Source organism: Acidimicrobiales bacterium (assembly GCA_035547835.1).
In the GTDB taxonomy this organism is placed as follows: Bacteria; Actinomycetota; Acidimicrobiia; order Acidimicrobiales; family Iamiaceae; genus DASZTW01.
Window position 1 is genome coordinate 113,125 of record DASZTW010000017.1, and the last position, 57,671, is coordinate 170,795.

The following is a 57,671-nucleotide window of genomic DNA, read 5'->3' on the forward strand; positions in this document are numbered from 1 at the left end:
TGCGGCCGCCTCGAGTTCGTCGACGACGCCGTGTTGGAGTGGGTACCTCGCGAGCGTTTGCGCGACTTGTTGAGCCAGTTCCGCCGCTATGGCGCCAACCAGGCCCGCCTCGACCGCGAGTTCGCGCCGTTCGGGCGCGACGCGCCGGCGGCGCCGCACCCGGCGCGCGTCGCCATCCACGAGCTGCGCATGCTCGGCCGGACCCGGCCGCCCCAGGTCGACCCCGTGTCCCACGATGACGCCGCCCGCCCCGGCTGGGCCGAGCGAGCGGTGGCCGGCGCCGCGCGGGTGGCCATGGCAGCGGGCACCCATCGCGGCGCCACCGAGACCGCTGGACCGACGCCGCCATGACCCAGCCCAACTTGCGCGTCCTGCACGTCGGCGAGTTCTTGCAGGGCGGCATCGCGAGCTACCTGGACGAGCTGTTGCCCGCACAGGTCTGCGAGTTGGGGGCCGAACAGGTGGCGCTCGTGTGCCCCGGGGACCACGTCGCCTACTTGGAACGTCAGACTGGCTATCAGATCCGGCCCTACCGACGCGACGGTCGCGACCCGAGGTCGCTGGCGCGGCTCACCGTTGAGTTCCGACGTGCGCTACGCGAGTTCCGCCCAACCGTGGTGCACCTGCACAGCACGTTCGCCGGCGCGATCTGCCGCCCGATCCTCGCCGCCATCGCTCGCCGGCGGCGGCCCGCCGTCGTCTATTGCGCCCACGGGTGGGGCTTCCTCCGGGAAGTGAGCCCGGCCGCGCTGCGGGCCAACGAGTGGGTCGAACGCGCCCTCGCCCGCCCGACCGACGCGATCGTGTCGATCAGCGAGACCGAGCATCGGGCCGCGCTGGCCCACCATCTCCCTGCGACCCGCTGTCTGGCGATCCGCCACGGCATCAGCGACCCGACCGTCCCCGGAGCGGCGCCGACCGCTGCGCACGTGGACGCAGGCGCGCCCATCCGGTTGCTGTTCGTCGGTCGCCATGACCCCCAAAAGGGTCTCGATCTGCTCCTGGAGGCGATGGCGCTGCTCGAACCCGGGATCGCCGAGCTGACGGTGGCCGGCGAAGCCGCACTGCGGCCCGGCCGGTCGAGCGAGGTGGCCGCGCAGGGCGTGACGTGGTTGGGCTGGGTGCCGCACCACGAGCTCCACGTCCTGGTGCGCGCACACGACGCGCTCGTGGTGCCGTCACGTTGGGAGGGCTTCGGATTGGTGGCCCTGGAGGCGATGCGCGCCGGTCGGGCCGTGGTCGCCAGTGACCGGGGGAGCTTGCCCGAGATCGTCGATGACGGACGAACGGGCGTCCTGGTCAGGCCGCTCTCACCCGAGCGCCTCGCGGCCACGCTCGGCGCGTTGACGCGACCCCAGCTGGAGTCCATGGGCGCAGCCGGCCGGCGGCGCTACGAGGACGAGTTCACCGCCGAGCGGATGAACCGCCAGACGCTCGACCTCTATCGGTCGGTGAGCACCCGCCCGTAAGCCGCCAGCAGGCCCGACGCGAACGCAGACCACGGGTCGGTGGCGCGGAGCCGGGCCGTGGCCGCCTCCCCCAGACGTTCCGCGAGCCCCGGCTCCGACAACACCCGTATGAGCGCGCCGGCCAGCGCAGCGGCATCGTCGACGGGGACGAGCTCGCCGGTGACCCCCGGCTCGATCGCCGCCACCAGCCCCCCGGTGCGCGAAGCCACGACCGCGCGGCCCATGGCCATGGCTTCGAGCACCGACAGGCCTTGCGATTCGAGCCGCGACGGCTGGACGTAGACCCGCGCCGACCGCACGTACGGCAACACGTCGTCGACGTGGTCGACCAGCTCGACCGCATCGACCAGGCCGAGGTCGCCGATCAGGGCTCGCATCTCGTCGGCGTACTCCGACCAGCCAGCCTGCTCCCCGCCCACCAAGACGAGGTGCGCGTCAGCAACCGCTTCCCGGACGGCGGGCATGGCGCGCAACAGCACGTCGACCCCCTTGTCCGGGTGCAGACGCGCCACCGACACCACGCGGTGGTCGGAGGGAACGGGCACGGGCGGATCGTCGGGCTCGGGTGGCGGGCCGGCCACGACCACCACCCGTTCGGGGTGCCGCAGGCCCGCGTACTCGCCGACGAGCGCCGCGCTCGGTGCCATCACCAGGTCGGCGGCCCACTCGCCGATGGTCGTGAGCCGTGGATAGGGCTGGAGCGAGTGGAGCTGCCAGACCACCTTCGCTCGGGCGAGCTTGGCCGGCACCAGCGCGAGCAGCAGCCCACGGTGCTCGTTGACGTGCACCACGGCGGGCCGCAGCTTCCGGAGCGCCCGGGCGAGGCGCAGCCAGTACCAGGGCATGGCGAGGGCGCCGAACAGGGCGCCGAGTCCCGACGCCGACACCTTTCCGTAGCGGCCCAGCGAGCCAGGCGGTGTCACCACCTCGGTGGCCACCCCCGACGCGGTGAGCTTGTCGACCAGTGGACCTTCAGCCGTGGTCACCACCCGCACGTCGTGACCCGTGCGCTCCAACACGCCGGCCTGCAGCTGCATGGCACGGTGGCTGCCGGCATACAGATGCGGATACGCCTCGAAGAACACGACCCGCGCCGGGTCGCCGGCATCGTCGATCGGCGAGGCAGGAACCGCCGTCGGGTCAGACGACGTCAGGTCGGACGCGGTCGGATCAGACACGGCCGACCACGGTCCGGTACGCGTCGACGACCTGGTCGACGTGGCGGTCCCACGTGAACGTCGCCGCCCGCTCCCGACCTGCCTCCCGCAACTTCGTCATGGTCGGCACGTCGTCGATTCGGGCGAGCGCGGCGGCCCACGCGTCGGGGGTGGCGCTGTCGATGACCAGTGCCGCGTCGCCCACGGTCTCCGGAAGCGCCCCGGTCCCCGCGACCATCGCGGGGACTCCGGCGGCCATGGCTTCCAACGGTGTGAAACCGAAGCCCTCGTCAGACGAGGGGTGGACCAGGGCTTGTGCGCCCTGCAGCAACGCCACGAGCGGTCGGTCGTCGACATACCCGGCGAGGTGCACGCGGCCGGCGACACCGAGGCGCTCGGCGGCGCCTCGGACCTGCTCACACGCGCCGCCGTCGGGGCCGGCGAAGACCAGCTCGAGGTCCTCCGGGCAGCCAGGCTGGGCGAGCGCCTCGACCGAAAGGACGGGGTTCTTGCGCGCCGCGACCGCTCCGAGCTGCACCACGTACCGACCGCGAACGCCGACCCCTTCGCGGGCCGCCGCGACAGCCGAGGCGTCGGCTGGCTCGACGAACCGTCCGGCGATCCCCATGGGCACGGCGCGCACCCGGGCGGGATCGAAGCCAGCCCGTTCGCAGAGCTGGCCGCGGGTGTGCTCGGAGTTCGTCAGGGTGAGCGGCGAACGCGCCTTCGCCGCGGCCAAGCAGGCCGCGAAGCCTCGGCGCTCCAGCGAGCCGTACCACTCGGGGTTGGTGATCGGCAGCAGGTCGTGGAACGTGTACACGACCGGCGCGGCGGACCGGACCGGAAACGACGGGTACGTGGCATGCACGAGATCGGCAGGCCCCGACCCCCACTCGACCCGCGGCCACGGCGACAGCAGCCAGCCGGCGTGCACCGCCGCGCGGGGAACGGCCAGGCGGTGCAACGGCACATCGGCGGGGAGCCACGACGGCCGGTCCACCTCGTCACCGCGGCACGACCCGACGCGCACGTCGAGCTCGCCGCGGTGCGCCGACGCGAGACCCGCGATCAGCTCGCGCGCGTACCGCCCGACGCCGGTCTGCCCCGCGACCCCGCCGAGGCGATGGACCCAGATCAACACCCGGGCACGGGATCGCGTCACGTCGCCATCCTCTTCCCGGCTCGCAGGGCGCTTGGTAGTCACGTGAGTCGCAAGTCTGCTGGCACCTCGGCGGGTCGGCGCGCCGCTCGCTGCGTTGGTCTCCTCGCCAGGGGGCCTACCCTGCCTGCGTCACCCGTCGTGCGGGCGGCGCCGAGCCCTCGCCGAGGCTACCAACGAACCCACGACGCACGTCACCCGCACAGGGGCTCGACGGACCAGCCCCGAACACCCACCGGCGATGTCCGGAGGACCTTTGCCCGACCAGCAACCCGCCGCTGTCCACTGGGTCACCGAGGAACGACCCGCGGCCGCGGGCGGCGGTGGCGCGATCCGCCAGGCGGGTTTGTTGCGGGCGCTGCTCGCCGACCACGAAGTCCACTTGCTGACCACGGCCGGCCCACCGGACGCCGACTTGGCCGGCGCGCTCGCGAGCATCACCGAAGTGCCCGGCCGAACGACACCTTCAGCACTCGACAAGGCCCGGTGGGTGGCCCTCGGGCTCGCCGGGCGCGGTACCCCCGAGCTCGCCGCCGCCGCCGAGGTGCGCGACCGGTTGGCCGCCCACTTGCGAGAAGTGCCGGCCGGTTCGATCGTGGTGCTGAACCACCCCGCCCTCGCACCGCTCGTCGAGCTCCGCGCCGACGTGCGCTGGGTGCTCGAGCTCCAGTACGAGCCCGCCACCCAGCTCATCCAAGAAGCGCCGTGGTCGAACGGTGCACGCCGGCTGCGCCTCCAGCGCTACGCGGCCGCCACGCGACGGGCCGAAGTGCGGCTGTTCCCGCGGGCCCACCGGGTGGTGCTGCCGAGCGACGAGGACGCCGCGCCGGTACGCGCGGTGGTGCCCGACGCCCGTGTGCTGATCGTGCCGAACGCGCTGGACCCGGCCCGCTACACCCCCACACCGATCCCCGCCCGGCCGCTGGTCGTGCTCCCCGGAACGCTCGACTTCCCGCCCAACGTCGACGGCGCGCAATGGCTCGTGACCGACGTGTGGCCGCTCGTCCGCCAAGCGGTGCCCGGCGCCGAGCTCGCGCTCGTGGGACGGTCGCCCACCGCGGCCATCCGGGCGCTCGACGGCTCCGACGGCGTCGCGGTGCACGCCGACGTGCCCGACATGGGCGTCTGGTTCGGCCAGGCGCGCGTGATCGCGGTGCCGCTGCGGTTCGGTACCGGTACGCGGCTCAAGGCGCTCGAAGCGATGGCGCTGCGCCGGCCGTTGGTGGGCACACCGATCGGCCTGGCCGGCCTCGACCTCACCGACGGCGTGCAGGCGCTCGTCGCCGACGAGCCGGCCGCGTTCGCCGCTGCCTTGGCACGCACCCTTGTCGAGGACATGGGGGCGATGGTCCGAGCGGCCGCCGCGCTGCTGCACGAACGCTTCACCTGGGACCACGTCGGCCGGCGCTTCGTCGAGGGGATCACCGCGCCGTGAGCAGGGCACGCCGGTCGGGCCGCCAGGTGCTCCACCTCTTGCACACGTGGGGGGTGCCGTCGCACACGTTCATCCGCGAGGGCATCGCCGCGGTGCCCGGCTACCGGCCGGTCGTGGTCTGCGAGGAGGTCGAGGCGGCCCCGCCGACGGGCGGCCCGTCGCGACGCAGCACGCTGGCCTTGCCGGTGCGCTCGATCGGGTGGGCGCAGCGGCTCCCCTCGGGGATCGCCGGCAAGGCGCGCATCGCCGCCACGGCCATCGCGGCCCGGCGCAGCGCGCTGGTCCACGCCCACTTCGGTCACGAGCTGGTGCTGGCCGACCGGGTCGCCCGGCTGACGCGCCGCCCGTGGATCGCGTCGCTGCACGGCCACGACGCCCTGGTCGAGCTGCCCGCGCCCAGCGGCGCCCCCGGGCGTGAGGCGCTGCGGCGGGCCGATGCCATCACCGTGCCCTCGGAATTCCTCGCGGAGCACGTGCTGGCGCTGGGCGTTGCGCCAGACCGCGTCGTGGTGGCGCCGTCGGGCGTCGACGTGGCCGCGCTGCCGTTCCGTGCCCGCCATCGCGGACCCGACGAGCCCACCGAAGTGCTGTTCATCGGCCGCTTCGTCGACAAGAAGGGGGTGCTCGACGCGGCCGCCGCCGTCGTGGCCGCAGACCGACGGTCGCCGCTGCGGGCCAGGTTCGTCGGCGGCGGGCCGTTGGACCCCGAACTGCGAACCCTGCTCGGCCCCCTCGGCGATCGGGCGCAGGTGGTCGACGGCACCGACCGAGGTGTCGTGCTCGACGCGCTCACGCACGCCCACGTGGTGCTCAGCCCGAGCCGCACGGCCCCCGACGGCGACGCCGACACGCTGCTGATGGTGAACCTCGAGGCGCAAGCGTGCGGCATCCCGGTGGTGACCACCCGCCACGGTGGCATCCCATCGGCGGTCGATCCGGCCGCGGCCGTGCTGGTTCCCGAGGGCGACACGGCGGCGCTGGCCCGCGCGCTCGCCGAGGTGGCGGCCAACCCGTCGCGGTGGGAAGCCATGGGCGCGGCAGGCCGCCGGTTCGTCGAGACGGGCTTCACGGTCGAGGTCGCCGGCCACCGGACGGCCGCGCTCTACGACCGGATCAGCAGCGGTTCGTGATGTCGTCGTCGAAGCGCGGGTCCTGACCCGGCTCGAGCGACGCGTCGACACCCAGCTGCTTGAGCTGCCGGGCCGGGATGCCACCGACGAGGCTCCACGGCTCGACGTCCTTCGTCACGACGCTGTTGCCAGCCACGAACGACTGGTCGCCGACGGTCACACCACTGGCGATCACCGCTTTGGTGCCGACCCAGACGTTGCTCCCGATCGTGACCGGCGCCGAGCCCACTGCGTGGTGCACGGGGACGCCCACTGGCGTGCGCAAGTGCATGCTGTCGACGATCGACGAGTACTCGCCGATGATCGTGTCGGCGCCGATGGTGATCCGCTCCGCGCAGTGGACGTACAGGCCCACGCTGAGCACCACGCGGTCGCCCACCACCAAGTCGCCGTCGAGGTTCAAGATCACGCCTTGGCGCAAGTCGGCGTGCCGCCCGACGTGCAGCGACCCACCACGCAAGTTGAGGCGCGCTTGTCGCCCCACGCGGGTGCCTTCGCCGATCGACACGACGGTGGTGCTGCCAGGACGGAACCCGATGCTGGGCCAGCCCTCGAACACGACCGACGGATGGATGTCGAGATCCACTGCTGCATCGTCCACACCCGCCCGAAATCTGATCCACGATTCGACGGCGCGGCGAGACAAGCCGCGCGCCGGTCCGCGGATCCGGGAGGCTGCGGCCCCAGCCCGCTCCCAAATCGTCATCGAACCCCTCCGGTTTCCAGCGATGCTGCCACATCCGGAGGGTTGCGTCAGGACTCGATGAGCTCCTGGGCGGTGCTGCCCTGCCCGACTTCGTTCTCGTCGTCGGACACTTCGAGCTGCTTGAGCGGCCGCGCCGGCACTCCACCGACGAGCGTCCACGGGGCCACGTCGCGGGTCACGACACTGTTGCCGGCGACGAACGACTGGTCGCCGACGGTGATCCCGCTCGTCAGCGTGACCTTGGTGCCGACCCAGATGTTGCGACCCAGGATCAGCGGCGCCGACTTCACGGCGTGGCGCACCCCCTCGGTGGGTGGCGTGCGCAGGTGCATGCTGTCGACCAACGTCGAGTACTCGCCGATGATCGTGTCGTCACCGATCGTGATCTGCTCCGAGCAGTGCAAGTAGATCCCGGCGCTGATGAGGCACCGCGAGCCGATGTCGATGGCGCCGCCGACCGTGAAGATGCAGCCCTGGCGGACGTCGGTGAAGTCGGCGATGTGCAAGCTGCCGCCACGGAAGTTCAACCGGACGTTGCGCTCGAAGCGGGTCGAAGGGCCGATCACGAGCCGGCTGTGGGTCCCGGGCTCGACTGCCACGCTCGGCAGGGCCTCGAAGATGGCGGTGGGGTGGATGTCGACGTCGACGGTGGCCCCTTCGAGGCCGGCGCGGAACTGGATCCACGCCTGCGCGCTGCGCCGACTCAGCGAGCGCGCCGGGCCACGCATGCGCCGGGCCCGTTCCCCAAGTCGCTCCCAACTCGCCATCGCGTGAGTGGTTCGCCGCGACGGGCGCCGTTCCCTCGCGCGCCGGCCACCACTCACGTTGCGTGTTCTGTCGGGGTCGCCTCCGGGCCGGCCCACCAGAACGGGCGACGGCACTACCGCGCAGCGTGGTCGCCGCCGACCGCTGGCTGGTCGCGTTCGGTCCCCGCGTACAAGCCTTCGAGGATCGGTGCGATCGCCTGGTCCCAGTCGTACTCGAGCGCCACCGCACGGCAACGCGCCGCGGTCTCGGGGTCGGCCGCCAAGTCGAGCCCGGTGGCGAGCGCGGCGGCCAGGTCGTCGGCGGTCATCTCACGACACGCCGCCCCGATGCCGGGTTGCACCAGGGCCGGAGGCGCGCCGTCGTTCCCGACGACGATCGGGGTGCCGGCAGCGAGCGACTCGAGCAGCACGAGGCCGAACGAGTCGGTGGTGGTGGGCAGGCACGTCGACCATGCGGTGGCGTAACGGGCGGATTGGCCATCCGCGTCGCCGAGGCCCAGCACGTCGGTCCGCTCGCGGGCCGCTGCCGGCGCCGCCGCCAGCAGCGGGCTCGGATCGCCGGGACCGCTGAGCTGCAGGCGAACGTCGGGTCGCTCACCGGCGAGGAGCGCCACCGCGTCGAGCAGCAGCGGCACGTGCTTTTCGGGCCGGTCGATCGCGCCGGAGAACAAGATGGTCGGCGCGTCGGACCGGGGCAGCGGTTGGAACTCGCCGGTCGCAACCCCACCGGGGACGATGGCTCCCTCGCGGTGCCAGTCCCGTCGCAGCAAACCGCGCGAGAACTCCGACATGCAGGCGTAGACGTCGACGCCCGCGATGACCCGCTGCCGGGCGCGCCCGTCCTTGCGTTGGCGGACCTTGTCGCCGAACGGGTTGCCCATCTCGTCGTACAGCGTGCGGTGGTGGCGGACCCGGCTGGCCGCCATGGCCGCGCAGCAGTCGTGCGGCATCATCGAGTGGACGGCGTCGTAGCGGTGCAGCACCAGGTCGGGCAGCACCCGCCAGCCGAACCACCGTTCGTGGCGGAACGGGTCGTCGAACTGGCGCCGGTACGTGACCGTCAGCACCCCGCCTTCGGTGACCCGCCCGGCCGACGAGCCCGACGTGAAGACCGTGACGTCGTGGCCGCGGTCGGCCAGGGCGCGGGAGGTCTCGACGATGATGCGCTCGGCCCCCCTGCGCACTTCCGGCCACGAGTACGGGTGGGTGATGGCGATGCGCACCGGCGGCAATCTAGTGGTGTGCCTGGTAGGTGCCGAGGTGGTCATGGCGAGCCGTTCGGTGCCGCCGGCAAGGATCGCACGACGAAGGCGCAGCCGTAGCCGCGGTGAGGAGGAGGACGCCACCCGCGGTGCCGAGGGCCGCCGGGGCGAGTCTGCCAACTGCCAGAACGCACCACCAGGGCCTGGAGTCCCGAGGCCGTATCGGCAGCGCCGTAACCTACGGGCCTTCCATGCGCGTCCTGGCGATCACCAACTGGTATCCGCCGCACCACTTCGGCGGCTACGAGCTGTCGTGCTTCGACGTCATGGTGCGCTTCGTCGATCGGGGCCACGACGTACAGGTGCTGTGCAGCGACGAGCGGGTGCCCGGCGCCGCGACTCCCGGCCCGTTCGAGGCGCGGGTGCACCGTGACTTGCGCTTGTACCACCGTGACGGCGAGCTGTTCCGGCCGAGCCGTCGAGAACGGCTCGCGATCGAGCGCCACAACCAGGCCGCGCTGCGTGCCGTGCTCGACGAGTTCGAACCCGACGTGGTGTCGGCATGGCACTTCGGCGCGCTGTCGCTCGGGCTGCTCACCACGTTGGCCGAGCGCGCCATCCCCATCACGTACTGCGTGTGCGACGACTGGCTCGTGTACGGCACGAAGCTCGACGCGTGGGCCGACCTCTTCACCGGCTCGCCGTGGCGCCGTACCGCGGGCCGGGCTCTGCGACCGCTGCTCGGCGTTCCCACCGCCGTCCCTGACCTCGGTCCGACCGGTGTCGCGCTGTTCGTGAGCGACCAGGTCCGCTCCCGGGCGATCGGCGCCGCGCCGTGGCGCTTCGACCGCCAGACGATCGTGTACAGCGGCATCGAGGCCGGCGAGTTCGCTCCTGCCAGCGATATCGCGGACGCACCGCCAGGGCTCGCAGGTCCATGGCGAGGTCGGCTGATCTGCACGGGGCGCTTCGATCCCCGCAAAGGGCAGGCAACGCTGCTCGAAGCGCTCCCGCAGCTGCCCGGCACGACGGCCACGCTGCTCGGGCGCGGGGGCGACGAGGAGCGCGCCCGGCTCGAGCGTCTGGCCGCCGACTTGGGAGTGGCCGACCGCGCGGTGTTCGGCGCTGTCGACCGCGAGGAGCTGGCCGCGGCCTACCGCCAGGCCGACGCGATGGTGTTCCCGAGCACGTGGCCCGAACCGTTCGGCCTGACACCGCTCGAAGCCATGGCGTGTGGCATCCCGGTGCTGGCCACCGGCGTCGGCGGATCGGCCGAGTTCCTGGTCGACAGCGAGAACTGCCTGTGGTTCGAGCCCGGCGACCCGGCCGCGCTCGCCCGCGCCGTGCAGCGGCTGGCGAGCGACGAGGCGCTCCGCGCCCGGCTCATCGCGCAGGGCCTGCGGACCGCCGCCGACCTCACCACGGATCATCTCGCCGACGCGATGGAGCCTTGGCACACCTGGGCCGCCGGCCGCTTCGACGGGCCGGCACCCGCCGACCGTCGACTCGTCGTGCAGCCAGCTACCGGGCTCGTGCTGTCCGCAACGATCGACGGATCGACGCTCCACCTCGAGGGCGTCGAGCGGTCCCACCGGGGCGACGCACGCGCCGCGCGGGCCGGCCGGACCGATCCGGCGCAGGCCACCGACCAGCGGCCCCCTTCGAGCAGCACCCGGCTGCTGGCCGACCCGTCCCGGCTCCCGCTCCGCCTGGCGGGGCTGCGGCCAGTCACCCGCGTAGCGGTCGACGCACGCCACCTCGACCCCACCTCCCTCGACGCCTTGCTGACCGGGCTGGCCGCGGTCTGCGGCCCCGAAACCGACGTGCGCGTGCGCATCCCGTCGGCCACCAACATCCGCGCCAACCGGGTCCGGGCGCGGCGCTGGTGGCACGGCGACCACCGTCCCGTCGACTTGCCCGCCGGTACCCGATCACCCCAGGAGCTGGGTGCGTGGGAGCCCCCCGGCTGGGTGCGCGAGCACGTCGAGCACCTGCCGTTCGGGCCCACCAGGACCGGCCGAACCGCAACCGCGATCACCCGGCTGCTCGGCCGCGAACGGTGGTGGCCGGGCGTGGAGGTGCGGTTACGGCGTACCGTGCCAGGCGTCCCCGGGCAGGAGTCAGCATGCGAGACGGCCAACTAGGCCATGTGCCACTGAAAGCAGACATCGACGGGTCGCGCGCGGCTGCGCAGAAACGGCTCGACGACCACGGATTCTGGTACCACACCATCGACCTCGCGCCGGGCGTGACCACGCCGGGCTGGTTCGACTTGCGCCATGCGCTCGACGTGATGCCGTTCCCCGACGTCGCGGGCAAGCGTTGCCTCGACATCGGCACGTTCGACGGCTTCTACGCGTTCGAGATGGAGCGGCGTGGCGCAGCCGAGGTCGTGGCGATCGACGTCGAGGACCACGAGCTGTGGGACTGGCCCGCCGACGCCCGCGCCGGCGGCCCCGAAGCGGTCCGCGACCCGGGCATGTCAGGCCCGCCCAAAGGTGCCGGCTTCCGCCTGATCGCCGAGATGATCGACTCGAAGGTCGACTGGCGGGCCTGCAACATCTACGACGTCAACCCCGAGAGGCTCGGCGAGTTCGACGTCGTCATCCTCGGCACGCTGCTGTTGCACTTGCGGGACCCGGTGGGTGCGCTCGAAGCGGTCCGTTCGGTCTGCAAGGGCGAGCTGATGTCGTGTGAGCAGATCGAGTTCTGGACCACGGTCGTGGGTCGCGGCAAGCCGCTGTTCAAGCTGCGCGGCACCGGCCGCACCTGCCAGTGGTGGATCTACAACAGCGCCGGCCACGCGCAGATGCTGTACTCGGCCGGCTTCGAGGTCGTCGAGAAGTCGCCGTTCTTCCAGAACCGCTTCAACGTGCACCCGCACACCCCGCGCACACCCCGGAACCTGCCGGGCCTGATCGGCCGCCGGCTGATCACCAAAGACTCCCACGACGGCGTGTTCCACCGAGCGCTGCTGACCCGCCCGAGGCTGTGACTGCGGCGGTGAGGCGCATCGGGCGGCGCCACTCCGCACGAGCCCAGGTGGGGCTCGCGAGCATCGGTGTGATGGTCATGGCCGTCGTGTCGGCCACCGTCGCCACGGGGGCGAGCACCGCCGCCACCGCGACCGGCGCGACCCGCGCAGCATCTACGGCGGCTTCTGCGGCAACGGTCGCCCCCGACCCCGGCGGCGCCAACAGCGGCTTCACGGCGCCCACCAGCCTGGCGGGCAAGCGGTTCGGCTTCACCTCGCACCTCGCCGAGTGGACGAGCGGCTCCGGCGTGACCGCCGTGCAGGAGACGAACCTGATCGCCAACGCCGGCGGCACGGTGCAGCGCTACGCCTTCAGCTGGCGCTGGCTGCAACCCAAGGCCGGCGGCAAGGTGATCTTCCCGGCGTGGGCCGACCTGACGTACCGATCGATCACCTCGCGGGGGATGACCCCGATCATCACGTTCCTCGACGCCCCCACCTGGGCCACCCGGTTCGCGTCGTGCGGGTTGCTCGACCTGACCTGCATCCTCGCCCGTGCGATGCCCCAGAAGGCACCGGCGGGCTGGGCCGTGGGCGCGTTCGCCAAGGTCGTCGCAGCCGTCGCCGCCCGCTACCCGCTGGCCGTGATCGAGCCGTGGAACGAGCCCAACGAGAGCGCGTTCTGGCACGACGGCTGGCCCGGCGGCATCGCCACCTTGAACCCGGGCCGCATGGCGCAGATGCAGTGCGCGGTGTACGACCGCGTGAAGGCGCTGGCCGGCCCCGAACGCATCGTGCTGTCGCCCGGCGTCGGGGTCGGCTTGGCCAGCAACGCCAACACCATGGGTTACGCCGACTACATGTCGCAGATGTACAAAGCGATGGGACGGGTGTGCTGGGACCACCTCGACGTGCACATCTACAACAACGGCGACTACGCGGGACCCGGCACCATGCTCGCCGCGCAGATGCAGACCATCCGCCAGACGAGCGCGCTGTTCGGCGACCCGTCCAGCATCTGGGTGAGCGAGACGGGCATGAGCACCAGCGGGTGCGGTCGCCCCGGCGGATGCGCCACCGAGCAGCAGCAGACGCAGTGGCAGGTGGCCGGCGTCTACAAGCTCCTCACGATGCCCGACGTCGACGTGGTGCTGGTGCACAACCTGCGCGACGCGCCCAGCCCGGCCGAGCAGCTCATCACGAACATCAGCTACGGCTACGGCATGCTCCGCGCCGGTCGCGGCCCGACTCCCGCGCCCAAACCGGCCTACTGCTGGTACGTGCAGTTCGAGCACCACAAGTACCAGGGCTGCTGACCGGCCCCGGCCGAACCGTGTCTACAGCAGGAGGCGCCGGGCGCGGGCCGAACCGGTGACGAGCGCCGCGCCCTGCACCGTGTCGAGCAGGAGTTGCGCCGGCAGGCCAGTGAACCGTTCGGGGATCGGGATCGGCGCGTAGCGCATGGTGCGCCAGAAGCGATGCAGCACCCACCACCCGAATGCCAGGCCGATCAGGCCGCCCCGGCGGGTGGCCAGCGACGCCAGCGCCACGTACATCGGCACGCGGGATCGATGGCTGAACAGCACGCCGTGGCGGATCAGCCCAGATTCGGCCAGCTCAGGCACCTCACGCACCAGCGCGGGGAAGGCGGCCATCTGCCATGACCGCGACAGCCAGTCGTGGAGATCGGGCGGGAACACGTGGTGGCGCACCTCGGCCTCCGGCACGTAGCGAACCGTGCCGCGCCGAGCCACTTTCCAGCCGAGGAGAGTGTCCTCGCCGAAGCCGAGGCCTTTGGCACGGTCGCCGGCCCGGAACCGCCACCGGCTGACGGCTTGGTGGTCGAACCCGCCGACTGCGTCGAACACCTCGCGCCGCAGCACCAGGTTGGCGGTGGGGAACAAACCGCCGTCCTTCTCGCTGACGCTGCGCTCGAGCGGCGCCACCACGCGGGTCGGCACGGTGGGTCCGTGCGCCAACTCGGCGCCGTCGTCGATGGCGGCCACCGCAGCCGACAGCCACGTGGGCGACGGCTCGCAGTCGCTGTCGGTGAACGCCAGGATCGATCCCCCCGCTTCGCCCACGCCGCGCACGCGGGCGGCGACCGCGCCCGCCGGTTCCTGGCGGATCAGCCGCACCGGGCGCCCGCGGATCACCGTCGAGGCGGCCAGGTCGGGGCAGCCGTCCGTCGAACCGTCGTCGACCACGACCACCTCGAAGTCGTCGTAGACCTGCTGGTCGAGCGCGGCGAACAGCTTGGCGAGCAGGTCGACCCGGTTTCGCACCGGCACGATCACCGACACGCGCACCGGCCCCCGCGTCACCGTCCCACCCGGCGGCGGATCCGTCGCCTGCAGCGTGTCGCCCACGTCGCTCACCTCGCCCTCAGTCCTGCGTCGTCCCGGCCCCGAAGGCCGCCGGGAGCCGGCCGGCCCACGCATCCGTCACCTGCGCCAGGGATGCGTCGACGAGCGCGGTGCCGTCCGCCGCCGTGACGGACACCCGGTCGCCGCCCGTGGAACCGAGGAACGTGGCCGGCACGTCGAGGTCGAGGTGGCGCTGATGCACTTCCTTGATGGCCTCGGTCGTGAGGCACAGCACGACCCGTGACGGCCCTTCGTGCAGCAGGTGCGCGGCCGACGGCACGCCTTCGACCGTGAGGCCGACGCCCGACCGGGCGGCCATCTCGGCGAGCGCCAGACCCAGCCCGCCGCTCGACACGTCGTGCACGCCGCTGACCAAGCCGTCGGCCACCACGCCGCGCACCAAGTTGGCCAACCGGGTGTGTGCGGCGAGGTCGAGCGCCGCAAGAGTGCCGCCGCGCTGCCCGCCACGCCAAGCCCACTGCGAGCCGGCAAGCGAGGGCAGGTCGCCAGCGGTGTCCCGCCACGATTCGCCGAGCAGCACCAGCCGCTGCCCTTCGACCAAGCGCACGCCCGGCGGCCGGCGTTCGAGCTGGCCGACCATCCCGAGCATGCCGATGACCGGCGTGGGGTCGATGTCGGAGCCGTTCGACTCGTTGTACAGGCTGACGTTGCCGCCGATGACCGGCAGACCGAGGGCCCGGCACGCGTCGCCCATGCCGTCGACGGCCTCCGACAGCTGCCACATGACCTCGGGGTGCTCAGGGTTGCCGAAGTTGAGGCAGTTGACGACGGCCAGCGGTCGCGCGCCGACACACGCCAGGTTGAGCACCGACTCGGCCACCGCCATGGCCGTGCCTCGGCGGGGATCGAGGGCGCACCAGCGGTGGTTGCCGTCGGTCGTCATGGCGAGGCCACGGCCGGTGTCGGCGCCGGTGCGGGGGTCCTTGAGGCGCAGGACCACGGCGTCGCCGCCGGGGGCCTCGACCGTGTTGAGGAACAGCTGGTGGTCGTACTGGCGGAACACCCAGCTCGGGTCGACGAGCAGGTCGAGCAAGCCCGATGTGAGGTCGCCCGACGGCACCGCCGGCTCGTCGGCCAGGCGCGCCGCTCGGTCGGCCGGCTCCGCCCGGGGTCGGTCGTACTTGGGCGCCGCGTCGTGCAGCGAAGCGGCGGGCACGTCGGCCAGCACCGGCCCGTCGAAGCCCTCGACGATCCGCAGGGCGCCACCCTCGGTGACCCGGCCCACCACCGTCGCCCGCACTTCCCACTTGGCGCACAAGGCGAGCACCTGATCGAGATCGTCGGGCGACACGATGGCCAGCATCCGCTCCTGCGACTCACTGGTCATCACCTCGAACGGCTCCATGCCCGGTTCGCGGCGGGGCACGGCCGACACGTCGAAGTCCATCCCGACGCCGCCGCGACTCGCGGTCTCCGAGGCCGCACACGTGAGCCCGGCACCGCCGAGGTCCTGGATGCCGACCACGAGCTTGCTCTCGAGCAGCTCGAGGCACGCCTCGATCAGCCGCTTCTCCTCGAACGGGTCGCCCACTTGGACCGACGGCCGCTTGGCCTCGTCGCCTTCGCTGAAACCCGCCGACGCAAGCACCGACACGCCGCCGATGCCGTCGCGGCCGGTGGTCGAGCCGAGCAGGACCGCCAAGTTGCCGACACCGGACGCCTGCCCGAGCACCAGCCGATCGGCCGGGAGCGTGCCCAGGCACAGCACGTTGACGAGCGGGTTCCCGCGGTACGTCTCGTCGAACACGAGCTCGCCGCCGACGGTCGGGACGCCGACCGAGTTGCCGTAGCCGGAGATGCCCGACACGACCCCTTCGGCCACCCACCGGCTGCGAGCATCGTCGAGCGGCCCGAACCGCAGCGGGTCCATCAGCGCGATCGGCCGGGCGCCCATCGTGAAGATGTCGCGCAAGATGCCACCCGCGCCGGTGGCCGCGCCCTGGTACGGCTCGATGTACGAGGGGTGGTTGTGGCTCTCGATGCGGATGGCGGCCGCGATCCCGTCGCCCACATCCATCACCCCAGCGTTCTCGCCGGGCCCCACCAGTACGCCCTCACCTTCGGTGGGCAGCCGGGCGAGGTGCAGCCGCGACGACTTGTACGAGCAGTGCTCCGACCACATCACCGCGTACATCGCGAGCTCGAGGTGGTTGGGCTCTCGGCCGAGGATGCGGGCGATGTCGGCCGCCTCCTCGTCGGTCAGCCCGAGGGCGCGATGAACCGGCTCAGCAGGTGCGACAGCCACGTCCCCAAGCTACAGCGGCCCGGGAAGGTCGCCGTCGTGGTGCAGAGGTGGGCGGCGTCGCGCTCAAGGTGGCGCACCCACTGCCGATTGACGGGCGCAGGCCACGCCGCCCCGACACCGCTTGCACCCGCCCGACTACGGTCAGCGCCAGAGTTGAAGGGGAGGCGGGCCGCCACCACGTATCCGACCAGATGTCCACCACCCAAGGAGGCGGGCGGCCCGTGACTCACCTCCTCTCGAGCCACCAAGGCTCCGACCCGGCCGGCGACTCGACCACCGTTCGCCTCACCAAGCGGCTCGCCGGATGTCGCTCCCGTCGCCGGACCTCGCTGCTGGTAGCCGTGTTGCTCGCAGTGCTGCTGGCCGGTGTCGTGCCGGGCGGGACGCTCGCCAGGCTGCAGCCCGCCGCCGCCAGCTCCGCCCGCAACCCGGGCCCCAACTCCACCACCACGACCTCGACGCCGGGTGCCGCCACCAGCCTGTCCATCGCCGTCACGCCCGGCACCGACATCGCGCGGGCGACCTGGACCCGGCCGACCGGCGTGACCTCGACCACGGATGTCACCAGGCTCTACCTGGTCGACGTCACCGTGCCCAGCGCGTGGACCATCGCCCAGCAGGCCACGTGCTACGTGCGCGACGTGTGCGACCAGGCCGTCAACTTGCGGGGTCTCGTCAGCGGCCGCACCTACATGCTGGCGGTGCAAGGCGTGAACGGCGTCGGCGCCGGCCCGCTGGCGTGGAGCAACCCCTTCTCGACCTCTCCTTCGTGCCCGGTCGACGTCTGCGTCACGGTCGACGCCACCACCGCCGCGACCTCGGCCAGCAAGGCGCCGACCAACAAGGCCACCGGCATGCTCGGCAACTTCATGGTGCCGGCCGACGTCAGCCTGCTGGACGACCTCCACCCCACGTGGTGGCGGCTCACCACGTTCGGCTTGCCCGACAGCGCCCACCCGCCCGCGTACCAGGCGTTCGACAAGGCCCGCAACCGCGGCGCCACGATCATCGAGAATCTGTCGGCTGACTGGTGGCAGCAGGTCCGTGACGCCAACGGCGGCAAGATGCCCAAGCCTTCGGCCGACTGGGCCGCGTGGGACAGCTTCGTCACCGCCAAGGTGCGCCAGTCGATCGCCGACGGCCGCAACCCCGACTACTGGGATGTCTGGAACGAGCCCGAAGGTGGCACCAACGTCATCGGCGGCGGGTTCACCACCAGCGAACAGCTCGCCCTGTACGCGCGGACGTGGAAGGACATCCGGTCGGTCGACCCCCACGCCAAGGTCGCCTATGCCGCGTCGACCCAGTTCGCCGCCCGCTCCAACCCGACGACCAACGTGCTCGGTCTGCTCGATCTGATCGACTACGTGAAGGCCAAGCACCTCACGCTCGACGCCTACACGTACCACGACGGCACGCCGGTCCTGTACGACTCGATGAGCCCCTTCGCCGACGAGATCATCGACCGGGTGGGCGCCGCACGGAAGTGGCTCGACGCCGCCCACATGACCAGCACCAAGATCGTGATCGACGAGTTCATCCCGCCGGCCACGTACGGGATCCCGGCTGCCAACCTCGCGTACCTCTCGGCCATCGAGCGCTCGTCGGCCGACGGCGCGGCTCGCGCCTGCTGGGACCGGACCTGGCCGCTCAGCGCGGGCACGAGCACCACCGCGTCGGGCTGCCTGCTCGGCCAGCTCGACAACCTCACCGACCTCGACGGCAACTTCCCGCTGGCGGCGTGGTGGGTGCAAGAGGCGTACGCCGACCTGTCGGGTCAGCTCGCCCCCGCCACGTCCACCTCGTCGTGGGTGCAGTCCCTGGCCGCCGTCCGACCGGACGGCACGACCACGGTGCTGCTCGGCCGGTACGCCACCTGCACCGCCGACATCTGGAGCCTCGTCAACCCGGCCTGCCCGTCGACGAAGGTCTCCTGGCTACCCGCCACCGTGCAGGTGAAGGTGAAGGCGCCGTCGGCGGGACGCTGGACCGTGTCGGTGGACGGAATCCCGAACGTGATCAGCGCGGTGACCTCGCTGGTCCAGTCGCTGGCGCCGAACACGGCCACCACCGACTCGAACGGTGACCTGACCGTGACGGTCCCGATCGCCGACGGTGCCGTCCAGCAGATCACGCTGACCCCCGCCAGCTGACCGCCGGTCGTGGCGCCCCGCGGGGCGCCCGAAGGCCGGTCGTCAGGCGGCGGCCACCGCGGCCGACTCGACCAGGCCTTGCAGCAGCACGCGGCCGTCGCTCGAGCCGAGCAGGTCGGAGATCGCCCGTTCCGGGTGCGGCATGAGGCCCACGACGTTGCGGCCCTCGTTGCACACTCCGGCGATCGACTCGAGCGAGCCGTTGAGGTTCTCGACGTACGTGAGCACGACGCGGTCGTTCGCGCGCAGCTCAGCCAGCGTCTCGGGCGAGCAGGTGTAGTTGCCCTCGAAGTGGTTGATCGGCACCCGCAGCTCTTGGCCCACACGAGCGGCCGAAGTGAGCACCGAGTTGGTGGACTCGACCCGCAAGGTCGCGGTCGTGCAAAGGAACTTCAGCCCCGCGTTCTTCTGGAGCGCGCCGGGAAGCAACCCGGCTTCGGTGAGGACTTGGAAGCCGTTGCAGATCCCGACGACCGGCCCGCCGGCCGCAGCGAACTCGGCGACGGCGCCCATGATCGGCGAGAACCGGGCGATGGCGCCGGGGCGCAGGTAGTCGCCGTGTGCGAACCCACCGGGGACGATCACGGCGTCGTAGCCCGCGAGCGACGAGTCGCCGTGCCACACGATGTCGGCCGTGCCACCGAGCGCCTGCACCCCTTCGACCGCGTCGAGTTCGCAGTTGGAGCCCGGGAACAGCACGACCCCGATGTGGGCAGCCATCAGACGGAGGCCGTCGGTGCGGCTTCGATGCGCACGGCGCTGTCTTCGAGGACGGGGTTCGACAAGAACCGGTGGCACAAGTCGTCGACTTCCGACCGGGCAGCGGCCTCGTCGTCGGCCTCGATCCGGAAGCGGATCAGCTTGCCGACCTGCACGCCTCGCACGCCGGGGAACCCCAAGGTGGGCAACGATCGCTCGATCGTGCTCCCTTCGGGATCGGCGATGCCCTCGCGCAACGTCACCTCGACTTGGACCGAGAAGATCACGATCCCATCGTGACACACGCGCCGGCGACGCCGGCGCAGGCAGTCAGGCGGCGGGGGCGGCGAAGCGCTGGCGCAGGGCTTCCACCGCTTTGGCCACCAGCGGCGCCGCCAGCAGCAAGAAGAACGGCTCGAGCCACGAGCGGTACCGGATGTTCGCCGGCAGCAGGAACACCAGCAGCGGGTACGTGGAGATCGGTATCAACCACACCGCCCACGGCACCCGTCGGCGCTCTTCGCGGCACACGACCGCGCCGGCGATCGCCAGCACGTACATGATCCACGACGAGTAGATCGCCAGCCGCAGCAGCGACTTCGGGTACGGGACCGATGGCCGGATGTGCATGGCGAAGTCGCCGCCGTCGAGGTCGAAGAGGCGCTGCGTGTTCCAGAAGCCGGCTTTGATCAGCCAATCCGGGTGTTTGCGGATGAGGTGCAAGCTCTCGCTGGTGAGACGCTTGCTGGCCTTCGTCTCCGACGCGTGCTCGTGGTAGAGGTCGGTCACGATCTTGTTCATGGCGGGGTCGTCCCACGGGTCGCGCCACCCGGCCGGGAAGCGCTTGTCGTTCATCGACGTGGTGTTGAACGTGCCGGCCAAGCCGATGCCCGAACTGTTGGTGGTGGGGATGAACGCGTGCATCTTCACGGCGTTGCGCACGGTCCACGGCACGACCATCGCGGCGGCGAGGACGATCACGAGCACGGGCGTGAGGATCGACTTCTTGTCGAACTGGGGGCGGCGCAACGTGCCGTCGGGCCCAGCCGTCCACACCAACCACGCCACTGGCAACAAGGCGAAGAAGCCGGTCTCGCGCGTGAGGATGGCCAGCCCCACCAGGATCCCTGCGAGGGCCGGCCATCGCCAGCCGCGCGGTTTGCGGCGATGTTGGAGCGCGGCCGCCACCGACCCGAGCATCAACATCACCAGCAACGGTTCGAGCTGGAGCGACGAGCCGATCAGGATGAGCGTCGGATAGACCGCGGCCATGGCCATGGCGATCAACCCGAGCCGTCGATTCCATATCTGCGCGGCGATGATCCCGATCAAGGCGATGATGACGGTGCCGAACAACGCGTTCTCGAGGCGGCCCATGGTCCAGCTGTGGGTTCCGACGACCGCGTAGACCGCGGCAAGGGCCACTGGGTAACCGGGCGCGCGCAGCGCGGTCTGCTGGTGAAGTGACTCGACGTTCGGCGGCACGATCGCGTAGCCGTAGTTGTGGTGGTCGACAAGTGAGGACGCCGTGTAGTCGAACTGCTGGGCATCGGTGTGGGGCACGTAGGTCTTGCGGGTGTGCAGCACCACTCCGGTGCGCAGCCCGAGACCCACGAGCAGGACGAGCACGACGAGCGCCCAGCCGAGCCGTGTGGCCGGCAGCACCGGCTCCCTGGCGACCCGCGCCGGTTGGCCCACGTCGTCTCGCGCGTCTGGCCGCGCGCTTTCCATCACCTCGCTCGACACCGTGCCCCCCACGTCATCCCGCTCTTCGAGATCCCGCACCTCGGGTTCCCGCCACTGGTCCCCGCCGCCGTCTCGGTTGGGTGTTGCCGCTGTCGGGTTCTCACCGCTCGCTGGCACGAGGGGGCAGCATAGCAATGGGGTCATTCGGGACAGGGAGGCCGTGGCTCTCGGAGGCGCCGAGGTGTCGGAGTAGCCGTGCGTCACCTACGATGCGCCCCCCATGGACTTGACCATCGTCATGCCGGTCTTCAACGAGGAGGCCACGATCGTCGAGGCGGCGGAGCGGGCGCTCGATGCCGGCCTACCGGCGTCCGAGCTGGAGCTGGTGATCGTCGACGATGGCTCGAGCGATCGCACGGTCGAGCAGCTGCGCGCGCACTCATGGCCGTCGAACGTGCAGATCATCGAGCTCGGCGAGAACCACGGCAAGGGTTACGCGGTGCGCAAGGGCGCCGAGCGCGCCAACGGGCGCTACGTCGCCGTGCTCGATGCCGACTTCGAGTACGACCCGCGCGACTTCGCCAAGATGCTCCCGGCGTTGGAACAAGACGACGTCGACGCCGTGATCGGCACGCGCCTGTGGCAGGCGCACACCGCGTTCGGTTACTGGTACGTCATCGGCAACAAGGTCATCAACACGATCTGCAACGCGCTGTACAACACGTACCTGTCCGACTTCGGCGCCTGCCTGAAGGTGGTGCCCACCGAGCTGTTCCGCGAGCTCGATCTGCGCGAGAACGGCTTCGGGTTCGACGCCGAACTGGTCGCCCGATTGCTCCGCCGCAAGGCCAAGATCTACGAGGTGCCGGTCCACTACCGCGCGCGGCGCCGCGAAGAGGGCAAGAAGATCAACGCGATGGACGGCGTCAAGATCCTGGGCGTCTTCATCCGCTGCCGCGTTCGTTGAGCACCGGATCGTTGAGCACCGCACTTCCCCCCTGCCCCGCTTGCGGCTCCGACCGTGTGCGTCGCGCGTTCCGCCGCCACCACCCGTCGTTCGTGCGCTGCCGCGAGTGCAAGAGCCTCTTCGACCGGGAGCCACCGACTGCGGGTGAGATGGCCGCGATCTACGAAGGCAGGGACTACTACGTCAAGGCGCCGGCAGCGGCCGGCGGTGAGTCCACGGCAGGCGCCACGAACGGCGAGCAGCCTTCTCAACACGACGGTCATGTGCACGGCTACTCGTCGGACTACTTGGCCGACCGGGCCTACATCGAGGCCAAGTTCGACCGCGTGCTCGGCCACTTGGAGCGCTACGTGTCGCCCGGCCGGTTGCTCGACATCGGTGCCGGCCCCGGGTTCCTGCTGGCCGTCGCGAAGCGGCGCGGTTGGGATGCGGTCGGCCTCGACCTCAACGAGTGGGCCGTGCAGTACGGCCGCGGCGAGCTCGGCGTCGACCTCCGGCTCGGCGCGCTCGGCCCCGACTCGTTCCCCGGGGAGCAGTTCGACGCCGTCACGATGATGGATCTGGTGGAGCACGTGCCGTCGTCGGAGGACTTGCTCCGCGACGTGGCGCGCGTCGTTCGGCCCGGCGGTGCGGTGGCGCTGCTGACACCCGACGCCGGCGCGCGGGTCAGCCGGTCCCTGGGCCACCGCTGGCCCGAGGTGGTCCCCGGCGAGCACGCCGTGCTGTTCTCCGTCGACGGCCTCGGCCGGGCGCTCGCCCGCCACGGCTTCACGGCGAGCGGCTGGCACACGGTCGGCAAGGAAGCCCCGGTCGCGACGCTGCTCGCCGACGCGGCCCCGGCCGCGCCGGGCTGGGTGCACCGGGTGCGCGACTTCGTGGCGCATCGCTCCCTCGGCGAGCGGGTGGTCGATGTCGACCCGCACACCAAGTTCTGCTTGTACGCCCGTCGCTTGCCAGCCACCACCCGCCCGCCCGAGCACCGGCCGGTGCGGGTCCCGAAACGTCCCGACGAGCTGGCGCACATCGACGAAGCGATCGTCGACGAGCTCGGCGCCATGGCCGACGCGCCCCGCTTGATCCAGTGGGGCTTCGACGCGTTCGGCGAGTGGGTACCCGGCGCGAAGGTGCTCGAGGTTGGCGCCGGAATCGGCACGTTCACGTCGATGATGCTCGACGCGGGTGCCATTTCGGTGATCGCGATGGAGCCCGAGCCACGCTGCGCCGACGTGCTCGATCGCACCTTCGCCGACGAGCCCCGGGTGACCGTCACCCGTGACGGCCTCCCTGACGCGCCGAGCCTGGCGGGCACCGACGGCACTTTCGACTTGGTGGTGTGCCACAACGTGCTGGAGCACATCGCCGACGACCTCGGCGCGCTGCAGGCCATGGCGCGGGCGTTGCGGCCCGGTGGCCGCCTGTCGCTGCTCGTGCCCTCGCAGACCGGGCTGTTCGGCCCGCTCGACGATGCCTACGGCCACTGGCGCCGCTACGACCGCGATCAGCTGGCCGGCCTGGTGGCCGACGCCGGCTTCGAGGTCGAGTCGATCCGGGCCCAGAACACCCTCGGGGTCGCCGGCTGGTGGACCAAGAACCTGCGCCCCGGCGCCCGCATCGGCGCGGCGTCGTTCAAGGCGTACGAGATCCTCGTGAAGGCCTGGCGCCCGATGGAAGAGCGACTGCATCCCAGAGCAGGCCTGAGCCTGGTGGTCACCGGCGTGAAACCGCCCGATTCCCCCGCCGGCGAAGCCGGCGCACCAGCCGGTGAGGCCGGCGCCCCCGCCGACAAAGGCTGAGCTGCCGGGCAGGCAATCCGCCCATCGAGGTCGAAATCTCCTCCGATCCGGAGGGGATCGGGCGTATGGGACCTCACAACGCAGCTGTCGCACCTGACGATGTCGACCAGACCGCGGCGCTCGCCGCGGACGCGGCCGACGACGGGTTCGGCGACCGTCTCGACGGCCACCCCACCGACATCCCCGAGGTGCCGATGGTGGTCTACCGGCGCACGCTACTGCCCCCCGAACGGGTGCGGGAGCTGAGCCGCCGCCGGCCGTGGCGTGTCGTGGCCGACACGGCGCTGTGCTGGGCCATCATCGTCGCCGCCTGGCTGGCCGCCGCGGCGATCGGGACGTGGTGGGCGATCCTGCTGGCCGTGCTGGTGGTCGGCAACCGCTACTACAGCTTGTTCATCATCGGCCACGACGGGATGCACCGCCGGTTGTTCGCCGACATGGGCCGCAACGACCTGTTCACCGACGTGTTCGTGCTGGCCCCGATCTTGTCGATCACGCACCTCAACAACCGCAACCACATGCGGCACCACCAGATGCTGGGCAGCGAGGCCGACCCCGACCGCCACAAGCACGCCTGCTTCAACAAGGCCGACCTGCTCGGCCTGATCGGCTACCTCACCGGTGGGAGCCTGGCCGTCAACGTGTTCCACGTGTTCGTCGGGCAGCGGAGCAGCAAGGGCAAAGCCGCGCCGGCCACGGCCGCAACCGCGGCTCCGAGCGGTGCGGGTTCCAAGCGTGAGCGGTATCGCGTGCGCGACCTCGTGGTGCTGGTGGCCTGCCAGGCTGTCCTCATCACCGGCCTCACGTTGCTGTTCGGGTGGTGGGGCTACCTCGTCATGTGGTGGGTGCCGGTCTTCGCGTTCGCGTTGATGGCCGACAACCTCCGCACGTTCGCCGAGCACTCGCACGCCGAGTCCGATGCGGCCGCCGATCGGCACCGGCTGATCACCAACACGCCGAGCCGGATCGAGCGGTGTGTCCTGTCGCCGATGAACATGAACTTCCACGCGGCGCACCACTTGTGGCCGTCGATCCCCTACTACAACCTCGCCATCGCCGACGCGGAGATGCGCACGGCCGACGGAGCCGACGCGATCACCTGGCGGGGCTCGTACCTCGCCCACGTGTGGCGCTACGCGAAGGCATTGCCGCTCCCCGAGTGCCGCCAGGCTCATGCCTGACGTGCTCGACCGGCAGACCCCACCCGAGATCGCCGCGTCGGGCGCGCCCACGATCGCGACGGTCGACATCCCCGAGTGCGATGTGTGCGGCGCCACGATCTCGACCCCGATCGCGACGGGCTTCGACTACGAGCTGATCACATGCACCAACCAGTGGCGCTACGTCCGCTGCGACGAGTGCAGCCACGTGTGGATCAACCCTCGACCGGCTCCCGACACGCTGCCGACGATCTATCCCGACACGTACTACTCGTACCACTACGACGACATCTCGCCGATCTTGCGCAAGGGCAAGGAGGCGATGGACTCCTTGAAGATCGGCAAGATCCTGAAGGTCGCCGGCGGGCTTCCCGAGCGGTACCTCGACGTCGGCTGCGGCGACGGGCGCTACTTGCGCACCCTCGCCCGGCGCGGCGTGCCCGCGTCGGGCCTGTTCGGCCTCGAGCTCGACGAGACCACCGTCGAACGTCTCCGCGAGCAGGGCTTCGGCGCGTACTGCGAGCGGGTGGAGACCACCGAACGCTTCCCGGACGGCTCGCTCGACCTCGTCACCATGTTCCACGTCATCGAGCACGTCGCCTCGCCCGCCGTGGTGGTCGACCGGCTCACGGCGATGTTGCGGCCGGGCGGCGTGTTGGCGCTGGAGACGCCCAACATCGACAGCCTCGACGCCCGTCTGTTCCACGACGGCCGCTGGGGCGGCTACCACATCCCGCGCCACTGGCACCTGTTCAACCCCGAGACGCTCCGCAAGCTCCTCGAAGAGCGTGGCCTCGAGGTCCAGACGGTCCGCTACCAGACCGGGCACTCGTTTTGGATGTACTCGCTGCACCACGCGCTGCGCTACAAGGAACGGCCACGCCCCGGCCTGGCCAAGCTGTTCGACCCGCTGAGCTCGACCGTGCCGCTGATCGCGTTCACCGGCTTCGACCAGGCCCGTTCCAAAGTGGGCGCCAAGACCTCGGCGATGCTGTTCATCGCCCGCAAGCCGACGAACCCGTAGCGGGTCAGGTCGGCGCCGGCACCCGCAGCGGCGCGAACCACGCTCGTTCGCGCGTGGCGGTGCGCACCACCGCGCGGCAGAAGTCGAACGCCCACACGATCACGGTCGCCGCCGGCAAGAACAGCAGCATCTCGATCGGCGCACGCATCTGCATGCCGCCGAGCGCGACCAGACCGCCGAGGCCGATCAGCACCGGCGTGATCGCCACGGCCCACGTGACCATGCGTCGCTCCCGTCCGCGCGTGATCACGATCGTGACGAGCCCGAGCAGCACCAGCACGTAGAACCCGATCACGCTGCCGTTGACGAGGCGATGTGGAACCGTGCCGGCCGCGCCGACGACCTGCGAGTAGTGGCCGAAGTCGAGCTCGAGCAGCCGCTCGCCGTTGCGGGCGACGGTCTTGATGGTCTTCTTCTTGTGGTGGATGGCGAACTGACGAGCGGCCGACCACAGCTGGGAGTCGAGCACGGCCGGGTTGGTGGGCGCGTCCTTGGCGAACTGCGCGGCCATCTCCGGGGCGGCGGCCGGTGTGGTCCACGCAAGAGGCGACTGGGGGTTCTTCGACGTGGCCGAGTTGTACTGGCCCGCCAGGGTGTAGCCGGCGCTGGCCTGGATCGGCACGAACTGGTGGTACGTGCGCTGGTTGCGGATCGTCCACGGCGCCACCACCACGATGGCCGCGAGCACCACGGCGCCCACTTGGCGCAGTCGTCGCGCGCTCGTCTTTGTCGACCACCAGGCCACCACCATGACGGTGACCCCCACCACCGCCATCGTCTGTTGGGTGAGCGCGGCGAGACCGACGAAGACGCCGGCCAGCGCGAACCCCCCGACCGGATGCCGCCACGACGGGGCCGCCAACGCGGCCCACAGCGCCAGCGCCACGAACAGCAGCGCCATCGGCATGGGGCTGAGCGTGTACGACGACACCAGCATCGACGGGAACACGGCGGCCAGGCCGAGCACCACGAGCGCCGGTCGTCGCCCGACGAGGCGCAGCGCCACCGCACCGATGGCGGCCACGGCGGCGACGCTGATCACCGCAGTGGTGAGGCGCCCGACGGTCACCCCGGTGCCGAACACCCGGTACACCAGCGACAGCACGGTCGGATAGGCGGGCCCCCGCAACGCGGACAGTCCAGGCGCGCCCGGCACCACCCCGAACCCGTGGCCGTGCGCCAGCGAGGTGGCGATGCGCTGGAAGTCGGCCGCATCGCCGTCGAGCGCAAACCGGTGGCGGGTGCCGAGCACCATGGCGAACCGCACCACCGCGGCCGCCACCAACACGCCCGCCACTGCCAAGCGGTACGTGCTGGCGCGCAGCGCCTCGAGCAGCCGCCCGCCGTAATCGGGCACCGCGCGAGGCACCAGGCTGCTCCACGAGATCTCCTGGCGGTGCAGCCGCGACCGGAGGCTGCGCAAGGGCTCTTCGAGCGTGCGGTACGTGATCTCGGTGAGCACGACGGTGATCACGAGAGCGAGCAGCAGGCCACGGATGCCCCAGATGTGCCAACGCAGCACGGCGGTGGCGGCCAGCACGTGCCACAAGTACCCCGAGTACGAACGCTGACCGATGGCCACCATCAGCTTGCTCGACAAGACCCCGCCCATCGACCACGTGCGGGTGGCGGCCGCGCCCACGATCAGCGCGGTGGCGGCCGAGGCGATGAAGTGCCCGTAGCGACCGTTGAAGTTCGACCCGTGGATCACGAAGGTGATCGCGATCAGCGCGGTGCCGATCCAGCCCGCCGGCTTCGCCCAGCGCACCGGGAGACCCCAGCGGTGGCGGACGACCGCCAGCGCGCAACCGAGCAGCAGCGAGTCAGCCCGCGCGTCGGTGGCGTGGTACCACCAGTTGTAATCACCGGCGTGGCCGACCAGCGATGCCCGCCAGATGGCCGACACCAGCGCCAGCACCACCAGCAGCGTCACGACCCGGATCGGCTTCCACGCCCGGCGGACGAGGAACACGAGGCTCATCGGCCACAACAGGTAGAACTGCTCTTCGACCGAGAGCGTCCACACGTGCTCCATGCCGTTGGCGACCACGTGGTTCGACGCGAACAGGTAGTTGAAGAGGTAGACGGCCGCTGCCACCACCGAGAGCAGCTCGGTGCGCAACGAGATGCCGACGCCCACCGCCCAGATCACGTGCACGGTCAAGAACACCGCGAGCACCGGCAACAGCCGCAGCGCGCGCCGCGAGTAGAAGCTCCGGAAGCTGACGCGCCCGGTCCGCTGGTGCTCTTGGAGCAACAGCGCGGTGATCAAGAAGCCGCTGAGCCCGAAGAAGACATCGACGCCGACGGACCCGGCCTCGAGCCACGGCGTCGGACGCGGCCAGCGGTACACCGTGCCCCAATGGACCCACGCGATGAGCACGAGCGCGAGGCCTCGGATGCCGTCGAGTGCAGGTATGAAGGTGAGGCGTTCCGCCAACCAGCCGCGACGAACTGCGGTCTGCCAGGCCCCAGATCCTGGCAGGGTGGTCTCGCCCTGGGTGTCTGACACGACCGAATCCCCTCCGAACTGGCCGCATGGGTGGGTGGGTGCGCTGCTACGAACTCAGATGGGTGCGCTGCTACGTGCTCAAAAGCGCCGATGTGTCAGGTAGGCGCGATGCGGGTGCCCGCCCCGAGTGGTGTCCCGCGCCACCATCCACGTCAACGACTTCCGACCGAGCTCGCGAACCGGCCCCCGTCGAGCAGGCGCGGCCCCCAGCGCTTCCCCCGGTCGCAACAAGAAGAATGGTGAAACCTCGTCGATGTCAAACCCGCCGACCTTGAGCAGTTGACGCAAGCCCGGCTCGCTGGCCAGCCACCACTGGAAGTCGACCCCTTCGCCGCGCAGCTCGAACAGCGGGCGGCCCCGCCGCGCCAAGGCCTGCACCGGCGCGTGCACGAAGTCGACGCACAGGAACTGGCCGTCGGGCTTGACCACCTTGCGCACCGCGTCGAGCGCCCGCACCGGGTCGCGAAGGTGCACGAGCAGGCTGCCGAGGATCACGACGTCGAACGTGCCGTGCGCTTCGGGGTCGAGGTCGTACACGTTGCCGCCGCGCCACTCGACCTTGGAGTCGAGCAGCCGGTGGATGAGCTGGAAGCCCGCCTGCCGGGGCTGCTGGTCGGAGTGGAACGGGTCGAAGCCTTCCTGGGCCCGCACTTCTGGCGGGTAATCGATGCCCGACAGGTCGGGCACGTCGAGCGCCACGACCTCGGCCGCGCCACGCCGTTCCATCTCGAAGGCGTAGAAGCCATCCCACGTGCCGATGTCGAGGCAGCGCTTGCCCTGCACGTCGGGGAAGGGCATCAGCGGCAGGGCGTGCCGCAGGTCGAACCAGCCCTTGGTGGCCTCCCCTTGGGCGACGTCGATCGAGTGGTAGTAGAGGAGCTCGTCGAGTTGCTTGCGAAGCTCGGCGCGCGACATCTGCTCGGCAGGGACTTGGCTCACAGGGCCGGCATCGTACCCCACCCGTTCTGGGCTGCTTTTTACGCGCCCCAACGCGTAGTTCTCAGCCCAGAACGGGGAGGGGGGTCGGCGCTCCGCAGGACGCGGTGACGTAGCAGGCGAGGGGCGGCTCGGCGTCGACCATGCCCTGCATCACCCGCGGGCCCACGTTGCCGGCGATGCGGGCTGTTTGGGTCAGCAGTTCGATGGGGCTGACGTGCGGCATCGTGCCGGGCAGGCACGGCTGTTGCAACCGCACCCGCGCCAGGTCGGCCGGCTCGCCGGGGTGGCGGAACGCGTCGAGGGCGATGGCGTACGCGGTGGGCGACGCCGGGATCAGCAGGTGGTCCGACAAGTCGGTGGCGCACACGTCTTGGATCGCCACGTTGGTCACGTTCGGGCCGGGCGGCAGCACCGACAACGAGCCGTCGACGTCCGGCGTCACGACGTCGTCGACGCGGGTGTAGATGGCCGTGTACGCGATGCCAGGGAAGGTCTGCGCCCGGGAGTTGAGGGCCGCCATGAACTTGGACCCGATCGCTTGCTGCCACCCGGCCGGGATGCACGATCCGGGTACGCACAGCCCGGTGGCCACCGCCGATCCCTTGTTGTTGAGCGGCGCCAGGCCCACCAGCGACGCGACCATCGGCCGGATGTCGGGCCACCACCGCAGCGCCCACCGAGGCAAGGTGCTGGCGCCCTGGCTCCACCCGAACAGGATCACCTTGCGGTGCGTCGCCGACCGGATGACCCGCACGGCGTTCACGACGTACTCAGCGGCCACCTGGATGTCGCCGTCAGTGTGGTTCGGCACGGTCACCGTGCAATACGGCATGTGCTCGGCCGTCAGCGCCTGCTCGTAGTTCCAGGCGAACGCCTCGTCGGGATCGACGGTGGTGCCCGGGATCATCAACACGACGTCGCGGGTGACGGCCGACAGGTTGGCCGGGCAGCGCAGCGACGCGTCGAGGTCGCGCTGGGGCACCTGCAACGCCGGGCCCGGTTGGTCGAGCGGCGCGTAGCCGCCACTCGCCGCGACGGTCGAGGGCGTCGCGCCCGCACCCGTGGCCGGCGCAACGGCGAGCCCGGCCACCAGCAGCCCGACCGCGAGCGGGCCGGACACGAACCGGAACCAACCCTTCCATGGCATTGGTCGCCCTTGTCGGACTCGTCGCAGTCGTGGCAGTCGTGGCAGTCGTCCCATGGGAGACATCTTCGCCGCGCCGCCCTCCCCCACCCCGTTCTGGGCTGCGTTTTACGCGCCCCAACGCGTAATTCTCAGCCCAGAACGGGCCGGGGCCGGGCCCAGAACGGGCGGGGGACGGGGATCCGCCCAGAACGGGCCGGGGCCGGGAGGGGGCGGGTGGTCAGGCGGTGACGCCCGGCCAGTCGGTGAAGCGACGGCCGGTGATCAGCTCGTAGGCCTCGCGGTAGCGATTGCTGGTGGCGGCGACGACCTCGTCGGGCAACGGTGGCGGCGGCGGGGTCTTGTCCCAGTCGAGGCCATCGAGGTAGTCGCGCACGGGCTGCTTGTCGAAGCTCGGCGGCGTGATGCCCGGCTTCCACTCGTCGGCGGGCCAGAACCGTGACGAGTCGGGGGTGAGGACCTCGTCGCACAGGATCAGCTGGCCGTCGAGCAGGCCGAGCTCGAACTTGGTGTCGGCGATGATCACGCCCCGCTCGGCCGCCAGCTCGGCACCTCTGCGGTAGATCTCGAGCGAGATGTCACGCGCCTTGGTGGCCAGCTCGGCGCCGACGCGGTCGGCGGCTTCTTCGAACGTGATGTTGATGTCGTGGTCGCCGTCATCGGCCTTGGTCGACGGCGTGAACACCGGCTCGGGCAGTTGCGACGACTCGAGCAGCCCCTCGGGCAGCTTGGTGCCGTGCATCGTGCCGTCCGCCTTGTACTCCTTCCAGGCCGAGCCGGTGAGGTAGCCCCGCACGATGCACTCGATCGACAGCATCTCAGCCTTGTGGCACAGCATCACCCGTCCCGCCAGCTCGGGGAGCTGCGCGGCGGACGGTACGTCGGCGAGGTCGGTGGAGATCAGGTGACTGCCGACCAGGTCGCGGAAGTGCTCGAACCAGAACGCAGAGATGGCGGTGAGGACCCGGCCCTTGTGCTCGATCGGTTCGGCCATCACGACGTCGAAGGCGGAGATGCGATCGGACGTCACCAGCAACAGCCGCCCCTCCCCTGCGTCGTACATGTCGCGGACCTTGCCGGAGTAGACGTGGGGCAAGTCGATGGGGAATGCGGGCTGTCGCGTCATTGAGGCGACCTTAGAGCGCGCCCACCGCACCCGGAGCCGACTTTCGCAGCCAGCCACCAGGACCGACCGGCCACGACCCCGTTCCGCGCGAGGTTTCCGACCGCCACGGTGGGATTCTGCGCGCAGAAAGTCGGGGGGCGCCGGTTCAGACGGCGGAGTCGCCGCGGTCGGGGTCCGGCACGGAGTGGAGCAGTGCGCGTTGGCTGTTCAGGCGTTCGATCTCGTCGAGCACCCGGCGCACCGCACGATCGAGCGCCCGCACGTACTGCTCGGTCACCGTGTCGACCTGGTCGCGGGCGCGGCGACCCATGGCGGCGACTTCGTCGACGAGGTTCTCGATCTTCTGGCGATCGGTGCGGGCCTGGTCGCTGAACTGACCGAGCTGATCGGCGTGGCGTTCGAGGTGTTCCTGGAGGTGGCCGACCAGCCGCGCCGAGCCGTCGGGGGCGCTCGCGCGAACAGCCTCCATCCGGCGCAGTTCGGCGGCGAGCAGCTCCCCCACCCGACCCGCCACCTCTGCCGCCGTCGGGAGCAGTGGCGCGGTTGCTGCCGCGATCGCGTCAGGGTCGAGGCGCTCGCCGACCGCCGACGCCAGCTCCCGCCCGACCTGCTCGGCCACCCGGCCCGCCACCGAGTCGGCCAAGACCTCGGGCGCCGGGGTCGAACGTTGCCCGTCGCGGACGATGTCGCCAACCTGCTCGATGGCCGTGCGGAGCTCGCTCGTCGAGGCCGCACCAGCCGAGGCCAACCCAGGGACGCGCTCGGTGAAGACCGACGCTACTGCCGACCTCACGGCCTCGCGGTCCACCAGGCGGTCTCGCAGTGCGCTCGTCACCTGCGTCGTCACGTCCGCGGCCAGGGCAACTGGGTCCGGTGGAGCGGGAGCGGGCGCCGCGATCGCCTGCATCAGGGGAGAGTCGTCCGGGAGGGAGATCTCGAGCGGCAGCTCGCTCAGCCGATCGATGACCCGATCGGCCACCGCCCGCGCTGCCGCGTCGGGGTCCGGCGACGGCTGCGCCGCCAACAACTCACCGACCTGGCCCGTCACCAGGTCGGCCGTGGCCTGCGCCATCGCGCTCGGGTCCGGATCGGGCCGACCGTCCAACACCGCCCGCAACCGCTCCCCAACCCCATCAGCCACCGCCTGCGCCGCCGCATTCGCAACCGCGATCGGCCGCGCCCCGAACTCCTCGCGCAACCGCTCCGCCACCCCGGCGGCAACCGCCTCCGTCGTCGCGTTCGTGTCCGAAACGAGCTGGTCGTGCAGCCGGTCGGCTACGAGGGCGGCCACCTCCTGAGCCGCTGCGTCGGCGGCATCCGGGCGGTCCGCGAAGCGAGCGGCCACCTCCGCGGCCAGGAGATGGTGGTCGACCTGCGGCGTCGGGACGACCGGCGCGGGCCTCGCCGACACTGCCTGTTCGATCGTCGGACGCAGGCGGCCGGCGACGAGGTCCGCGAGGCGGTCGAGGTCGACGGTGCGGATCGCCGGCCCCCCGCCCGACCCGACGGGGAGGCGGACCAGCCCGGTTCCGGCCGGGTCGGCGCCATCGGGCTCGGACGGCGGGACGAGCTCGGGCGGGGCGGGCGGAAGCGGGCGGCCACCCGCCACGTCAGCTGCCGCGACCTCTTCGGGCGACGATCCCGGAAACACGAACACGGGTGGCGAGCCGGCGTCGACCCGGAGGATCGGCTGGTCGTCGCGACCCGGGACCCACAGCTCGATGCGGGCCCACTCGTCGCGTTGATCGACCGCCGCGCGCACCGCCTCAGCCGCGGGAACGGCCTCGGCCGGCTCAGGGGTCGAACCGAATCGCTCGTAGGCCACGGTCTCGAGTCGCTCGCCGCCGTACGGGCCGAAGAAGCGCTCGACCGAGTCATCGGCCCCTGCCTGCGCCAGCCGAGCCAGCGCCGCCCCCACCACCTGGCCCGCGCCAGGGTCGACGCTCGCTCCCGGAGCGGCTTCGGCTGCGTGAAGGATCCGCTCCAGCAGGTCCGCGCTTGCACCGTCGAACAGGTCGTAGTCCACCCGCAACTCCCGTCCGGCGCCGGCCGGCCACCCGTCCGTGGCCGCCGCGCGCACAGGCATCGATCCTACCTCTCGGCGCCCCGTCCCCTCGGGAGGGCGTCCCGCCAGCGAGACCCTTCCCGGCGCTGCCCACCCCGGGGAACCCGCCACCCCAAGCGCGCACCACACCGGGGTGGGGCCGCGCGGCCGGTCGGACACCCGACCTGCCGGACCGCTGGCTACAGGATGGGTTCTGGGTGGTAGCGCGCGGCGGCGGGATCGGAGGCCACCACCTCTTGCACTCGGCGCACGAACGCGTCGACCTGGCGGGCCGCGGTCCCCACGAACGACAGGGGCTCGCCGACCGCGGCGTCGAGCTGCTCGCTGCTGAGCCCGAGCCGGTCGTCGGCCGCAAGGCGGTCGAGCAGGTCGTTGTGCTCGAGACCCTGCTCCCGCATCTCGAGCGCCACCGCCACGGCGTGCTCCTTGATGACCTCGTGCGCCGTCTCCCGCCCCACTCCGTTGCGAACGGCGGCCATCAAGATCTTGGTGGTGGTGAGGAACGGCAGGTAGCGGCGCAGCTCACGGTCGACCACCGCGGGGTAGGCCCCGAACTCGCCGAGCACCGTCAGCAGCGTCTCGAACAGACCGTCGGCGGCGAGGAACGCGTCGGGCAGGGCCACCCGGCGCACGACCGAGCAGCTGACGTCGCCCTCGTTCCACTGGTCGCCCGCGAGCTGCGCCACCATCGCCAAGTGGCCGCGCAGCACCACCGACAGGCCACAGATCCGTTCCGTCGAGCGGCTGTTCATCTTGTGCGGCATGGCCGACGACCCGACCTGCCCTTTGGCGAACCCCTCGGTCACGAGCTCCTGCCCGGCCATGAGACGCACGGTCGTGGCGAAGCTGGTGGGGCCGGCGGCGGCCTGGACGAGCGCCGACACGACGTCGAGGTCGAGCGACCGCGGGTACACCTGGCCGACGTTGTCGAGCGAGTGGGCGAAGCCGAGGTGGCGGGCCACGGCCTCCTCGAGCGCGTCGACCTTCTCCGGGGTGCCGAGCAGATCGAGCATGTCCTGCTGGGTGCCGACAGGGCCTTTGATGCCCCGCAATGGGTAGCGGGCGATCAGCTCGTCGACCCGCGCGAGCGCCTGCAGGAGCTCCTCGCCGCCGTTGGCGAAGCGCTTGCCCAGCGTGGTGGCCTGTGCCGGCACGTTGTGGCTGCGACCGGTGAGCACGAGCGCCCGGTGCTCGGCAGCCAGCTCGCCGAATCGGGCGAGCGCGGTGACCATCCGCCGGCGGATGAGCTGGAGCGACGCGCGCACCTGGAGTTGCTCCACGTTCTCCGTCAGGTCGCGCGAGGTCATCCCCTTGTGGATGTGCTCGTGGCCGGCGAGCGCGGAGAACTCCTCGATCCGGGCCTTCACGTCATGGCGGGTGACCCGCTCCCGAACCGCGATCGAAGCGAGGTCGACCTGGTCGACCACGGCCTCGTACGCCTCGACCACCCCGTCGGGCACGTCAACCCCGAGCTCCCGTTGCGCCCGCAACACCGCCAGCCACAGCTGCCGCTCCAGCACCACCTTGCGGGCCGGCGACCACACCTCGACCATCGGTGTGCTGGCGTAACGAGCCGCCAACACGTTGGGCAGCCCCGGCTTGCCCGACGCGGGCTGGGCCGGATCCGTTGCGGCGGCCCCCGCGGCAGCAGTGGACTGGTCCGGATCCGTTGCGGCGGCCCCCGCGGCAGCAGCGGACTGGTCACCGGCCATGTGTCAGCTCCCCGCCGCCTTGTCCTCGGCGCGGTCGTTGGCCGCCAGGACGGCAGCAGCGTTGGCGGCGCGGTCGTCGGCAAGCTTCTGGGCCAGGCCCGTGTCGGTGATGGCGAGCATCTGCACGACGAGCAGCGCGGCGTTCATCGACCCGTCGATCGCCACCGTCGCGACGGGGATGCCCTTGGGCATCTGCACGGTCGCATAGAGGGCGTCGACTCCGTTGAGCCCGCCACCCGACAGCGGCACACCCACCACCGGGAGCGTCGTGTGTGCGGCGACCACGCCGGCCAGGTGGGCTGCCATGCCGGCGCCGCAGATGAAGGCGACGTAGCCCTCGTCGCGTGCCGACGACACCAGGTCGACCACCTCGTGCGGCGTGCGATGGGCGGACAGCACCCGCACGTCGGCATCGAGGCCGAACTTGTCGAGCGTGTCGACTGCGGGCTGCATCTTCGCCCGATCGTTGGGCGAACCCATGAGCACCGCGACTTTGGTCATGCCTCAAGTGTCGCAGGTCCCCACCCCCTCCCCCACACCCGACCCCCCAGCCCACCACTTCTGCACGAATCGGTGAACGGCGGGCGGTGAACGGCGGGCGGTGAACGGCGGGCGGGGCGGTGGTGGCGGGGCGGCCTACAAGGCGGCGATGTCGGAGCGGTGGTGCATGCCGGGCCAGCTCACACGGCTGACCGCGTCGTAGGCACGCTCGCGCGCCGCTTCGACCGTCTCGCCGAAGCCGGTCACGTCGAGGACGCGGCCACCGGTGGTGATGATGCGGTCCTTGTCGTCGACGCCGACCCCGGCGGCGTAGACCTGTACGTCGGGCAGGGGCCACACATCGTCGAGGCCTTCGATCACGTCGCCGGTCGACGGCGCGGCAGGGTAGCCGTCGCACGCGCAGACGACCGTGACCGCACACCGGTCGCCGAACAGCGGCGCGGGCACCTCCGTGAGATCGCCGTCGGCCGCCGCGGCGAGCAACTCGGCGAGGTCGGACCGCAACCGGGGCAGCACCACCTGCGCCTCGGGGTCCCCGAAGCGGACGTTGTACTCGAGCACCTTCGGGCCGTCCGGCGTGAGCATCAACCCGGCGTACAGCACACCGCGGTAGTCGATCCCCTTCGCCCGGAGGCAGGCCAGCGTTGGCTCGACCGCCTCGGCCATGACCTGCTCCACGACCTCCGGGGTGGCCACCGGGACGGGCGAGTACGCGCCCATGCCGCCGGTGTTGGGGCCGGTGTCGCCGTCGCCGGCCCGCTTGAAGTCCTGCGCGGGCGCGAGCGCCACGGCACGGGTGCCGTCGCAGACGGCGAGCAGCGACACTTCGGGACCCGACAAACCCTCCTCGATCACCACGGTGCGGCCGGCGTCGCCGAACGCGCCGCCCGACAACTTGTCGCGCACATCGTCTTCGGCTTCCCCCAGCCAGGCGGTGACCAGCACCCCCTTGCCGGCAGCCAACCCGTCGGTCTTGACGACCCACGGGCCTGGCAGCGACCGGAGGTACTCGAGCGCGGGCTCGACCTCGGAGAAGGTGCCGTGGCGCGCCGTCGGCACGCCGGCTTCCACCAGCAGGTCCTTCATGAACGACTTGGAGCCTTCGAGGCGGGCGCCGTCGGCGCCGGGACCGAACACCCGCTTGCCCTGGTTGCGGAGCCGATCGGCCAGCCCGTCGACGAGCGGCAGCTCCGGGCCGATCACGAACAGGTCGGCGTCGAGCTTTTCGGGCTCCTCGGTCGAGCCGGTGATGCGCTCGGCGCCCGGCCCGCGCACCATGCCGGGGTTGCCGGGTGCGACGACCACGTCGGCGGTGCGTGACAACACCCGCGCCAGCGCGTGCTCCCGCCCCCCGCTCCCGACGACGACGACCTTCATCGCGGTCATCGCGGTCATCGCGGTCCCCCCCTGCTGCTCGACATCGGACACTCCCCAGACATCGTGATCACCTTGCTCCGCGCGCCTTGGTCTCAGGCCCTGCGATGGAAGTACTGGTCGCGGCCGGGGCCAACCCCGACCAGCGTGACCGGCACGCCGACTTGGCGCTCGAGGAAGTCGAGATAGGCCACGGCAGCCGCCGGCAGGTCGTGCAGCTCACGAACCCCGGACAGCTCCGTCTGCCAGCCTGCCAGCTCCTCGTACACCGGTACCGCGCGGTGCAGGTCGGACTGGTGATACGGCAACTGATCGACCCGTTGCCCGTCGATCTCGTACGCCACGCACACCTTCACGGTTGGCAGCGCGTCGAGCACGTCGAGCTTGGTGACCGCCAGCTCCGACAGCGAGTTCAGGCGCACTGCGTGACGCAACATCACCGCGTCGAGCCAACCTGGTCGGCGGCGGCGGCCGGTGACCACCCCGTACTCGTGACCGACTTCCACCAAGTGGTCGCCGACCGCGAGGTCCTCGTCGGAACAGCCCTCGGGGTCGACGCCGCCGATGGCCTCGGTCGAGATCGGCAACTCGGTGGGGAACGGGCCGGTGCCCACGCGGGTGACATACGCCTTGGCCACGCCGATCACCCGGTCGATGTAGCGCGGGCCGATGCCGGCGCCGATGCACGCGCCGCCGGCGATCGGGTTCGACGACGTCACGAACGGATACGTGCCTTGGTCGAGGTCGAGGAACGTGGCCTGCGCGCCTTCGAGCAGGACGTGTTGGCCGGCTTCGAGCGAGTCGTGCACCAGCCCGACGCTGTCGCCGATGTGGGCCGCCAACCGGGGGGCGCACTCGTCGAGGTACTCGGCGCAGATCTCGTCGAGGTCGAGGGGCAGCTGGTTGTACAGCTTGGCCAGCACCGCGTTCTTCTCGCGCAGCGCGGCGTCGAGCTTCACCCGGAAGATCTTGGGGTCGAGCAGGTCCTGCACCCGCAGCCCGACCCGGGCCGCCTTGTCGGCATAGGCCGGGCCGATGCCCTTCTTGGTGGTGCCCAACCGGTTGCGCCCGAGGCGTCGCTCGGTGAGCCGGTCGAGCTCCTGGTGGTACGGCAGGATCAGGTGCGCGTTGCCGCTGACCCGCAGCTTGTCGCCGTCGATCCGGACGCCCTTGTGCTGCAAGGCGTCGATCTCGCTGATCAGGAACCGGGGATCGACCACCACGCCGTTGCCGATGACGCAGGTGATGTGGTCGTACAAGATCCCCGAAGGCACCAGTTGGAGTGCGAAGGTCTCGCCGTCGACCACGATCGTGTGGCCTGCGTTGTGCCCGCCCTGATAGCGGACGACGAGGTGCATCTCTTTGGCGACGAGGTCGGTGAACTTGCCCTTGCCCTCGTCGCCCCATTGGGTGCCGACGACGACGGTCGCAGGCACGAGCACTCCTTTTGCTGAGGATGGAACGGATCGATGCTAGTGCCCGGCCCACCGGCGCCGGCCAGTCGCACCGCCGACGCTGCCGGGCGGCCTGCCCGCCCCGAAAGGTGACCGTCGGACCTTGTGTCAAGATCTCCGGCCATGCCGACCGGGCACCCAGGCGCCGCTCCCGAGCGCACGCCGCGCGCGCTCGTGCTGTGCGGCGATTGGGGGCTCGACAGCTGTGGCGTGGGCAGCTCCGAAGCCGCCATGGTTCGCGGCTTCGTGCCCGAACCCGAGATCGTCGACCCCAACGGGCCCCGCGGCGAGTCCCGCCGCAGGATCCGCCAGGCCGCCAGAGCCGGTCGACCGATCGTGGTCGTGTACCCGTCGGAGTCGACCGTGGCCCACGCCGGGCCGATGCTCGTGTTCATGGCGGCCGCTCTGGCGCGCCACTCCGACCTCCGTGTCCACCTGCACGAGTACCGCCTGTACAACGAGCTGCGCCGGGTCCTCGACCTCATCACGACCGTTGGGCGGGCACGCGTCGTCGTCTCGACACAGGGCGAAGCCGCCGTGCTGCGCGCCAGCCCCGGCGCCAGGCTGCATCGCATCGCGATCGACGTGATCCCGCCGGCCAACGCGGCGACGCCGCTGGAGACCGGCCCCGCCGCGGTGTCGGCCACCGCCACCGGGGTCGTGGGGGTGTTCGGCTTCCACCGACCCGACAAGGGCATCCAGCTCACGATCGACGTGCTCCGCGAGCTGCCCCCCGCGTTCCACCAGCTCCACACCCTCGGCCTGGGTTGGGAGTCCGCCGGCTGGCCCGCCGACATCCGCGACCGGTTCACGATCGTCGACAAAGGCCCCTGCGCCACGCCCGACCTGCCCGGCCCGCTGTCGGAGTGGCAGCTGGCGGTCGCTTCGTTCGCCATCGGGGCCACCGACGGGCGCAACAGCCTGCGCAGCCCCCTCTCCCACGGCATCCCGACCCTGACCACGGTGGCCGATCCCGCCGACCTCACCTTGCGCCCGGACCACCTCGTGGTGGTCGACGACCTGGCGTCGAGCGTGGCGCGCGCGGTCGAGATCAGCGGTGACGAGCAGGAGCGCCGCGACGGCGCGGCCTACGTGCACGACTTCGAGCGTCGCGCGCGGGCCGAGCTGTGCGACGCGCTGCTCGGCCCGCCGGTCAGGCGCTGACCATCAGGCGCTGACCGACTCGGCCGGCTGGCCGGACGGGCCGGACGCACGGACGGCCAACTCGGGCCGCGCGTCCGCGTCCTTGACCACCTCGACGGTGACCGCCTGGCCATCAGTGACCCGGCCTTCGAGCAGCTCGACCGCAAGGCGGTCGATGAGCTCGCGCTGGATGACCCGCTTCAGCGGTCGGGCACCGAACGCCTCGTCGTAGCCCTCCTCGGCGATCAGCTCCAGCGCCTCGGGCGTGACGTCGAGGTCGATGCGCCGGTCGGCGAGCCGCTTGCGCAGGCCTTCGAGCTGGATGCTCACGATGTGGCCGAGGTCGTCGCGAGTCAGCGCACGGAACCGGATGATGTCGTCGATCCGGTTGATGAACTCGGGCTTGAAGAAGTCCCGCGGGTCACCCGGCAAGTTCGACGTCATGATCAAGACGGTGTTGGTGAAGTCGACCGTGCGCCCCTGGCCGTCGGTCAGGCGACCGTCGTCGAGCAGCTGCAACAAGATGTTGAAGACGTCGGCGTGGGCCTTTTCGACTTCATCGAGCAGGATCACCGCGTACGGCCGGCGGCGGATCGCTTCGGTGAGCTGGCCGCCTTCCTCGTAGCCCACATAGCCCGGGGGCGCGCCCACCAGGCGCGACACCGAGTGCTTCTCCATGTACTCGCTCATGTCGATGCGGACCATGGCCCGCTCGTCGTCGAACAAGAAGTCGGCGAGCGCCCGGGCCAGCTCGGTCTTGCCCACACCGGTGGGGCCGAGGAACAGGAACGACCCGATCGGGCGGTGCGGATCGGACAGCCCGGCGCGGCTGCGGCGGATGGCGCTGGCGACCGCGCGGACCGCTTCGTCCTGGCCCACCACACGCTCGTGCAGCACGTCTTCCATGCGGACGAGCTTGTCGATCTCGCCTTCCATCAGGCGCGACACCGGCACGCCGGTCCACTTGCTGACGACCTCGGCGACATCTTCCTCGTCGACCTCTTCCTTCAGCATCTTCTCGTCGGCCTGGAGCTCGTCGAGGCGCGCGGTGGCGTCGTCGACCTGGCGCTCCAGCTCCGGGATCTGGCCGTAGCGGATCTCGGCCGCCTTCTCGAGGTCGGGCTCGCGCTCGAGCTCACCTCGCTTGGTCTCCAACGTCTCTTTGAGCTCGCGGATCGACGCGATGGCGTCCTTCTCGTTGGTCCAGTGCGCCTTCATCGCGGTGGTCTGCTCGTTCAGGTCGCCGAGCTCCTTGTCGAGCGCGGCGAGCCGCTCGGCCGATGCTTCGTCGGTCTCCTTGGCGAGCGCCACCCGCTCGATCTCGAGCTGGCGGATGCGCCGCTCGACCACGTCGATCTCGGTGGGCAACGAGTCGATCTCGATGCGGAGCTTCGACGCGGCTTCGTCGACGAGGTCGATGGCCTTGTCGGGCAGGAAGCGACCCGTGAGGTAGCGGTCCGACAGCACCGCGGCCGCCACGAGCGCGGCGTCCTGGATGCGCACGCCGTGGTGGACCTCGTAGCGCTCCTTGAGCCCGCGCAGGATCGCGATCGTGTCCTCGACGGATGGCTGCTCCACGTAGACGGGTTGGAAGCGCCGCTCGAGCGCGGCGTCGGTCTCGATGTGCTGGCGGTACTCGTCGAGCGTCGTGGCACCGATCAGGCGCAGCTCGCCCCGAGCCAGCATCGGCTTGATCATGTTGCCGGCGTCCATCGACCCTTCGGCCTTGCCGGCACCGACGATCGTATGCAGCTCGTCGATGAAGGTGATGACCTCGCCCTCGGCGTCGGTGATCTCCTTGAGGACCGCCTTGAGTCGCTCCTCGAACTCGCCCCGGTACTTCGCGCCGGCGATGAGCGCACCCATGTCGAGGCTGATGATCCGCTTGTGCTTGAGGCCTTCGGGCACGTCGCCCTCGACGATGCGGCGGGCGAGACCCTCGACGATGGCGGTCTTGCCCACGCCCGGCTCGCCGATCAGCACCGGGTTGTTCTTGGTGCGCCGGCTGAGGACCTGGATCGTGCGACGGATCTCCTCGTCGCGCCCGATGACCGGGTCGAGCTTGCCGGCGCGGGCCGCTTCGGTGAGGTCGCGGCCGTACTTCTCGAGCGCCTGGAAGGTGGACTCGGGGTCCTGGCTCGTCACGCGGTGGCTGCCGCGCACCTCGCGCAAGGCGCCGAGCAGCTGCTCCCGCGTGAGGCCGCCGAGCCGGTCGGGCACGGTGCCGTCGGCCGACATGGCTGCCAGGCCGAGCAGCAGGTGCTCGGTCGACAGGTACTCGTCACGCAACTCCTCGCGGGCCTTGTCAGCGGACTCGAACACCGACTGGAGCGCACGGCTCATCCGGGGATCGCCACCGCCGTGGGCGCGCGGCAGCTTGGACACGGCCTCGTCGGCCGCGTTGCGCACGCTCAGAGGCTGGCGCCCCACTGCCTCGAGCAGGGGGATGACCACGCCTTCGGGCTGGCGGACAAGGGCCGCGAGCAGGTGGTCGGGGGTGAGCTCGGGGTTGGCGTTGGTGCGCGCCGAATCGATCGCGGCGTTCACCGCCTCCGTCGTCTTCAGCGTCCACCGGTTCGGGTCCAAGGCCATGACCCAAGGGTACGACCCACCCGCAAACTTGACAACCAGACCATCAGGTTTTCTCACTCCCTGGCCGCAGGTCCACCCCCCGAACCCCCAGGACGTGGTCGGGCGAGGGCGGGCGCCATTGCGCGGGTCGGGGCCGTAGGATCCCCAAGCCATGGCCGCCCACTTCAACCGCCTGAGCCTGGTCTTCCCGGCCTGGAACGAAGAAGCGATGCTGGGCCGCACCGTGGCCGCCGCCACCGACATCGGCGAGCGGCTGGTGTCCGACGGCAACGTGGCGAACTACGAGATCGTGCTCGTCGACGACGGGTCGACCGACGCGACCCCGAAGTTGATCGACGACTTCGCGGCCGCCGACCCACACGTTCGCCCCGTGCGCCACGAACGCAACCGCGGCCTCGGCGCCAGCATCCGCAGCGGGTTCGCGGCGGCCACCGGCGACGTGGTCCTGTACACCGACGCCGACCTACCGTTCGACCTCCTCGAGCTCCACAAGGCCCTCCGGCTGCTGCGCGTGTACGACGCCGACATCGTGTCGATGTACCGCCTCGACCGCACCGGCGAAGGCCCCAAACGGTTCGTGTTCAGCCACATCTACAACTTCCTGATCCGCTACTCGCTCGGGCTGCGCGTCCGCGACGTGAACTTCGCCGGGAAGGTGATCCGGCGCGACGTCCTCGACCACCTCGACCTGCAGAGCGAAGGCTCGTTCCTCGACGCGGAGCTGATGGGCAAGGCCGAGCGCCTCGGCTTCACCATCGTCCAGTTCGGCGTCGACTACTTCCCCCGCACGCGCGGCACGTCGACCCTGGCTGGTACGAACGTGATCGTCGGCATGCTCCGCGACCTCGCCCGCTGGCGGCGCCGCCTCCGCCAGATCGAGCCACTCCCCGGCGGCCACCGACGCTCCTGAGCGACCCATGGCGGGACACGTCGATCACCTCGGCCACGGGGAACCCCGGTCGCCGACGGACGGACTCGGCATCCCTGCGCAGTGCGCATCTCCCCCGCCGCACGCCCACCCGCGACGCGCGGCACGCGGCCGCGATGGTCATCGTTCAGCCAGTTGCAGCCAGCCGGGAGGCTGCGAGGGACCACACGATGCAGAGCACCGACACCGAGTCGCATGGACGCACGTCCGAGGACTCAGCCGAGAACTTCCGCAGGAGTGAACAGCCGGCGCGGCTCAGGTCGCGCTGGCGTGTGCCGCGACGACCTCGGCGCACCGCTCGACGAACTCGCCGAGCTCCGCCTCGTCCAAGCCGCCCAACACCCGCCCCATGGCACGATTGGTGGCGTCCTCGGCGCCGGCCCACGCGTCGCCGAGCGCCCGGACGTCGGGCAGCTCGGCCCAGCCGAACAAGGCGGCCATGTGCGGCGAGTTCACCGCCAGCGCCTCGACCGGCAAGAGCCCCGCGGCCAACACCGCGCCGCCGTGGAGCGACAAGCGCAGCTCGCGCAAGGCGTTCAAGTGGTGCAGCGTGGCGGCCTTCGGCGCGTCGGGCACCTCCAAGTGTCGCCACCCGCCGAAGATCGGCGACGACGCGGGGTTGGCCGTGGTGACGATCTTGGCGGTGAGCTCGGCGAGCCGGGCGTAGTCGGGGCCGTCCGGCAGGTGCGCCTCGGCCCAGGTCTCGCACGACTTGGCCCACTCGATGGCGGCCTTCTCCGACGACATCACGTCGACGCTGGCGTCCCACGCGGCGCGGATGTGGCCCGGGTTGAAGAACACGAACGCGGCCGCCACCACGTCGGCATCGCAAGGCCCGAGCACCGCGCCCCGGCCGGCCACGTAGTAGTTGGCGCCCTCGAAACCCAACTCGGTGCCGTGGGCATACGTCGCGGCGTCCAACATGAAATGCGACGGCATCGCGACGACCGCGTCGCGGGTGGCTTCGGCAGCGGCTGTTGGAGTCATGACGTCCCCTCGTCGACGACCTCGTGCTTCACCGGCGCGGAGAAGCCGCGCCCGGCCCGGGCGACACTAGTGCCCGTCCCCGCCCGCTCCCCCCCAACCCCCCACCGTGCTGTGAGCACTCAGCCACCCACCAGGTGGTCAAGTGCTCACACCGCAAGGAGGGGTGGGCAACTGCTGACGCCACAAGGGGCGGTGGGTCAGCGGGACGCGCGGCGCGACTTGCCCTCGAACAGGACCACGGCCTGGTGCAGCGGGACGAGATCGCGCCGGTACCGGTCGTGCGCGGCCGCCACGTCGGCTGCGGCCTGCTCGCGCAACCGGGCGACCTCAGCGTGCAGCCGCTCCACCTGCGCCTCGAGCTCGAGCACGCGCTTCACGCCGGCCAAGTTGAGGCCCTCGTTCGTGAGCTCCTGGATGCGGTGGAGCATCTGGATGTCGGCGTCGGAGTAGCGCCGCGATCCGCCCCCGGTCCGGGCCGGGTCGACCAGTCCCTTGCGCTCATAGATCCGCAACGTCTGCGGGTGGACCCCAGCCAGCTCCGCGGCGACGGAGATCACGTAGACGGCATCGGTGGATCGGCGGGCGGCCACGTCACACCTCCAAGTGGGCGCGGGGCGACTCGGACTGGAGCCCCGCGTAGGCCTCGAGCGCGTGGCGCTCTTCCTTCGACAGCTTGCGCGGCACGGCCAGGTCCACGGTGACCAACAAGTCGCCCGTGCCCTTCGAGGTGGCGACGCCGCGGCCCTTCACCCGGAACGTGCGGCCGGGGTTGGTACCCGGTGGGATCCGCAAGGTGACACCCTCGCCATCGAGGGTCGGCACCCGGATGTCGGCGCCGAGCGCGGCCTCGGGGAAGGTGACCGGGACACGCAGGGTGAGGTTGCGGCCGTCGATGCCGAACCGCTCGTGCGGCGCGACGTGCACCACAACGTAGAGGTCGCCTTGTGGTCCGCCGTTGCGACCCGGGCCGCCACGGCCCTTGAGCCGGATGCGGGCCCCGTCGGTGACACCGGCAGGGACCCGCACCTTGACCTCACGCCGACGCCGCTCGGCGCCCGTGCCGTGGCAGACGGGACAGGGATCGTCGATCACCTGACCCCGGCCGGCGCAGGTGGGGCACGGCTGCGAGAAGCTGAACATCCCTTGGTTGTCGTCGAGCACGCCGCGGCCGCCGCACGTCGGGCAGACCCGCGGCGACGTGCCGGGACGCGCGCCGGTGCCATGGCAGTTCGAGCACGGTGCGTCGGAAGTGAGGTGGACCGACGTGGTGACGCCGTGCACCGCGTCCTCGAAGGACAGGTGCAACTCGGCTTCGAGGTCGTCGCCGCGGCGCGGCCCACCCGTACGGCCCGGACCGCCACGGCCCCCGCCGCGCCGGAACAGCCCACCGAGCAGGTCGCCGATGTCGCCCTCGAACGTGAAGCCGCCGCCGGGCGCGCCGAACCCTCCGCCGGCGCCTCCCGGACCGAAGCCGCCCATCGGACCCATGCGCCGGACCTCGTCATACTCCTTGCGCTTGGCTTCGTCGCCGATGACGTCGTACGCGGACGAGATCTCCTTGAAGCGCTCCTCCGCCGACGGGTCGTTGGGGTTCGCGTCAGGGTGGTACTGGCGGGCCAGCTTCCGATAGGCGCGCGTGATCTCCTTGGCGGTGGCCGTCTCCGGCACGCCAAGGACCTTGTAGTAGTCGACATCGAACCACTCGCGCTGGGGAGGCAACTCAGCCCTTCACCTTCACCATGGCCGGGCGCAGGACCCGGCCCTTCCAGCTGTAGCCGGGCCGCAGCACGTCGGCGACGATCGGGCCGTCGGCCTCACCGTCGCCGGGTTCGTGCATGACGGCCTCGTGGAGCGATGGGTCGAACGCGTCGCCCTCGGGATCGATGCGGGCCATGCCCTCTTTTTCGAGCGCCCCGAGCAGCGCCGCGTAGATCGGCTCGACCTCCGCGGCGCCGTGGCGGACCGCCGCGTCGCACGCGTCGAGCACGGGCAGCAGCGCGTCGGCCAGTCGGGCGCTGGCCTGGTCGGCCGCGTCGGACTGCTGGCGGGCCACACGCTTGCGGTAGTTCTCGAACTCGGCCTGCACCCGCTGCAGGTGCGAGAGGTAGCCATCGCGCTCGGCCGTCATCGCCGCGAGCGGGTCGTCGCTCGCGTGCTCGCCAGCGGCCGCCCCGGTCGCCCCGGTCGGGGCACCGCCCGTGGTGGCGTCGGCCGCCAGGGCCGCGCCGTGCACCGGCTCGGCCTGGTCGCCCGCGCCTTCACCGCCTGCGCCGGTGGCCGCGGCGTCTCGAGGGTTGGCGGAGCCCGCGGGCTCCGCCACCTCCTGTTGATCCTCGGGCCGGTTGCCCGATCCGTTCATGTCGGGGCTCACGACTCGCCTTTGTCGTCCTCGTCGACGATCTCGGCATCGACGACCTCGTCGTCGTCGGCGACCGACGGGCCTGCAGCCGCGCCGGCGCTGCCGGACTCGGCGGACGCCTGCTCGTACAGCCGCTGCGTGAACGCCTGGCTGACCGACAGCAGCTGCTCGTGGGCCGTCTTGACGGCCTCGATGTCCTCACCGGCGAGCGCCGTCTTCAGCTCGCCCAACGCCGACTCGACGTTGGTCTTCTCCTCACCGGAGAACTTCTCGCCCTGGTCCTTGAGGAGCTTGTCGGTCTGGTACACGAGGCTGTCGGCCGAGTTGCGGACGTCGGCTTCCTCGCGCTTGCGGCGGTCCTCGTCGGCGTGCGCCTCGGCGTCGCGGACCATCTGGTCGATGTCCTCCTTCGACAACGAGGACTGACCGGTGATGGTCATCGACTGTTCCTTGCCGGTGGCACGGTCCTTCGCCGACACGTGGACGATCCCGTTGGCGTCGATGTCGAACGTGACCTCGATCTGCGGGATGCCCTGCGGCGCCGGCGGGATGCCGACCAGCTGGAACTTGCCGAGCGTCTTGTTGTACGCCGCCATCTCGCGCTCGCCCTGCAGGACGTGGATCTCCACCGACGGCTGGTTGTCGGCCGCGGTGGTGAACACCTCGGTCTTCTTGGTGGGGATCGTGGTGTTGCGCTCGATGAGCTTGGTGGAGACGCCACCGCGGGTCTCGATGCCGAGCGACAGCGGCGTGACGTCGAGGAGGATCACGTCGGTGACCTCACCTTTCAGCACGCCGGCCTGCACGGCTGCGCCGACGGCCACGACCTCGTCGGGGTTCACGCCCTTGTGCGGGTCCTTGCCGGTCATCTCGCGGACAAGGTCGATGACCGCCGGCATGCGGGTGGACCCACCCACCATCACGACGTGGTCGATGTCGCCCTTGGAAAGGCCGGCGTCTTTGATGGCCTGCTCGAACGGGCTGCGGCAGCGCTCCAGCAGGTCGGACGTGAGCTCTTGGAACTTCGCCCGCGTCAGCGCGTAGTCGAGGTGCAGCGGCCCCGAGTCGGTGGCCGTGATGAACGGCAGGTTGATCTGCGTGTTGGTGACCTGCGACAGCTCGATCTTGGCCTTCTCGGCGGCTTCCTTCAGCCGCTGGAGCGCCATGTTGTCCTTGCCGAGGTCGACGCCGTGGTCACCCTTGAACGAGTCGACGAGCCAGTCGATGACCTTCTGGTCCCAGTCGTCGCCGCCGAGCTTGGTGTCGCCGTGGGTCGACTTCACCTCGAACACGCCCTCGCCGATCTCGAGGATCGACACGTCGAACGTGCCACCGCCGAGGTCGAAGACGAGGATCGTCTGGTCCTCACCTTCCTTGTCGAGGCCGTACGCCAACGCCGCGGCCGTGGGCTCGTTGATGATGCGCAGCACCTCGAGGCCGGCGATCTGGCCGGCTTCCTTGGTGGCGGTGCGCTGCGCGTCGTCGAAGTAGGCCGGCACCGTGATCACCGCTTGGTTGACGGTGTCGCCGAGGTACTCCTCCGCGTCGCGCTTCAGCTTCTGGAGCACCCGCGCCGAGATCTCCTGCGCCTTGTACTCCTTGCCGTCGATGTCGATCGACCAGTCAGTGCCCATGTGGCGCTTGGCCGAGCGGATCGTGCGGTCGGGGTTGGTGATGGCCTGGCGCTTGGCCACCTCGCCGACGAGCACTTCGCCGGACTTGGAGAACGCCACCACCGAGGGGGTGGTGCGAGCGCCTTCTGCGTTGGGGATCACCACGGGGTCGCCGGCTTCGAGCACTGAGACGACCGAGTTGGTGGTGCCGAGGTCGATGCCGACGGCCTTGGGCATGAGGTTGCCTCCGAGATGGTTCGGGTTGGTTGTGTTGGTCGGTGTTGCGGGTGCGAACGGCAGCCCCGCCAGCCCGACGGTAGGGCCTGTGGTGGCCCGCATGACGTCGGTCGGACGGTTCGCCGTGCTCCACCAGCATAAAAGTTGAGCGCCCTGTTATCAACTTCGGTGCCCGAAAAATCTTCGGTGCGCCGGGTGTGCCGACGGGCGAGCCGGGAGAAGCAGGCGGCGCCGTTCCGGCGCCTGGCTCGACGATTCGGCGCTGCCGGCATCGGCGTCACCGAGAAATGGTGATTGGTAACGTGCGGCGGTCGGTCCCGGCCGCGGCGCCGTGACCAGGGCGACCCGAGGAGGAACCCATGACCGACGCACCCGACCGCGCTGCCTGGATGCCCGACCCGACCGGCCGTCACGCTCAGCGTTGGTTCGACGGCACGAAGTGGACCCACCACGTCGCCGACGCGCACGGCGTCACCAGCACCGACTCCTTCGAGCAGACCAGCCCGGCCGCGGGTGCCACCACGGCGAGCCCGGCCACGGGCGCGGCGGCGTCAGACCCCGCCGCCGGCACCGCCACCGACGCGGGGGCGGGCGCAGGAGCGCCGACCGTCACCTCGGGTGCCGAAGCCGGTACCGAAGCCGGTGCCGGGGCCGCTTCGGGAGCGGGTGCCGGGGCCGCTTCGGGCGCGGGTGCGGCGGGTTCCGACCCGGCTTCGATCGACCCCACCACGATCTCGCCGAGCGCGGCCATCCAGTCCGACCCGACCACCGCGTACCAACCGCCCCAGCAGGCGTCACCGCAACCGGACGTCGGAGGGGGCACGGGCTGGGGCGCGCCGCAGCCCGGGAACGCCAGCCAGCCAGGTCAGGCGGCGGCCCCGCCGCCCTGGTCGCAACCCGAGGCCGCGGCCCCGCCGCCCTGGTCGCAACCCGAGGCCGCCGCCCCGCCAGGCCAGCAAGGCCCTGCAGAAAACGCTGCCGGCTGGGGTGCCCCGCAGCCCGCCGGCGCGCCCGACGCCGCGGGATGGGGAGCACCGCAGGCACCCGGCGCACCCGCGCCAACCGCATGGGGCCAGCCGCCGCAGGGCCAGCCCCAGGGCCCGCCGCAGGCTTGGGGGCAACCCGCGCCCGCTGGCGTCGCGCCCGGGCAGCCCCAACCAGGTTGGGGAGCACCCCAGGCCGCGCCGTATGGTGCCGCGGCCCCCTCGCCTGCGACGGCGGTCAACCCGATCTCGGCGGGCGTCGTGGCAATCGGGGCGATCTTGGTGATCGTCGCCCTGTTCGCGCTCGACTGGGTCAGCCCCGGCGCCGGCAAGCTCACCGACATCCACAAGGCCATCGACGAGCTACGGAAGGCCGGCACCGACGACGTCACGTTCTTGTCGAAGATCTTCCCGTCGTGGGGCTACATCGTGGCGCTGATCGTGGGGATCGGCTCGGCGGCCGCCGCGCTGTTCGTCAAGGCACTCCGGCCGATCGCCTTGGCCGTGTGCGTGGTGATGGCGGGGTGGTGCCTGTTCTTCGGCTTCGACATCGTCCACTGGGCCAGCCAGGACGGCCTCGCCGACCTTTCGGTCGCCGTGGGCGCCTGGCTCGCCGCCGTCGGCTTCCTCGCCGCCGGCATCGGAGCGATGATCCCGGCCAAGAAGCGCTGACCCTGACCACCCCCTCCGTGCTGTGAGCACTTGCCCACCCAGGAGGTGGCTACGTGCTCACAGCACGGGGGGGTGGGGGTGGTCAGATGGGCGGGACGGGGCGGGCGCGTCATACGCTCGGCGGCCATGTCGACCCTCGTCTTGTTGCGTCACGGCGAAAGCACCTGGAACGCCGAGAACCTGTTCACCGGTTGGTGGGACTGCCCCCTGTCGGATGCGGGCGAGGCACAGGCCGCCGAGGCGGGCCGCTTGCTGGCCGAAGCCGACGTCGACCTCGACGTCCTGCACACCTCGGTGCTCACCCGAGCCATCCAGACCGCCCAGCTCGCGCTGGCCCAGATGGGACGTCCGTGGCTGCCGGTGCGGCGTCACTGGCGCCTCAACGAGCGCCATTACGGCGACCTGACCGGCCGCAACAAGGCCGAGACCGCCGCGAAGTTCGGCGCCGACCAGGTGAAGGTGTGGCGGCGCAGCTACGACGTGCCACCGCCGCCGATCGCCGCCGACAACGATCACAACCCCAACGACGACCGCCGCTACCGCGACCTCGCGCCCGACGTGGTACCCGGATCCGAGTGCCTCGCCGACGTGGTCGACCGCATGCTGCCCTACTGGTTCGACGCGATCGTGCCCGACTTGGTGGCCGGCCGGGTCACGCTCGTGGTAGCGCACGGCAACTCGTTGCGGGCACTCGTCAAGCACCTCGACCGGATCGGCGACGACGAGATCGCGGAGCTCAACATCCCGACCGGCGTGCCGTTCGTGTACGAGCTCGGCCCCGACTTCCGCCCCCTCGACACCAAGGGCCTCCTGGACCGGGCGCTCGGTGACGTGGCGGCGGCCAAGGCGGCGGCCGAAGCGGTCGCCAACCAGGCCAAAGCCTGACGCGGCTCGAGACCGTCAGCTGACGACGGGATCGGCCGCTGCTCTGCGCTCGGACACGGGCTCCATCAGGTAGCCGCGTGAGCGCACGGTGCGGATCGCCAGACCGACCGTCGCGAGCCGGCGCCGCAACCGCAGCACGTGGACGTCGAGCGCGTTGCGACCCGGCGCGTCGTCCGGCCAACCCCGGGCCACGAGCGTGGTGCGACTGACCACCGCGCCGTAGCGGTCGAGCAAGGCGCGGGCGAGGCGCGCCTCCACCGGCGGCAGCGACACCCAACGCCCGGCGTTGCGAAGCACGCCGTCGCCGTCGAGCACCGGCTCGCCGGCCTGGGCAGCCGCGGTCCGCTGCGCCAAGCCGCTCAAGCGCGCCTGGAGATCACGGGGATCGGCCGGTACCCGAATCCAGTCCTCGGCGTCGTCGGCGAGCGCAGGAGGGTCGACGTCGCCTTCGACCAACAGCAGGCGCGGCACCGCGCTGGCACGCAGACCGGCCAACCGCTCCGATTCAGCAGGGAACCGGACGAGCTCGACGTCCATGGCCTCCGAATGTATGCACCCGACATTTCGCCGGTGTTTCGTCCGTATGAACGGTGCCGGAGCCGCGCCGGACCGCACCGAGTTTTCCGGGCGCAACGACGAGCGGCCTCGTATGCTGCCGGGCCATGGCCGGACGGACCGAACACCTCGAGCACCTTGCAAAGCAGCCTCTCTTTTCCGCCTGCTCCAAGCGGGAGCTCCAGCGCATCGCCCGCGCGTTCGACGAACTCGAAGTGCCTGCGGGCCGGGTGCTGGTCGACCAGGGCCAAGCCGGTCGCGAAGCGTTCATCGTGTTGGACGGCACCGCCACGGTCTCGCGCAACAACCGCAAGGTCGCGACCTTGTCGAGCGGTGAGCAGTTCGGCGAGCTCGCCCTCCTCGACCACGGCCCTCGCACGGCCACCGTCACCGCGGAGACGCCGATGCGGCTGCTGGTCGCGTCGAGCCGCAGTTTCGCCGGCGTCATCGACGACGTGCCGTCGATCGCCCGCAAGCTGCTGGCCGAGCTCGCCGGTCGCATCCGCGAGCTCGACCGCAAGATCTACGGCTGACGCTCGTCCGGACGACCTTCCGTCCCCATTGGGATGTCGGCGCGCCGGGTCACCGAGCCGATGAGCGCGGCCGATAGTTCGGACCCCTCGGCCCGACCGGGGTAGGTTCGCGTCGCTATGGACAAGCGGCGTGTTCAGCTGAAGCCCACGTACCTCGTGCTCGGCATCGGGGTGCTGTTCGCAGTCGTGACGGCGGCCTCCGGGATCGTCGCCACGATCACCCAATGGCACGACGACAAGCACCGCATACAACGCGAGGTGTTCGGCGGCGTGCCGTCCGCGGTGAAGCTCGTCTTCTACATCGTCATCCCGCTGATGTTCCTGTACGGCGCGGTGCTGTTCGCCAACCGCGTGAAGAACTGGCAGCGCGGCGGCCCCGACCGGCGGGCCACCACCCGACACAACGCCGAGCGCCGCGTCCGAGACCTCCGCTCGGGCGTCTACATGCAGACCCTGTTGCGCGATCCCGCCGCCGGGGTCATGCACTCGATGATCTACTTCAGCTTCCTCGTCCTGGTGGCCGTGACGACGGTGCTCGAGATCAACCACCAGATGCCGCGGTCGGCCAAGTTCCTGTACGGCGGCATGTACGAGGGCTACTCGCTGGTCGGCGACCTCGCCGGTGCGGTGTTCGTGCTCGGCCTGCTGTTCGCGATCCTGCGCCGCTACGTGCAGCGGCCCTACCGCATCCGGATCAAGACGAAGCCGGAGCACGCCGTCATCCTCGGCACGTTCCTGGTGATCGGCATCACCGGCTTCTTCACCGAGGCCTTCCGCATCGCCGCTGCGGGGATGCCGAGCTTCGAGAAATGGTCGGTGATCGGCTGGCCGATCGCCCACGCGGTGCGCAACTGGAGCCACGTCGCCGGCGCCCACCAGGTGCTGTGGGGCGTGCACGTCGTGGCCTTCGTCGTGTTCCTGGCGATCCTCCCCACCACGATGTTGCGCCACATGTTCACGTCGCCGCTCAACCTCTACCTGCGCGACAAGGAACGCCCCAAAGGCGCCATGCGGCCCATGCCCAACCTCATGGAGACCGAGCTCGAGAGCTTCGGCGCCTCGACCATCCCCGACTTCACCTGGAAGCAGTTGCTCGACACCGACGCCTGCACCATGTGTGGTCGCTGCACGTCGGTGTGTCCGGCCCACGGCACCGGCAAGCCGCTCGACCCCCGCGAGATCGTGCTCAAGGTCGGTGAGGTCATGGCGGCCACCGGCGACCCGGTCGTGTCGCCGCCGATCGGCACGTCGGTCGACATCACCGTCAAGGCCGACTCCGTGTTCGAACGGATCACGTCGGAAGAGCTCTGGGCCTGCACGAGCTGCAAGGCGTGCGACGAGAACTGCCCGGTCGGCATCGAGATCCTCGACAAGATCCTCGACATGCGGCGCTACCTGACGCTCATGGAGTCCGACTTCCCGACCGAGCTCGGCAACGCATACCGGGGCATGGAGAACTCGGGCAACCCCTGGGGCATGAGCCAGGCCGACCGGGGCCAGTGGGCCGAGCAGCTCACCGGCATCGACATCGTCGAGCCCAGCTCGCCACTCGACCACGAGTACTTGTACTGGGTCGGCTGCGCCGGCTCGTTCGACGACAAGAACAAGAAGGTCACCCAGGCCACGGCCAAGCTGCTGCAACGGGCCGGCGTCGACTTCGCCATCCTCGGCCCGGCGGAGAACTGCACGGGCGACCCGGCCCGCCGCTCCGGCAACGAGTACATCTTCCAGATGCTGGCCACCCAGAACATCGAGACGCTCAACGGCATGGGCGTCAAGAAGATCATCACGCAGTGCCCGCACTGCTTCAACACCTTGATGAACGAGTACCCGCAGCTCGGGGGCCACTTCGAGGTGGTCCACCACAGCCAGTTCCTCGAGTCGCTCATCGCCGACGGCAAGCTCGACCTCAGCAAGGCTCGGCTCGAGGAACGGGTCGTGTACCACGACTCGTGCTACCTGGGTCGCCACAACGACGTGTACGCCGCGCCGCGCAACGTCATCGGCAGCCTCGGCGGCATCGAGGTGGTCGAGGCGCCCCGCAACGGCACAAAGAGCCGCTGCTGCGGCGCCGGCGGCGCCCGCATGTGGATGGAGGAGACGGTCGGCACCAAGGTGAACGACGACCGGGCCGCCGAGTTGCTCGCCACCGGTGCCACCCGGATCACGACCGCCTGCCCGTTCTGCTACATCATGATCGACGACGGCGTGAAAGCGGTCCCGGGCGCCGACGACGAGGTCAAGGTCACCGACATCTCGATGACCCTCCTCGAGGCCATCGAGGCCGGCGAAGACACCCGCTCCGCCGAGCCCGCCAACCTCGAAGTCGTCGACTGACCCTCCCGACCCCACCCGAGCGCACCCCACCGAAATCCGCTGCTGTGAGCACTTGACCACCTCCTCGGTGGTTGAGCGCGCACAGCAGGACGGGTTGGGAGCCGACGAGGCGGGCGCGGCGGGGGTGGGGGTGGGCCAGACTGGAGTTTCCGGGTCGCCGACCGACAGGAACCACCATGGCCGACACCTCCTCCTCTGCGCCCGCGTCCTCGGGCACCGCGCCCGCGCCGCCAGTTGCAGGCGGAGTCCACTCGGACGCCGCGCTCGAGCTCGCCCCCGACATCGGTGCGATCGGCGGGCAGGCGCTGATCGAGGGCGTGATGATGCGTCGGGCCGACCACTGGGGCGCGGCCGTCCGCTGCGACGACGGCTCGGTGAAGACGACCGCCGAGGAGTTGAAGGACCTGGGCATCTGGCGCAAGATCCCGCTCGCCCGAGGCGCAATCGCACTGGTGGAGTCGATGACGGTGGGGATGCGGGCGCTGTTGTGGGCGGCTTCCGAGCGCGCCACCGAGGAGGAACAAGCGCCGACCCGGGTTGGTCTGGCGCTGTCGGCCGTCATCGCCATCGTCTTGTCGCTCGCCGTGTTCGGCGTCGGGCCGGCGGCCGTCGCGCACTGGGTCGGGCCGAAGTCGTCGGTGCTGTTCAACCTCGCGGAAGGCGCGGTCCGGCTGGCACTGCTGTTCGGCTACCTACTGTTGCTGTCGGCATCGTCGGAGGTCCGGCGCACGTTCGAGTACCACGGCGCCGAGCACATGACCATCCACGCGCTCGAGCACGGCCTGGCGCTCACGCCCGACAACATCCGCCGCTTCGACCGCCGCCACCCTCGCTGCGGCACCAGCTTCTTGGTGGTCACCGTGATCGTGGCGGTCGTGGTGTTCACCTTCCTCGGTCGACCGAGCCTGCCCTGGCTGATCGTCTCGCGGATCGTGCTGTTGCCCGTGGTGGCCGGCCTGTCGTATGAGGCCATCCGGTTCGCGGGCAACCACCGCCACTCGTGGTACGGCAAGGTCCTGATGGTGCCCGGCAACCTGGTGCAGCGAATCACCACCCGGCCCCCATCGGACGACCAGATCCAGGTTGCCGTGGAGGCCCTGTACGCCGTGCTCGCCGTCAGCCCGGTTCCCGGCCTGGTCCTGCCCGCCCATGGACCGACAACCCCGCCTCCGGCATCCGCCAGCGGACCGACCCGGGACACACCCGCACCACCCGCGGTCGAGCCCGCCGTCTCACCGCCGACATGAGGCGCTCGGCGCGGGCGCGCCTGCCGAACCGCGCCGTGTTCGACACCTTCGGCCTCACGTACGCGCCGCACGGTCGCCGTTGGCTCGCCGCGTGCGCCGCGTGCGCCGCGATCGTCATCGAGATCCTGTCGTTGCGCGGGGTGATCCCGTACGTGGTCATCGGCGGCATCGCGGTGTCGTGGTCGCTCGTGCCGGCGGTCGCGCTGGCGGTGGCGTGTGGGCCGGAGATCGCGGGACGGCAGCAGTCGCGCGTGGCAGCCGTGGTGTTCGGCGCCATCGCCGGCCTGACGTTGATCGTCGCGTCCGCCCTGCTGATCGCCGGTGGCCACGGTCTCGTGCTCACCGGCTTGATCGTGGTGGCCGCGACCGAGGAGCTCGTCTACCGCCTCGCCATTCCCGCCCTCGCCGCGGGCGTGCTGCATCTGGTGGGCGTGCCGGCCAAAGTCGCACGACCGCTGGGGTTCGTGGCGGGAGGCGTGTGGTTCGTGTTGCTGCCCGGGCATCGCCAGCAGTGGACCACCAACGGCAACATCCTGGCTTTCATGGCGTTCGCGACGCTCGCCGCGATGGTGGTCTACAGCTCGCGGGCAGTGCTGGCTGCCGCACTGGTCCACCTCGCCACCGACGTCCTCACGTCGCTGTACGTGCTCGGCCAGGTGACCCTCGGCCAGCGGGGAGCTTTGGTCGCCGCGCTGCTGGCGTTGATGGTGTTGGCGTACTCGTCGCCCGAGTACCGCAGGGAACGACGACGACTCCGACGCCAGGCTCGGCTGTCCCCCAGCGGACGGCCGAACCCGACGTCGTGAGTGGCGGCCGCACGCCAGCCGGATAGAACCGGCGTGCGGCCGACCTGCGTGGTGTGGCGCGGCGTGCGGGCGTCGCCACGCCACACCATGCGAGCTGCCAGGCCAGCGGTGGCTCGGACCGGCCCCAGTGCCGGCCCGAGCTCACCGTGGTGGCGGAACGGGCGGGCCGAGATCGTGGGGCGGGACGATCGCGATCTGATCGATCGACGCCAGCGCGTCGGCCAGATCGTCGGGCAGCGGCTGTGGTGTGACGGTCCACGTCGCGTGAGCGAGTGCCGGGTCGGTGGCCAGGGCCAACTCGAGCGTGACGACCCGGTCGCCGACCGCATGTACCGGGCTGAGCGCGACGCAGCAGGCGCCGTCGACGACGGCCACTGTCTCCCCTGAGGTGAACACCGCACGGACCTGCCGTGCGACCGCGTCGAGCTCGACGATCGCCGCGAGGGTCGGCCGGCGCTGGAGCCGGACCGTCAGCAGCGACCACAGCGACGACGAGCGGACACCGAGCGCCGTGGACTGCGCGTAGAGCTGCACGATCCTGGTGCGGAGGTACGCACCGGTGTGCAGGCCCGTGCGGATGTCGACGCACTGGTCGCGGTTCGCCAGTCGCTCCTGCTCCTCTGCCCAGGCGGCGAGCGCCACTTGCTGCAAGCTGAGGACGTCGAGCCGCTGCCGGCCACCCGAGCCGAGCTGGCGGGCCGCGGCCTCCACTGCCCGGGCCACGTCGGGCGGCCGGGAGCCCACCGCTGCTTCGTCGCGACCGAACTCGGCGACGGCGGCCACCAACGGGTGCGGCGGCTCGACGTCGACCGACCCGACTTGGCCACCATCGGCGACGGCCTGGAAGCAGGCTT

General features: G+C 71.0%; 47 protein-coding genes (2 of these 47 only partly in view). 20 read left to right on the forward strand and 27 right to left on the reverse strand.

Going from position 1 to position 57,671, the window contains the following annotated elements:
* Both VHA73_13235 and VHA73_13240 read left to right on the forward strand, forming a co-directional pair.
* Positions 1–351: the 3' end of a glycosyltransferase gene (locus tag VHA73_13235; GenBank protein HVX18988.1), read on the forward strand. Its footprint begins 567 nt before the window's first position; the window shows 351 of its 918 coding nt (coding positions 568–918); its start codon lies beyond the left edge, outside the window; the stop codon is at positions 349–351.
* On the forward strand, positions 348–1,469 hold the full coding sequence (locus tag VHA73_13240) for a glycosyltransferase family 4 protein (GenBank protein ID HVX18989.1): 1,122 nt from the start codon (positions 348–350) through the stop codon (positions 1,467–1,469). The genes VHA73_13235 and VHA73_13240 overlap by 4 nt, the downstream gene beginning before the upstream one ends.
* Here the strand turns inward: VHA73_13240 and VHA73_13245 are convergent.
* Positions 1,442–2,647 carry a glycosyltransferase family 4 protein gene (locus tag VHA73_13245; protein HVX18990.1) on the reverse strand — a complete coding sequence of 402 codons (1,206 nt, stop codon included), beginning with the start codon at positions 2,645–2,647 and terminating at the stop codon, positions 1,442–1,444. The two genes, VHA73_13240 and VHA73_13245, sit on opposite strands and share 28 nt — an antisense overlap.
* Entirely contained in the window at positions 2,640–3,788 is a 1,149-nt protein-coding gene (locus VHA73_13250; protein ID HVX18991.1) for a glycosyltransferase family 1 protein, read from the reverse strand. Before VHA73_13250 ends, VHA73_13245 begins: the two co-directional genes overlap by 8 nt.
* Before the next feature lie 238 nt (positions 3,789–4,026).
* Here VHA73_13250 and VHA73_13255 point away from each other — a divergent pair, with 238 nt between their 5' ends.
* Positions 4,027–5,220, forward strand: coding sequence for a glycosyltransferase family 4 protein (locus VHA73_13255; protein ID HVX18992.1), 1,194 nt, complete (start codon positions 4,027–4,029; stop codon positions 5,218–5,220).
* A complete protein-coding gene (locus VHA73_13260) occupies positions 5,217–6,350 on the forward strand; it encodes a glycosyltransferase (GenBank protein ID HVX18993.1) in 1,134 nt (377 codons plus the stop codon). The genes VHA73_13255 and VHA73_13260 overlap by 4 nt, the downstream gene beginning before the upstream one ends.
* Here VHA73_13260 and VHA73_13265 read toward each other — a convergent pair.
* From VHA73_13265 to VHA73_13275, 3 genes are all read right to left on the reverse strand, one after another.
* A complete protein-coding gene (locus VHA73_13265; GenBank protein ID HVX18994.1) occupies positions 6,334–6,936 on the reverse strand; it encodes an acyltransferase in 603 nt (200 codons plus the stop codon). The two genes, VHA73_13260 and VHA73_13265, sit on opposite strands and share 17 nt — an antisense overlap.
* Positions 6,937–7,103: 167 nt before the next feature.
* Positions 7,104–7,784, reverse strand: a complete 681-nt coding sequence (locus VHA73_13270) for an acyltransferase (GenBank protein HVX18995.1) — start codon at positions 7,782–7,784, stop codon at positions 7,104–7,106.
* Positions 7,785–7,936: 152 nt separating this feature from the next.
* A complete protein-coding gene (locus VHA73_13275; protein ID HVX18996.1) occupies positions 7,937–9,046 on the reverse strand; it encodes a glycosyltransferase family 4 protein in 1,110 nt (369 codons plus the stop codon).
* A gap of 230 nt (positions 9,047–9,276) precedes the next feature.
* Here VHA73_13275 and VHA73_13280 point away from each other — a divergent pair, with 230 nt between their 5' ends.
* The 3 genes from VHA73_13280 (at position 9,277) to VHA73_13290 (ending at position 13,315) form a co-directional block, all read left to right on the forward strand.
* The gene (locus VHA73_13280; GenBank protein ID HVX18997.1) at positions 9,277–11,169 is read left to right on the forward strand and encodes a glycosyltransferase family 4 protein; all 1,893 of its coding nucleotides are present in this window, start codon (positions 9,277–9,279) and stop codon (positions 11,167–11,169) included.
* Positions 11,170–11,174: 5 nt separating this feature from the next.
* Positions 11,175–12,020 carry a hypothetical protein gene (locus VHA73_13285; GenBank protein HVX18998.1) on the forward strand — a complete coding sequence of 282 codons (846 nt, stop codon included), beginning with the start codon at positions 11,175–11,177 and terminating at the stop codon, positions 12,018–12,020.
* Positions 12,021–12,091: 71 nt separating this feature from the next.
* Positions 12,092–13,315 carry a hypothetical protein gene (locus VHA73_13290; protein HVX18999.1) on the forward strand — a complete coding sequence of 408 codons (1,224 nt, stop codon included), beginning with the start codon at positions 12,092–12,094 and terminating at the stop codon, positions 13,313–13,315.
* A 21-nt stretch (positions 13,316–13,336) separates the two neighbouring features.
* On the opposite strand, the gene VHA73_13295 is transcribed toward VHA73_13290, so the two are convergent.
* Complete coding sequence (locus VHA73_13295; protein HVX19000.1) at positions 13,337–14,377, reverse strand: glycosyltransferase; 1,041 nt, start codon at positions 14,375–14,377, stop codon at positions 13,337–13,339.
* A 7-nt stretch (positions 14,378–14,384) separates the two neighbouring features.
* The gene (gene purL, locus VHA73_13300) at positions 14,385–16,631 is read right to left on the reverse strand and encodes a phosphoribosylformylglycinamidine synthase subunit PurL (protein ID HVX19001.1); all 2,247 of its coding nucleotides are present in this window, start codon (positions 16,629–16,631) and stop codon (positions 14,385–14,387) included.
* Positions 16,632–16,852: 221 nt separating this feature from the next.
* Between purL and VHA73_13305 the strand changes: the two genes are divergently transcribed.
* Positions 16,853–18,784 carry a hypothetical protein gene (locus tag VHA73_13305; GenBank protein ID HVX19002.1) on the forward strand — a complete coding sequence of 644 codons (1,932 nt, stop codon included), beginning with the start codon at positions 16,853–16,855 and terminating at the stop codon, positions 18,782–18,784.
* 42 nt (positions 18,785–18,826) lie between these two features.
* Here VHA73_13305 and purQ read toward each other — a convergent pair whose 3' ends face one another.
* Genes purQ through VHA73_13320 form a run of 3 tightly spaced genes read right to left on the reverse strand, consistent with a single transcriptional unit; the run spans position 18,827 to position 21,268 of the window.
* The gene (gene purQ / locus VHA73_13310) at positions 18,827–19,504 is read right to left on the reverse strand and encodes a phosphoribosylformylglycinamidine synthase subunit PurQ (GenBank protein ID HVX19003.1); all 678 of its coding nucleotides are present in this window, start codon (positions 19,502–19,504) and stop codon (positions 18,827–18,829) included.
* Positions 19,504–19,770: a phosphoribosylformylglycinamidine synthase subunit PurS gene (gene purS / locus VHA73_13315; protein ID HVX19004.1), complete on the reverse strand. Its 267-nt coding sequence runs from the start codon at positions 19,768–19,770 to the stop codon at positions 19,504–19,506. Before purS ends, purQ begins: the two co-directional genes overlap by 1 nt.
* A 43-nt stretch (positions 19,771–19,813) precedes the next feature.
* On the reverse strand, positions 19,814–21,268 hold the full coding sequence (locus VHA73_13320; GenBank protein ID HVX19005.1) for a glycosyltransferase family 39 protein: 1,455 nt from the start codon (positions 21,266–21,268) through the stop codon (positions 19,814–19,816).
* A 181-nt stretch (positions 21,269–21,449) separates the two neighbouring features.
* On the opposite strand from VHA73_13320, the gene VHA73_13325 reads away from it, so the two are divergent.
* The 4 genes from VHA73_13325 to VHA73_13340 all read left to right on the forward strand — a co-directional run bounded on the left by VHA73_13325 (position 21,450) and on the right by VHA73_13340 (position 26,113).
* Positions 21,450–22,136: a glycosyltransferase family 2 protein gene (locus VHA73_13325; GenBank protein HVX19006.1), complete on the forward strand. Its 687-nt coding sequence runs from the start codon at positions 21,450–21,452 to the stop codon at positions 22,134–22,136.
* A gap of 56 nt (positions 22,137–22,192) precedes the next feature.
* Positions 22,193–23,929: a class I SAM-dependent methyltransferase gene (locus VHA73_13330; protein ID HVX19007.1), complete on the forward strand. Its 1,737-nt coding sequence runs from the start codon at positions 22,193–22,195 to the stop codon at positions 23,927–23,929.
* 65 nt (positions 23,930–23,994) lie between these two features.
* Complete coding sequence (locus VHA73_13335) at positions 23,995–25,110, forward strand: fatty acid desaturase (GenBank protein HVX19008.1); 1,116 nt, start codon at positions 23,995–23,997, stop codon at positions 25,108–25,110.
* Positions 25,103–26,113 (forward strand): class I SAM-dependent methyltransferase, encoded by a 1,011-nt coding sequence (locus VHA73_13340; protein HVX19009.1) that lies wholly within the window; start codon positions 25,103–25,105, stop codon positions 26,111–26,113. The genes VHA73_13335 and VHA73_13340 overlap by 8 nt, the downstream gene beginning before the upstream one ends.
* A gap of 4 nt (positions 26,114–26,117) precedes the next feature.
* On the opposite strand, the gene VHA73_13345 is transcribed toward VHA73_13340, so the two are convergent.
* From VHA73_13345 to VHA73_13385, 9 genes are all read right to left on the reverse strand, one after another.
* Entirely contained in the window at positions 26,118–28,625 is a 2,508-nt protein-coding gene (locus tag VHA73_13345; GenBank protein HVX19010.1) for an acyltransferase, read from the reverse strand.
* A gap of 78 nt (positions 28,626–28,703) precedes the next feature.
* Positions 28,704–29,564, reverse strand: coding sequence for a methyltransferase domain-containing protein (locus VHA73_13350; protein HVX19011.1), 861 nt, complete (start codon positions 29,562–29,564; stop codon positions 28,704–28,706).
* A gap of 61 nt (positions 29,565–29,625) precedes the next feature.
* Positions 29,626–30,711 (reverse strand): hypothetical protein, encoded by a 1,086-nt coding sequence (locus VHA73_13355; GenBank protein HVX19012.1) that lies wholly within the window; start codon positions 30,709–30,711, stop codon positions 29,626–29,628.
* Between the two features lie 217 nt (positions 30,712–30,928).
* Positions 30,929–31,834, reverse strand: coding sequence for a phosphoribosylaminoimidazolesuccinocarboxamide synthase (locus VHA73_13360; protein HVX19013.1), 906 nt, complete (start codon positions 31,832–31,834; stop codon positions 30,929–30,931).
* Positions 31,835–31,979: 145 nt separating this feature from the next.
* Entirely contained in the window at positions 31,980–33,920 is a 1,941-nt protein-coding gene (locus VHA73_13365) for a hypothetical protein (protein HVX19014.1), read from the reverse strand.
* 158 nt (positions 33,921–34,078) lie between these two features.
* Positions 34,079–35,611, reverse strand: coding sequence for an adenylosuccinate lyase (purB, locus tag VHA73_13370; protein HVX19015.1), 1,533 nt, complete (start codon positions 35,609–35,611; stop codon positions 34,079–34,081).
* Positions 35,612–35,614: 3 nt separating this feature from the next.
* On the reverse strand, positions 35,615–36,112 hold the full coding sequence (gene purE, locus VHA73_13375; protein HVX19016.1) for a 5-(carboxyamino)imidazole ribonucleotide mutase: 498 nt from the start codon (positions 36,110–36,112) through the stop codon (positions 35,615–35,617).
* Between the two features lie 135 nt (positions 36,113–36,247).
* Positions 36,248–37,507 (reverse strand): phosphoribosylamine--glycine ligase, encoded by a 1,260-nt coding sequence (purD, locus tag VHA73_13380; protein HVX19017.1) that lies wholly within the window; start codon positions 37,505–37,507, stop codon positions 36,248–36,250.
* Positions 37,508–37,581: 74 nt separating this feature from the next.
* Positions 37,582–38,922 (reverse strand): adenylosuccinate synthase, encoded by a 1,341-nt coding sequence (locus VHA73_13385; GenBank protein HVX19018.1) that lies wholly within the window; start codon positions 38,920–38,922, stop codon positions 37,582–37,584.
* 141 nt (positions 38,923–39,063) lie between these two features.
* Here VHA73_13385 and VHA73_13390 point away from each other — a divergent pair, with 141 nt between their 5' ends.
* Entirely contained in the window at positions 39,064–40,104 is a 1,041-nt protein-coding gene (locus VHA73_13390; protein HVX19019.1) for a hypothetical protein, read from the forward strand.
* Between the two features lie 3 nt (positions 40,105–40,107).
* On the opposite strand, the gene VHA73_13395 is transcribed toward VHA73_13390, so the two are convergent.
* Positions 40,108–42,675: an AAA family ATPase gene (locus VHA73_13395; GenBank protein HVX19020.1), complete on the reverse strand. Its 2,568-nt coding sequence runs from the start codon at positions 42,673–42,675 to the stop codon at positions 40,108–40,110.
* A gap of 151 nt (positions 42,676–42,826) precedes the next feature.
* Here VHA73_13395 and VHA73_13400 point away from each other — a divergent pair, with 151 nt between their 5' ends.
* A complete protein-coding gene (locus tag VHA73_13400; GenBank protein ID HVX19021.1) occupies positions 42,827–43,585 on the forward strand; it encodes a glycosyltransferase family 2 protein in 759 nt (252 codons plus the stop codon).
* Between the two features lie 273 nt (positions 43,586–43,858).
* Here the strand turns inward: VHA73_13400 and VHA73_13405 are convergent, their stop codons facing one another.
* The 5 genes from VHA73_13405 to dnaK all read right to left on the reverse strand — a co-directional run bounded on the left by VHA73_13405 (position 43,859) and on the right by dnaK (position 48,799).
* Positions 43,859–44,590, reverse strand: a complete 732-nt coding sequence (locus VHA73_13405; GenBank protein ID HVX19022.1) for a hypothetical protein — start codon at positions 44,588–44,590, stop codon at positions 43,859–43,861.
* 197 nt (positions 44,591–44,787) lie between these two features.
* A complete protein-coding gene (locus VHA73_13410) occupies positions 44,788–45,180 on the reverse strand; it encodes a MerR family transcriptional regulator (GenBank protein HVX19023.1) in 393 nt (130 codons plus the stop codon).
* 1 nt (position 45,181) lies between these two features.
* The gene (dnaJ, locus tag VHA73_13415; protein ID HVX19024.1) at positions 45,182–46,309 is read right to left on the reverse strand and encodes a molecular chaperone DnaJ; all 1,128 of its coding nucleotides are present in this window, start codon (positions 46,307–46,309) and stop codon (positions 45,182–45,184) included.
* Between the two features lies 1 nt (position 46,310).
* On the reverse strand, positions 46,311–46,961 hold the full coding sequence (locus VHA73_13420) for a nucleotide exchange factor GrpE (protein HVX19025.1): 651 nt from the start codon (positions 46,959–46,961) through the stop codon (positions 46,311–46,313).
* Positions 46,958–48,799, reverse strand: coding sequence for a molecular chaperone DnaK (gene dnaK, locus VHA73_13425; GenBank protein HVX19026.1), 1,842 nt, complete (start codon positions 48,797–48,799; stop codon positions 46,958–46,960). The genes VHA73_13420 and dnaK overlap by 4 nt, the downstream gene beginning before the upstream one ends.
* 359 nt (positions 48,800–49,158) lie before the next feature.
* Between dnaK and VHA73_13430 the strand changes: the two genes are divergently transcribed.
* Entirely contained in the window at positions 49,159–50,454 is a 1,296-nt protein-coding gene (locus VHA73_13430; protein ID HVX19027.1) for a hypothetical protein, read from the forward strand.
* A gap of 126 nt (positions 50,455–50,580) precedes the next feature.
* Entirely contained in the window at positions 50,581–51,339 is a 759-nt protein-coding gene (gpmA, locus tag VHA73_13435; GenBank protein ID HVX19028.1) for a 2,3-diphosphoglycerate-dependent phosphoglycerate mutase, read from the forward strand.
* Between the two features lie 15 nt (positions 51,340–51,354).
* Here the strand turns inward: gpmA and VHA73_13440 are convergent, their stop codons facing one another.
* Positions 51,355–51,876 carry a winged helix-turn-helix domain-containing protein gene (locus VHA73_13440; GenBank protein ID HVX19029.1) on the reverse strand — a complete coding sequence of 174 codons (522 nt, stop codon included), beginning with the start codon at positions 51,874–51,876 and terminating at the stop codon, positions 51,355–51,357.
* A gap of 125 nt (positions 51,877–52,001) precedes the next feature.
* Between VHA73_13440 and VHA73_13445 the strand changes: the two genes are divergently transcribed.
* The 4 genes from VHA73_13445 (at position 52,002) to VHA73_13460 (ending at position 56,817) form a co-directional block, all read left to right on the forward strand.
* Positions 52,002–52,427, forward strand: coding sequence for a cyclic nucleotide-binding domain-containing protein (locus VHA73_13445; GenBank protein HVX19030.1), 426 nt, complete (start codon positions 52,002–52,004; stop codon positions 52,425–52,427).
* 117 nt (positions 52,428–52,544) lie between these two features.
* Positions 52,545–54,764, forward strand: coding sequence for a heterodisulfide reductase-related iron-sulfur binding cluster (locus tag VHA73_13450; protein ID HVX19031.1), 2,220 nt, complete (start codon positions 52,545–52,547; stop codon positions 54,762–54,764).
* Between the two features lie 176 nt (positions 54,765–54,940).
* On the forward strand, positions 54,941–56,011 hold the full coding sequence (locus VHA73_13455) for a DUF1385 domain-containing protein (GenBank protein HVX19032.1): 1,071 nt from the start codon (positions 54,941–54,943) through the stop codon (positions 56,009–56,011).
* Positions 56,008–56,817 (forward strand): hypothetical protein, encoded by an 810-nt coding sequence (locus tag VHA73_13460; GenBank protein ID HVX19033.1) that lies wholly within the window; start codon positions 56,008–56,010, stop codon positions 56,815–56,817. The genes VHA73_13455 and VHA73_13460 overlap by 4 nt, the downstream gene beginning before the upstream one ends.
* Positions 56,818–56,958: 141 nt before the next feature.
* On the opposite strand, the gene VHA73_13465 is transcribed toward VHA73_13460, so the two are convergent.
* Positions 56,959–57,671 carry the 3' portion of a hypothetical protein gene (locus VHA73_13465; GenBank protein ID HVX19034.1) on the reverse strand. The gene runs 160 nt beyond the window's last position, so the window shows 713 of its 873 coding nt (coding positions 161–873); its start codon lies beyond the right edge, outside the window; it ends in the stop codon at positions 56,959–56,961.

What these genes read in the sequence shown, in the direction of transcription:
- VHA73_13240 (HVX18989.1), top strand. Translation starts at nt 348, where the DNA reads ATGACCCAGCCCAACTTGCGCGTCCTGCACGTCGGCGAGTTCTTGCAG.
- VHA73_13255 (HVX18992.1), top strand. Translation starts at nt 4,027, where the DNA reads ATGTCCGGAGGACCTTTGCCCGACCAGCAACCCGCCGCTGTCCACTGG.
- VHA73_13270 (HVX18995.1), bottom strand. Translation starts at nt 7,784, where the DNA reads ATGCGTGGCCCGGCGCGCTCGCTGAGTCGGCGCAGCGCGCAGGCGTGG.
- VHA73_13280 (HVX18997.1), top strand. Translation starts at nt 9,277, where the DNA reads ATGCGCGTCCTGGCGATCACCAACTGGTATCCGCCGCACCACTTCGGC.
- VHA73_13290 (HVX18999.1), top strand. Translation starts at nt 12,092, where the DNA reads ATGGTCATGGCCGTCGTGTCGGCCACCGTCGCCACGGGGGCGAGCACC.
- purQ (HVX19003.1), bottom strand. Translation starts at nt 19,504, where the DNA reads ATGGCTGCCCACATCGGGGTCGTGCTGTTCCCGGGCTCCAACTGCGAA.
- VHA73_13325 (HVX19006.1), top strand. Translation starts at nt 21,450, where the DNA reads ATGGACTTGACCATCGTCATGCCGGTCTTCAACGAGGAGGCCACGATC.
- VHA73_13335 (HVX19008.1), top strand. Translation starts at nt 23,995, where the DNA reads ATGGGACCTCACAACGCAGCTGTCGCACCTGACGATGTCGACCAGACC.
- VHA73_13340 (HVX19009.1), top strand. Translation starts at nt 25,103, where the DNA reads ATGCCTGACGTGCTCGACCGGCAGACCCCACCCGAGATCGCCGCGTCG.
- VHA73_13355 (HVX19012.1), bottom strand. Translation starts at nt 30,711, where the DNA reads ATGCCATGGAAGGGTTGGTTCCGGTTCGTGTCCGGCCCGCTCGCGGTC.
- VHA73_13360 (HVX19013.1), bottom strand. Translation starts at nt 31,834, where the DNA reads ATGACGCGACAGCCCGCATTCCCCATCGACTTGCCCCACGTCTACTCC.
- VHA73_13365 (HVX19014.1), bottom strand. Translation starts at nt 33,920, where the DNA reads ATGCCTGTGCGCGCGGCGGCCACGGACGGGTGGCCGGCCGGCGCCGGA.
- purB (HVX19015.1), bottom strand. Translation starts at nt 35,611, where the DNA reads ATGGCCGGTGACCAGTCCGCTGCTGCCGCGGGGGCCGCCGCAACGGAT.
- purE (HVX19016.1), bottom strand. Translation starts at nt 36,112, where the DNA reads ATGACCAAAGTCGCGGTGCTCATGGGTTCGCCCAACGATCGGGCGAAG.
- purD (HVX19017.1), bottom strand. Translation starts at nt 37,507, where the DNA reads ATGACCGCGATGACCGCGATGAAGGTCGTCGTCGTCGGGAGCGGGGGG.
- VHA73_13390 (HVX19019.1), top strand. Translation starts at nt 39,064, where the DNA reads ATGCCGACCGGGCACCCAGGCGCCGCTCCCGAGCGCACGCCGCGCGCG.
- VHA73_13395 (HVX19020.1), bottom strand. Translation starts at nt 42,675, where the DNA reads ATGGCCTTGGACCCGAACCGGTGGACGCTGAAGACGACGGAGGCGGTG.
- VHA73_13400 (HVX19021.1), top strand. Translation starts at nt 42,827, where the DNA reads ATGGCCGCCCACTTCAACCGCCTGAGCCTGGTCTTCCCGGCCTGGAAC.
- VHA73_13405 (HVX19022.1), bottom strand. Translation starts at nt 44,590, where the DNA reads ATGACTCCAACAGCCGCTGCCGAAGCCACCCGCGACGCGGTCGTCGCG.
- dnaK (HVX19026.1), bottom strand. Translation starts at nt 48,799, where the DNA reads ATGCCCAAGGCCGTCGGCATCGACCTCGGCACCACCAACTCGGTCGTC.
- VHA73_13430 (HVX19027.1), top strand. Translation starts at nt 49,159, where the DNA reads ATGACCGACGCACCCGACCGCGCTGCCTGGATGCCCGACCCGACCGGC.
- gpmA (HVX19028.1), top strand. Translation starts at nt 50,581, where the DNA reads ATGTCGACCCTCGTCTTGTTGCGTCACGGCGAAAGCACCTGGAACGCC.
- VHA73_13440 (HVX19029.1), bottom strand. Translation starts at nt 51,876, where the DNA reads ATGGACGTCGAGCTCGTCCGGTTCCCTGCTGAATCGGAGCGGTTGGCC.
- VHA73_13445 (HVX19030.1), top strand. Translation starts at nt 52,002, where the DNA reads ATGGCCGGACGGACCGAACACCTCGAGCACCTTGCAAAGCAGCCTCTC.
- VHA73_13450 (HVX19031.1), top strand. Translation starts at nt 52,545, where the DNA reads ATGGACAAGCGGCGTGTTCAGCTGAAGCCCACGTACCTCGTGCTCGGC.
- VHA73_13455 (HVX19032.1), top strand. Translation starts at nt 54,941, where the DNA reads ATGGCCGACACCTCCTCCTCTGCGCCCGCGTCCTCGGGCACCGCGCCC.
- VHA73_13460 (HVX19033.1), top strand. Translation starts at nt 56,008, where the DNA reads ATGAGGCGCTCGGCGCGGGCGCGCCTGCCGAACCGCGCCGTGTTCGAC.